This window comes from Providencia sp. PROV004 (assembly GCF_011045615.1).
Taxonomy (GTDB): Bacteria; Pseudomonadota; Gammaproteobacteria; order Enterobacterales; family Enterobacteriaceae; genus Providencia; species Providencia rettgeri.
Map to the genome: position 1 here is coordinate 4,143,538 of NZ_CP042859.1, position 57,671 is coordinate 4,201,208.

General features: G+C 41.0%; 54 protein-coding genes, 1 tRNA gene and 2 pseudogenes (2 of these 57 only partly in view). 22 read left to right on the top strand and 35 right to left on the bottom strand.

Features of this window, described 5'->3' with window-relative positions:
- The 13 genes from FVA69_RS19090 to FVA69_RS19150 form a co-directional block, all read right to left on the bottom strand.
- A protein-coding gene (locus FVA69_RS19090) for an O-antigen ligase family protein (protein ID WP_109912782.1) crosses the window boundary here: on the bottom strand, nt 1-504 show its start. It extends 1,167 nt beyond the left edge of the window; only the first 504 of its 1,671 coding nucleotides appear in the window; the start codon lies at nt 502-504; its stop codon lies off the left edge, out of view.
- 10 nt (nt 505-514) lie between these two features.
- A complete protein-coding gene (locus tag FVA69_RS19095; protein WP_004907651.1) occupies nt 515-1,078 on the bottom strand; it encodes a fimbrial protein in 564 nt (187 codons plus the stop codon).
- Between the two features lie 8 nt (nt 1,079-1,086).
- Nucleotides 1,087-2,208 (bottom strand): fimbrial protein, encoded by a 1,122-nt coding sequence (locus FVA69_RS19100; protein ID WP_004907648.1) that lies wholly within the window; start codon nt 2,206-2,208, stop codon nt 1,087-1,089.
- 2 nt (nt 2,209-2,210) lie between these two features.
- Nucleotides 2,211-2,825, bottom strand: coding sequence for a fimbrial protein (locus FVA69_RS19105; RefSeq protein WP_117162613.1), 615 nt, complete (start codon nt 2,823-2,825; stop codon nt 2,211-2,213).
- Between the two features lie 10 nt (nt 2,826-2,835).
- Nucleotides 2,836-3,588 carry a fimbrial biogenesis chaperone gene (locus tag FVA69_RS19110; RefSeq protein WP_109912784.1) on the bottom strand — a complete coding sequence of 251 codons (753 nt, stop codon included), beginning with the start codon at nt 3,586-3,588 and terminating at the stop codon, nt 2,836-2,838.
- Between the two features lie 41 nt (nt 3,589-3,629).
- Nucleotides 3,630-6,107, bottom strand: coding sequence for a fimbria/pilus outer membrane usher protein (locus FVA69_RS19115; protein WP_110731616.1), 2,478 nt, complete (start codon nt 6,105-6,107; stop codon nt 3,630-3,632).
- Between the two features lie 74 nt (nt 6,108-6,181).
- On the bottom strand, nt 6,182-6,721 hold the full coding sequence (locus tag FVA69_RS19120; RefSeq protein WP_004907638.1) for a fimbrial protein: 540 nt from the start codon (nt 6,719-6,721) through the stop codon (nt 6,182-6,184).
- A gap of 83 nt (nt 6,722-6,804) precedes the next feature.
- Nucleotides 6,805-7,347, bottom strand: coding sequence for a fimbrial protein (locus FVA69_RS19125; protein ID WP_109912786.1), 543 nt, complete (start codon nt 7,345-7,347; stop codon nt 6,805-6,807).
- A 197-nt stretch (nt 7,348-7,544) separates the two neighbouring features.
- A complete protein-coding gene (locus FVA69_RS19130) occupies nt 7,545-7,865 on the bottom strand; it encodes a helix-turn-helix domain-containing protein (protein ID WP_004907630.1) in 321 nt (106 codons plus the stop codon).
- A gap of 866 nt (nt 7,866-8,731) precedes the next feature.
- The gene (locus tag FVA69_RS19135) at nt 8,732-9,343 is read right to left on the bottom strand and encodes a sulfite oxidase heme-binding subunit YedZ (protein ID WP_109912787.1); all 612 of its coding nucleotides are present in this window, start codon (nt 9,341-9,343) and stop codon (nt 8,732-8,734) included.
- The gene (gene msrP / locus FVA69_RS19140) at nt 9,343-10,353 is read right to left on the bottom strand and encodes a protein-methionine-sulfoxide reductase catalytic subunit MsrP (RefSeq protein ID WP_181937062.1); all 1,011 of its coding nucleotides are present in this window, start codon (nt 10,351-10,353) and stop codon (nt 9,343-9,345) included. Before msrP ends, FVA69_RS19135 begins: the two co-directional genes overlap by 1 nt.
- A gap of 85 nt (nt 10,354-10,438) precedes the next feature.
- The gene (locus tag FVA69_RS19145; RefSeq protein WP_004907623.1) at nt 10,439-11,803 is read right to left on the bottom strand and encodes a heavy metal sensor histidine kinase; all 1,365 of its coding nucleotides are present in this window, start codon (nt 11,801-11,803) and stop codon (nt 10,439-10,441) included.
- Complete coding sequence (locus FVA69_RS19150; protein ID WP_004907620.1) at nt 11,800-12,471, bottom strand: heavy metal response regulator transcription factor; 672 nt, start codon at nt 12,469-12,471, stop codon at nt 11,800-11,802. Before FVA69_RS19150 ends, FVA69_RS19145 begins: the two co-directional genes overlap by 4 nt.
- A gap of 430 nt (nt 12,472-12,901) precedes the next feature.
- Between FVA69_RS19150 and FVA69_RS19155 the strand changes: the two genes are divergently transcribed.
- The 13 genes from FVA69_RS19155 to FVA69_RS19215 all read left to right on the top strand — a co-directional run bounded on the left by FVA69_RS19155 (nt 12,902) and on the right by FVA69_RS19215 (nt 22,958).
- Nucleotides 12,902-13,450 carry a tyrosine-type DNA invertase gene (locus FVA69_RS19155; protein WP_004907617.1) on the top strand — a complete coding sequence of 183 codons (549 nt, stop codon included), beginning with the start codon at nt 12,902-12,904 and terminating at the stop codon, nt 13,448-13,450.
- A gap of 400 nt (nt 13,451-13,850) precedes the next feature.
- Nucleotides 13,851-14,165, top strand: coding sequence for a helix-turn-helix domain-containing protein (locus FVA69_RS19160; RefSeq protein WP_004907614.1), 315 nt, complete (start codon nt 13,851-13,853; stop codon nt 14,163-14,165).
- A 10-nt stretch (nt 14,166-14,175) separates the two neighbouring features.
- Nucleotides 14,176-14,406: a helix-turn-helix domain-containing protein gene (locus tag FVA69_RS19165; protein WP_109912789.1), complete on the top strand. Its 231-nt coding sequence runs from the start codon at nt 14,176-14,178 to the stop codon at nt 14,404-14,406.
- A 163-nt stretch (nt 14,407-14,569) separates the two neighbouring features.
- Nucleotides 14,570-15,106, top strand: coding sequence for a fimbrial protein (locus FVA69_RS19170; protein ID WP_004907609.1), 537 nt, complete (start codon nt 14,570-14,572; stop codon nt 15,104-15,106).
- Nucleotides 15,107-15,173: 67 nt separating this feature from the next.
- Nucleotides 15,174-15,710 (top strand): fimbrial protein, encoded by a 537-nt coding sequence (locus FVA69_RS19175; protein WP_004907606.1) that lies wholly within the window; start codon nt 15,174-15,176, stop codon nt 15,708-15,710.
- 92 nt (nt 15,711-15,802) lie between these two features.
- A complete protein-coding gene (locus FVA69_RS19180) occupies nt 15,803-18,472 on the top strand; it encodes an outer membrane usher protein (RefSeq protein WP_164529219.1) in 2,670 nt (889 codons plus the stop codon).
- A 57-nt stretch (nt 18,473-18,529) separates the two neighbouring features.
- Nucleotides 18,530-19,318, top strand: a complete 789-nt coding sequence (locus FVA69_RS19185; protein WP_004907602.1) for a fimbria/pilus periplasmic chaperone — start codon at nt 18,530-18,532, stop codon at nt 19,316-19,318.
- Between the two features lie 39 nt (nt 19,319-19,357).
- Nucleotides 19,358-19,966 (top strand): fimbrial protein, encoded by a 609-nt coding sequence (locus FVA69_RS19190; RefSeq protein ID WP_109912791.1) that lies wholly within the window; start codon nt 19,358-19,360, stop codon nt 19,964-19,966.
- A 10-nt stretch (nt 19,967-19,976) separates the two neighbouring features.
- Nucleotides 19,977-20,513: a fimbrial protein gene (locus tag FVA69_RS19195; RefSeq protein WP_226538001.1), complete on the top strand. Its 537-nt coding sequence runs from the start codon at nt 19,977-19,979 to the stop codon at nt 20,511-20,513.
- A 10-nt stretch (nt 20,514-20,523) separates the two neighbouring features.
- Complete coding sequence (locus FVA69_RS19200; protein ID WP_004907589.1) at nt 20,524-21,021, top strand: fimbrial protein; 498 nt, start codon at nt 20,524-20,526, stop codon at nt 21,019-21,021.
- Nucleotides 21,022-21,023: 2 nt separating this feature from the next.
- Nucleotides 21,024-21,536 carry a fimbrial protein gene (locus FVA69_RS19205; protein WP_042851490.1) on the top strand — a complete coding sequence of 171 codons (513 nt, stop codon included), beginning with the start codon at nt 21,024-21,026 and terminating at the stop codon, nt 21,534-21,536.
- Between the two features lie 18 nt (nt 21,537-21,554).
- Nucleotides 21,555-22,085 (top strand): fimbrial protein, encoded by a 531-nt coding sequence (locus FVA69_RS19210; RefSeq protein WP_004907582.1) that lies wholly within the window; start codon nt 21,555-21,557, stop codon nt 22,083-22,085.
- A 6-nt stretch (nt 22,086-22,091) separates the two neighbouring features.
- Nucleotides 22,092-22,958 carry an MrpH family fimbial adhesin gene (locus FVA69_RS19215; protein ID WP_004907580.1) on the top strand — a complete coding sequence of 289 codons (867 nt, stop codon included), beginning with the start codon at nt 22,092-22,094 and terminating at the stop codon, nt 22,956-22,958.
- A gap of 316 nt (nt 22,959-23,274) precedes the next feature.
- Here FVA69_RS19215 and dcuC read toward each other — a convergent pair whose 3' ends face one another.
- Both dcuC and metC read right to left on the bottom strand, forming a co-directional pair.
- Nucleotides 23,275-24,645: a C4-dicarboxylate transporter DcuC gene (gene dcuC / locus FVA69_RS19220; RefSeq protein ID WP_004907576.1), complete on the bottom strand. Its 1,371-nt coding sequence runs from the start codon at nt 24,643-24,645 to the stop codon at nt 23,275-23,277.
- Nucleotides 24,646-24,682: 37 nt separating this feature from the next.
- Entirely contained in the window at nt 24,683-25,855 is a 1,173-nt protein-coding gene (gene metC / locus FVA69_RS19225; RefSeq protein ID WP_164529220.1) for a cystathionine beta-lyase, read from the bottom strand.
- A gap of 392 nt (nt 25,856-26,247) precedes the next feature.
- Between metC and purB the strand changes: the two genes are divergently transcribed.
- Both purB and FVA69_RS19235 read left to right on the top strand, forming a co-directional pair.
- Complete coding sequence (purB, locus tag FVA69_RS19230; RefSeq protein ID WP_109912793.1) at nt 26,248-27,615, top strand: adenylosuccinate lyase; 1,368 nt, start codon at nt 26,248-26,250, stop codon at nt 27,613-27,615.
- Between the two features lie 77 nt (nt 27,616-27,692).
- Nucleotides 27,693-29,072: an MmgE/PrpD family protein gene (locus FVA69_RS19235; protein WP_004907570.1), complete on the top strand. Its 1,380-nt coding sequence runs from the start codon at nt 27,693-27,695 to the stop codon at nt 29,070-29,072.
- A 63-nt stretch (nt 29,073-29,135) separates the two neighbouring features.
- Here the strand turns inward: FVA69_RS19235 and FVA69_RS19240 are convergent, their stop codons facing one another.
- Nucleotides 29,136-30,020 (bottom strand): dihydrodipicolinate synthase family protein, encoded by an 885-nt coding sequence (locus FVA69_RS19240; RefSeq protein ID WP_117162619.1) that lies wholly within the window; start codon nt 30,018-30,020, stop codon nt 29,136-29,138.
- Between the two features lie 14 nt (nt 30,021-30,034).
- Nucleotides 30,035-30,925 carry a LysR family transcriptional regulator gene (locus FVA69_RS19245; protein WP_004907568.1) on the bottom strand — a complete coding sequence of 297 codons (891 nt, stop codon included), beginning with the start codon at nt 30,923-30,925 and terminating at the stop codon, nt 30,035-30,037.
- Nucleotides 30,926-31,177: 252 nt separating this feature from the next.
- On the opposite strand from FVA69_RS19245, the gene FVA69_RS21865 reads away from it, so the two are divergent.
- Nucleotides 31,178-31,372, top strand: a complete 195-nt coding sequence (locus FVA69_RS21865; protein WP_164529376.1) for a hemagglutinin repeat-containing protein — start codon at nt 31,178-31,180, stop codon at nt 31,370-31,372.
- A gap of 599 nt (nt 31,373-31,971) precedes the next feature.
- Here FVA69_RS21865 and FVA69_RS19255 read toward each other — a convergent pair.
- On the bottom strand, nt 31,972-32,550 hold the full coding sequence (locus FVA69_RS19255) for a hypothetical protein (RefSeq protein WP_164529221.1): 579 nt from the start codon (nt 32,548-32,550) through the stop codon (nt 31,972-31,974).
- A 271-nt stretch (nt 32,551-32,821) separates the two neighbouring features.
- Here FVA69_RS19255 and FVA69_RS19260 point away from each other — a divergent pair, with 271 nt between their 5' ends.
- The gene (locus tag FVA69_RS19260; RefSeq protein WP_164529222.1) at nt 32,822-33,631 is read left to right on the top strand and encodes a GIY-YIG nuclease family protein; all 810 of its coding nucleotides are present in this window, start codon (nt 32,822-32,824) and stop codon (nt 33,629-33,631) included.
- An 86-nt stretch (nt 33,632-33,717) separates the two neighbouring features.
- Here the strand turns inward: FVA69_RS19260 and FVA69_RS19265 are convergent, their stop codons facing one another.
- The 14 genes and pseudogenes from FVA69_RS19265 to FVA69_RS19325 all read right to left on the bottom strand — a co-directional run bounded on the left by FVA69_RS19265 (nt 33,718) and on the right by FVA69_RS19325 (nt 47,494).
- On the bottom strand, nt 33,718-35,073 hold the full coding sequence (locus FVA69_RS19265) for a restriction endonuclease subunit S (protein WP_164529223.1): 1,356 nt from the start codon (nt 35,071-35,073) through the stop codon (nt 33,718-33,720).
- Entirely contained in the window at nt 35,070-36,692 is a 1,623-nt protein-coding gene (locus tag FVA69_RS19270; protein WP_164529224.1) for an N-6 DNA methylase, read from the bottom strand. The genes FVA69_RS19265 and FVA69_RS19270 overlap by 4 nt, the downstream gene beginning before the upstream one ends.
- Nucleotides 36,693-36,758: 66 nt before the next feature.
- On the bottom strand, nt 36,759-40,280 hold the full coding sequence (hsdR, locus tag FVA69_RS19275) for a type I restriction-modification system endonuclease (protein ID WP_164529225.1): 3,522 nt from the start codon (nt 40,278-40,280) through the stop codon (nt 36,759-36,761).
- A 426-nt stretch (nt 40,281-40,706) separates the two neighbouring features.
- Nucleotides 40,707-40,989 (bottom strand): annotated as a pseudogene (locus FVA69_RS19280) (helix-turn-helix domain-containing protein).
- Nucleotides 40,986-41,336: pseudogene (locus FVA69_RS19285) on the bottom strand (type II toxin-antitoxin system RelE/ParE family toxin). Before FVA69_RS19285 ends, FVA69_RS19280 begins: the two co-directional pseudogenes overlap by 4 nt.
- Nucleotides 41,337-41,566: 230 nt before the next feature.
- Entirely contained in the window at nt 41,567-42,340 is a 774-nt protein-coding gene (locus FVA69_RS19290; RefSeq protein WP_164529226.1) for a hypothetical protein, read from the bottom strand.
- Nucleotides 42,341-42,376: 36 nt separating this feature from the next.
- Complete coding sequence (locus tag FVA69_RS21870; protein ID WP_164529227.1) at nt 42,377-42,676, bottom strand: FlhC family transcriptional regulator; 300 nt, start codon at nt 42,674-42,676, stop codon at nt 42,377-42,379.
- Nucleotides 42,677-42,920: 244 nt separating this feature from the next.
- On the bottom strand, nt 42,921-43,613 hold the full coding sequence (locus tag FVA69_RS19300; protein ID WP_255456627.1) for an AAA family ATPase: 693 nt from the start codon (nt 43,611-43,613) through the stop codon (nt 42,921-42,923).
- Nucleotides 43,614-43,624: 11 nt separating this feature from the next.
- Nucleotides 43,625-43,963, bottom strand: coding sequence for an AAA family ATPase (locus FVA69_RS21475; RefSeq protein ID WP_256372591.1), 339 nt, complete (start codon nt 43,961-43,963; stop codon nt 43,625-43,627).
- A gap of 83 nt (nt 43,964-44,046) precedes the next feature.
- Nucleotides 44,047-44,232 carry a helix-turn-helix transcriptional regulator gene (locus tag FVA69_RS19305; RefSeq protein WP_164529228.1) on the bottom strand — a complete coding sequence of 62 codons (186 nt, stop codon included), beginning with the start codon at nt 44,230-44,232 and terminating at the stop codon, nt 44,047-44,049.
- Between the two features lie 24 nt (nt 44,233-44,256).
- On the bottom strand, nt 44,257-45,525 hold the full coding sequence (locus FVA69_RS19310; protein ID WP_164529377.1) for a tyrosine-type recombinase/integrase: 1,269 nt from the start codon (nt 45,523-45,525) through the stop codon (nt 44,257-44,259).
- Nucleotides 45,526-45,753: 228 nt separating this feature from the next.
- Nucleotides 45,754-46,656 (bottom strand): site-specific integrase, encoded by a 903-nt coding sequence (locus tag FVA69_RS19315; RefSeq protein ID WP_202983388.1) that lies wholly within the window; start codon nt 46,654-46,656, stop codon nt 45,754-45,756.
- Nucleotides 46,649-46,876, bottom strand: a complete 228-nt coding sequence (locus tag FVA69_RS19320; RefSeq protein ID WP_164529229.1) for a hypothetical protein — start codon at nt 46,874-46,876, stop codon at nt 46,649-46,651. Before FVA69_RS19320 ends, FVA69_RS19315 begins: the two co-directional genes overlap by 8 nt.
- A gap of 477 nt (nt 46,877-47,353) precedes the next feature.
- Nucleotides 47,354-47,494, bottom strand: a complete 141-nt coding sequence (locus FVA69_RS19325; protein WP_164529230.1) for a hypothetical protein — start codon at nt 47,492-47,494, stop codon at nt 47,354-47,356.
- 276 nt (nt 47,495-47,770) lie between these two features.
- On the opposite strand from FVA69_RS19325, the gene FVA69_RS19330 reads away from it, so the two are divergent.
- Both FVA69_RS19330 and FVA69_RS19335 read left to right on the top strand, forming a co-directional pair.
- Nucleotides 47,771-50,458, top strand: a complete 2,688-nt coding sequence (locus FVA69_RS19330; protein ID WP_226693087.1) for an AAA family ATPase — start codon at nt 47,771-47,773, stop codon at nt 50,456-50,458.
- A 284-nt stretch (nt 50,459-50,742) separates the two neighbouring features.
- Nucleotides 50,743-51,726 carry a hypothetical protein gene (locus FVA69_RS19335; RefSeq protein WP_164529231.1) on the top strand — a complete coding sequence of 328 codons (984 nt, stop codon included), beginning with the start codon at nt 50,743-50,745 and terminating at the stop codon, nt 51,724-51,726.
- A 472-nt stretch (nt 51,727-52,198) separates the two neighbouring features.
- Here FVA69_RS19335 and FVA69_RS19340 read toward each other — a convergent pair whose 3' ends face one another.
- A complete protein-coding gene (locus FVA69_RS19340) occupies nt 52,199-52,864 on the bottom strand; it encodes an AbiV family abortive infection protein (RefSeq protein WP_164529232.1) in 666 nt (221 codons plus the stop codon).
- Nucleotides 52,865-53,052: 188 nt separating this feature from the next.
- Here FVA69_RS19340 and FVA69_RS19345 point away from each other — a divergent pair, with 188 nt between their 5' ends.
- Nucleotides 53,053-53,706: a hypothetical protein gene (locus FVA69_RS19345; protein WP_206608470.1), complete on the top strand. Its 654-nt coding sequence runs from the start codon at nt 53,053-53,055 to the stop codon at nt 53,704-53,706.
- Nucleotides 53,707-54,839: 1,133 nt separating this feature from the next.
- On the opposite strand, the gene FVA69_RS19350 is transcribed toward FVA69_RS19345, so the two are convergent.
- Nucleotides 54,840-54,924, bottom strand: a tRNA-Leu gene (locus tag FVA69_RS19350).
- Nucleotides 54,925-55,337: 413 nt separating this feature from the next.
- Here FVA69_RS19350 and ampH point away from each other — a divergent pair.
- The gene (ampH, locus tag FVA69_RS19355; protein WP_004907539.1) at nt 55,338-56,561 is read left to right on the top strand and encodes a D-alanyl-D-alanine-carboxypeptidase/endopeptidase AmpH; all 1,224 of its coding nucleotides are present in this window, start codon (nt 55,338-55,340) and stop codon (nt 56,559-56,561) included.
- A gap of 202 nt (nt 56,562-56,763) precedes the next feature.
- A complete protein-coding gene (locus FVA69_RS19360) occupies nt 56,764-57,207 on the top strand; it encodes a hypothetical protein (RefSeq protein WP_164529233.1) in 444 nt (147 codons plus the stop codon).
- Nucleotides 57,208-57,264: 57 nt separating this feature from the next.
- Here the strand turns inward: FVA69_RS19360 and lptG are convergent, their stop codons facing one another.
- Nucleotides 57,265-57,671 carry the final stretch of an LPS export ABC transporter permease LptG gene (lptG, locus tag FVA69_RS19365; RefSeq protein ID WP_004907535.1) on the bottom strand. 670 nt of this gene lie beyond the right edge of the window, so the window shows 407 of its 1,077 coding nt (coding positions 671-1,077); the start codon falls outside the window, past its right edge; it ends in the stop codon at nt 57,265-57,267.

The following is a 57,671-nucleotide window of genomic DNA, read 5'->3' on the forward strand; positions in this document are numbered from 1 at the left end:
TTGGAATACACCATATGGCCTATCCCCTGATATCGGAAAAAAATTAAAAACCTGTGCTATTGAATATAGACTCTCAATAATAGCAGCAAATAATACACTGCAAACAATTATTTTCAATACAGTTTCTGAAATATTTATTTGCAATAAAGCTTGATAAAAAAACAACGCCCCCAATAACCAATACGCAGTCAAGTACGCATTAAGCTGGTAATTTTCTGGCGCAAAAAAACACAAGCCTAATAATAAGACTAACCCAATCGTAATATAATTACTCGACTTAGAATAGTATAAGGTTAAATTTTTAATTTGTGTAATACTAATCATCACAATAAAAAAAGCAATAAAAAAACCACTAATTATATTGAATGGCAATGACAAACCTGTTCCGCCCATATTCGGCAGATAAATATGCAATATAATGCCAAAAAATATAACGACAAAAACTAAAAGTACCCATGGATAACTTTCTTTTTTATTATCTTTAATTTTGATTGCAAACATCATGTTTCATTCGTTATTGATAATTTAATGTATAGTATGCAGTACTATAAAAATTCCCATAGGTAATCGTTTCGTTAATTCTCGCTTCTGGCTCAGCTTCGACATAAGCCTTGAATTGAATTTCCGTATCATTTTTTGCCAAATTTTGCGCTAATGATGGCGTATTCAATTCTATGGGTGTTTCATTTAAGTTTAATAACCCAATACCGATTCCGCTTGCCTCACTTTGGTCACTAATCGCAAGATGGTCAGGAAGATTTTTATTTTCAATTCCATTAAAAGTCACTGTCACCGATTTAAATATGGTCGTATTACAATTCGTTAAATGGATTGAGAAAATTAAAGGTTTCGACTTACCTTCTTTATAAAGGTCTTTAACCGAAATTTGTTGAAAATCAACAGGGACCTTCTCACTTCCCGGCGCTATCTGACATGGCGTAGCAACAACCATGCCTCTGAATGAATAGCTTCCCATATTACTCGGGATCACACTTGCACTCACCGACCCTGAGATTAGTAAATATAAGCCAATCGACAATAAATATTTATTACGCTTTATCTGATTATTATTTCGCATGATCGGCCTCATTGGAATTCAGCAAGAATTGTCCCGGTACTTGTAAATTCACCTTCTTCCACGCTGCTACCAGGCGCAGCTATTGGCGCAGCCGTTAAGTTCCAAGTGCCTTGGTTATTGATAAAATTAGGCACTTGATAAGCTTGGTTTGGTCTTACCAAGGTTCCGGTCAAATTATCAGTCACCACAATGCCAAGATTTGTGCGTTTCACACCGTTCTTTAACGTACCGAAATAATCAGGGTTAAAATCCGCGCTGCCTGACGCTCCTGGCAACAATGACAGCTTAATATTTAAATCACCTGTCGTAAAACTGCCACCGGTACATTTAACTGGGATCTTAAAGGGCTGAGCATAATTAGTGCCATTTAACTGTTCACTCGTGTTTGCCACATCAAGAAAATTAATATCTATTGGGTTGCCTTCATTAATCGTACACTCATCAGCAACCGTGATAATTCCTGCCCCTAAAACGACTCGAGTTGATGGAATTGGCGCATAAGCTGTACTGCCATTCGCTGGACTGCCTTTTTTAGCAAAAACCTGCACCAGTTCCGCTTGGTTGATGGTAATGCCATTAATAATCGGTTTTTTCAGTCTAAACGTGATTGTTCCACTCGACCCTGTCCGTAGCTCGACACCATAATCACGGCTATTAACACTCGGTGGTCTACACTCTATTGGGTCAGAACCCCCATTCCACATATCCTTCACTGGAACAGTGACTTTCTGACCAACCCTTCCCCCTATTTGAATTTCAACTTTTACATCAAAATATTCATTAAGGTTCAGGTACCCCGGGTTTTGCATTGATGTAGGAATAGTTGACATTAAATCAAATGTCATTCCTGAATCAGGACCGGTATTCCCAACCCCTCCTGGATTCATGTAGCTTTGGCAGTAAATATCAAAGTAAGGCCAGTTACCCACATCAAAATTGAATACCGTTTCTGCATCCTTCTCATTAACGAGTAATTGATTATTCATTCTCGCTTCGAATGTATAAGTTCCCCCGTCCGGTATAGCGGAACCGTGAGGATAACCTAAAGCAGATAACGGCAAGACCCCTATTGTGAGTAAACCAGCCACAATAGTCATATCTTTTAGTTTTTTGTTGTTGGATACAAACATGGTTATAAATACTCCAGTTTTAGCCTAACTAATCCGCTAAAGGTTCCCGCCGAAACAGACCGTGCTGTAGATTCCAATGATGCATTAAGTGTGATGTTATTATCGCCAGGTTTGATCACCCATGAACTTGTTGGCTGGTTGACCATTAGGTTTTGATGTTCTTTACTAGAAATACGCAACCCGGCACCTCGAATATCACCTGTCACTCGCACCAGATCAGGGTTAAAAAAATCCGTATCTCCCGCAATGCTCAATGAAACAGCGCTTTCTCCCGTCAAGTAATAACGCTGCGCATTTTGAGTTGCTTCTCCGGCAGAATTCACAAATGACTTGGATGCTCCGCGTTGGCAATCTTTGAGGCGAATATTAAATGCAACAGGAGTACTTCTATCGCCAATACGATGAAACTCTCTAGCATTGATTTCACCTAAATCGACATACTGCTCTTGTGTTTCTAATTCAAGAACACAAGGCGATGCATAGACGCTCCCTGTAAAATGCACAGTACTATGTACGTCTAGCAATGTTTGGCGGGACAGCTTTTCATCCGCAATTTCTGCAACTGCGGAGAAACTTCCTAGCCCCAATAACACTATCCCTAAGCACCTAATGTTCATATCAATACTCCTAGCGAATCTGTTGCTCTGGTGGTAACGCTTTACACGTATTTCCGCTACAACTGTATTTAAGTTCTGGATGACCACCATAATCATTCACATACATCATGGTGAAACTCTCGCCTGAACTATTGACCTTAATATCGAGATGCGATTTAGGTGCAATCATCACCCCTGGAAAATCAGTTAGTTTTTTTCCACCTTCTGCCACCGGTTTATTATTAAGGCTAATAATGGTCACAAAATAAGGGGTTGGGTTTTCAGCACGCCAATTATTTCCCTGTTTATAAAATATGACTTGGTCTTGCCAAACTGCACTTTTAGACTCAGGAATAATGGCTGTCGGCCGATAAAATAATTTAATGCGCGATTGCATCGCTAACTGTAAAACATTCGGTTTATCGGGTTTTGGCGGAACTTCGCGCACATTTAAATAAAACAGGCTTTCTCGGTCTTGGGGTAACTTATCTATCTCGGCTGTTTTTGAAACACGGGCAACCCCTTTTTGCCCACCATTAATGCGCTGTAATGGTGGCAATACAACTAATGGCGATGTGATTTTTTTCCCATTGGCATCTTCAACCCATGACTGAGCAAGAAAAGGAATACTTGAGCTGGTGTTTGATAAATTAGCACTCGCAGAATTTTCATCGCCTGTAATAATCAGTCGTGTTCTATCCAGTGAAATACCCGCATATGATTGCCCTACGCCAACCATCATAACTAGCAAACCACCTACCCATTTATTTATACGAATCGCCATTTTCTCTACCTTATAGAATACTTTTTCAAACTGTCATTACATTATTGGCAAGGCAGCAAAACTGACATACCCGAATTAATTTTTTCAGGCAGTTGAATTTTACATTGCGCTTTTCCGCCCCAAGATACCGTTAATGTTTCTTTAGGATTTACTGCCATCAAATACGCCAATCCATTTTCCATCAGCATGGCAATGTTAATGCCATCAGCGTTTGTCACATCAGCACCAAATGGAGGTACCGTATCGTTATAACGAATAGTTGCTATGAGCTTTTCACCTTCTGCAACATCAAAGCGCTGATAACCTATTGCGCCTTCTGTTAATGTCGATGTTGCTATCGCCTTATTGGTATCAACGTTATTTTTTAACTTATCGACATCAATACGCGTGTCGAAGCTGTAATAGCTGACAATATCAGGCACAACAGAAATACCGGCCCAGTTAGTTCGTGTTTTTTCATGGTTAAACGGCACGCCACCAACACCGTTGGTATCGACCATAATTCTTGCTGTATCCGTTGTACCGGTACTGTTATGTAATGCAGCTCCATGCTTGGTAGCAGTGAAACCACCGCGCAATGTCCCGTTGATCGATGCCGTTTGTCTTTCTTGATAGCTGACATTAGTATTAACTTCAGCAAGTTGCGTCCGTTTTTGATAATATCCATCAAACCGTACGCGATCATCACTGCTTCGACCGGCTCTAACTCGCCATAAGTTATTCATATCCCTATTGTCACTGTAAGACAGCATGTGGCTGGTCTTACTACCACTATTTTGCAAGTCATATCCCGCCCAACGGCTATCACCAACAGGCACTGAAACCGAAAGTGAAATGCTATCGTCACGTCGACCCCGATAGTCAGAACGGTAGGCCGCAATATTGGTTGAAACACCATTGATGCCCATTAAACGAAATGTTCGACCCACAGATAAGCCATATCTATCTTGAGATGTCTGGTCCCAAAAGGTCTGATGGGTATACGTTAAGAATACTGTTGTTCTCCAATCAGGATCATCAGCCCAAAAAGTTTTATTCCCTGTTACGGTATACATCTCTTTTTGACGGCCAATACCCAGATATTTGTTTTCACGCTCATCTAAATATTGCGACAGTGTTCTAAACTTATCCTGCGAGAAGCGGTAACCCGCAAAAGTAATCGTGCTGTTAAGTTCATCAAATGACTTTGAATAACTCAGGCGATAAGAAGAACCCGTTTGCGTGTTATCACCTGGCATTCGGCTAATGGATTGTGTGACATCCGCAGAAAGTGCCCCAAATACAGATAAATCACGGCCTAATCCAGCAGATATAGCGGTATAATCCCTACCCGCAAAAAGTAGACCACCAATGAGTGACCAGTTATTGCTCAGCCCCCAAGAGAAATCTCCCGTGGCAAACATTGGCCCCTCAGGCTTATGATTAAATCGTGATGGTTTACCGACCGAAGCGTTATAACGCACATAGCCCGGACGCGTTAAATAAGGGATATTTGCCGTATCAACTTGAAAAGTCGATACCTCACCGTCATCACCTTCAACTTTGACATCTAGGGTTCCACGAATTGAACTTTGCAAATCCTGAATACTGAATGGCCCCGCAGGTACCGTCGTTTCATAAACGACACGCCCAGCTTGGGTTACAACAATTTTTGAATTGCTTTTCGCAATACCATTAATCTGTGGTGCGTATCCTCGCAGATTTGGCGGTAACATACGCTCATCACTGGCAAGGTTAAAGCCAGTGAAACGAATCGTGTCAAAAACTTGAGAATTTAAATAAATTTCACCCAGTGTCAGCTTAGCCGCCATGTGGATCAGAGGGCGATATGCATAAAACTGGTTCCAATCGAATTTTCTATCGCCACGCTCGTTATAATTAGCTTGATAATCAGCTCTAAAGCGCCACGCTCCTAAGTTAAACCCGGTTTGGCCATATGCTGACAATGAATGCTTATTCGTATGTGTCGTCAAAGAACGTGAAATTGACCCTGTCAGGTTATAATCAAATATAAGGCCTGAAACCCCTGAATCCCAACGCTCAGGCGGCACCCAACTAGGATCGGAATATTTCATCCATGCTTGTGGAATAGTGATATCCAGTTTGCCTTCATGATTATTAATTTTAACACCTGAAATAGGTAAAATATTTGAACATTCAGGAGATATGGCTTGGATTTTTTTTAACGCATCTTCTTTGAGCGCTAACATTTCAATTTGCTTAGGGGTAAAACAGACTAATGATTTTTCACTATCTTGAGGATCGGTAATATAAGTGACCTTCTGCTGCGACAATGATTGTCCATTAATATAGACATCCAATAAATAAGTTCCTGGAAATACGAAGTTATCTTTAGAGAATCGAGTTAAATCAATATTGTTACGATCACCAACATCTAATACGTCAACATTAAACTCAACAAGATCATTTGCAGACATATTTGGTGAATAGCAAAGTACTGCAATATATATTGCAAATAGTTTTTTTATATTATTTATATTTCCATTTAAAATAATCATTTTAGTTACTCAGTATTCACTCATTAGGCTAGAGATTTAGCTCAATTCTCTTTTATATGTAATTATTATTAGTTTTAGAAATAATCCATTCTAAATCGTAGAACTCCTGCGAAATCACCTGCCTTAATATGCTTTTGATAAGCAACTAAAATTGCAGTAAAATCTAATCTATTACGCCCTTCTAATAATGTGTAATCCGGCATTTTTCTATTAAGTTTAAGTATTTCACCGTGAGAGTCCCTAAATTGAATTCCAAACCCTTCTGAATCACCACTCACTTGTAAAAGTTGATCATCATTAACAGAGGTTCCCATCATGGTTATTTGCGCGCGCGATGCACTACCTTTGTCATTAGAAGGCAACGTACATCCAACAAGTTTTATAGCAAAATTCTTACTCACCAACATATTGACTTCAGGCGTGATTTCTCGGGCACTGATTTCCCCAAAATTAACCCAAAGCTCTCGGCTTTCAGGATCAATCGTGCATGAAGCTTCTATTAATTCACCTTGCATTACAATATCACCAGGGGTGTTATTGCCGGTCATTCCCCAACTTAATAGAGGCCATAACAAACTAGAGCCTAGTGCTATTTTTGCAACCCGAATTATCATGGACAATACCATTTAGTTATTGGTAGATTTTATTAATGCGGAGTATTAAATACTCCGCATATTGATATAAAACCAATTACAAATTATTGGTAATCAATTTTGAAATTGATAGTTGAATCAAAGCTACCTGGAGTCACTGCATTAGATGCATTATCAGATTTTAAATAAGCAACGAATGGAATAGCAGTTTTACCTTCAGTTAGATTAACTGCAGTAGAAGCTTGTCCCCAAACAACATCTTTATTTCCATTGTCTCTTAAACCAATACCAGCACCACTTGCAGTACCTGAAGTGAACGCCGCTAATGTCTTATCATTAGGGTTAATAGTTGATGGTGTGTAAGTTACAGTTGCAGTTTGTGCAACTGTAGTATCACAACCTTGCAGAACGATATCTTTCTTAATATTACCTGCACGCTCACCATTTTTTAAATTAGAAACAGGGATCTGATAAAAGTTTACTTTTACAGGACTTGATTCTTCACTTAAACCACAAGCAGAATTCACTAATTCACCTGAAAATTCGATAGTACCGTTAGTAGGTGTACCCGTATAAGCTGCCATTGCTGCGAACGAAGCAAAGCCTGATGCAAATACAGCACCCATTACAAATTTATTCAATTTCATGATTATTTAATCCTGTATAATACTTGTATAATGTATGTTTCGCCATAAGAGTTGTTAATAACAACTTTAGATAAAAGTAATCATTATTTTAATTAAATTAATGATTACTTTTAATAAAGTTATCATATGAATAGGCTAAATTTATTATATTTACTAATTACACTTCACCAAAAAGATTTGATTTTTTATTGGCCGAATTAACGCCACATTTTTTTAGTGTCTTTATCTAAGATAGCAAAATAATTATTTTCATTTTTTATGGTATACTGTAATCTTTCATTATCGTATCTATCTATTACATGATTAAAAAGGTCTCTCCATGACTTATTGAATATCACTAAAATTGTATCCATCATTTCAAATGTCAGCTTTGTTTTTCCCGTTTCATATCGGGATATCTGCTGTTGGCTAATATTCAACTTTTTTGCCAAATCTTCCCCTGTTAAGTTTTGCTCTTTTCTAATTCCTCTCAAATACTGCCCTATTTCTTTATTTATCTCATTAGAAAAATAAGTCATTTAATTTAACCTTTATATTAAAAATTAATTATAGGCACCATCTGAACCATAGATACCGTCCTAAAATTTTTGATGATTATATGTCTGATTATTTATTTTGTATAATCGATAGGGCAAATTGATTACCATTAAAATCATTTATCGCTCTATTAACATAGGATAAATGTAACAGAAAATAACCACACTGAAATTTATAATATAAATAACAGCATGTTATAGACATAAAACTTCAGCCAATCACCTTTCAAATTACATTTTGATACATTTGAAAATATTAAAACATATCTTTTACTAATCAGATGTATTTTATGGTTAAATTTCAACCATAAAATACAACTTAAAAAAGTAGTATTACTCGAATTTTGAGTTTGTAAATTATTAAATATTTTTTTTAAGATTTATCTTAACTTCATTATTTACAAACACCAACAAATTAATTATAAATAATTGTAAAGTTTATCAACGAAATTATATCTCACAAAAATCATCACCCACATATAATAAATCCCGATATTACCCAAAAATAAGGATATTAATTACTCAAATAACGAGTATTTAAAAATTATATATCAATGTATAACTTTAAGCTTTAAAGAAATTCTAATGAAAACTTCTTTTAAATATTTTTATCTATAGAAAGGTGAGAGCCTTGCTAGCCACACTAAGTTTAAGATCAATTCAAAGAGTGACGATTTAACGGTTATCGTAAGAAGGGGTTGAGTAAGGTGGTAAAGTATTATCATAAAACGAAGCATAGATTTGCTTTACACTATATTGTAATGCACACCAAATGCCTAATCCTAGCAAACCGCAGTATTAGGCATTTTATAATACCAAGTAAGAATACAATTTAAGCACGCCAACCTTTATGAAGGTTTTATTCGTTGTGATTGCTGGTTCCACATGCGATACGCAAATGCACTCCCAACGGCGGCTAAATAGATAAATGGTTCAGGTGTTAAGGTTTTTAATGACAGCATATAGTGGCAAAATGCGAGTAAAATCGTTGGGTAAAGCAGCATATGAATTCTTTTCCACCATACGCCCAAATAAAGGCGTATACGGTTGAATGAACTGACCGCCATCAACAATAAACACAACCAAGCTACCGCGCCAATCACTAAATAGAGTCGCGAAAAAATCTCTTCGAAAAATAGCGCTAAATTATTTACACCAATTTCCAGTAATAGATAGCTACTTAAATGCAGCACAGCCCAGAAAAAACACCATAACCCCAGTAATTTTCGCGTTTGAAACAATGCCGTAAATCGCAATAGTTTTGCAGCCAGAGGGATCAATACAATAACGAGGAGCAAACGTAAAGCCGCTATTCCTGTAAAATGTTGGATATCTTTGGCGGGGTCAGCTCCAAGCTGTTGGGTATCGACTAAAAAAATCAGCCATACCAAAGGGAGCAAAGCAAGAAGATGAAAGCTCCCTTTGGTTAATCCAACAATAAACTTATTGTCTTGGGGCATCAATAATCTCTCCGCAAGTCCATTCCTTGATACAAGCTTGCCACTTGTTCACCATATCCATTAAACAACAATGTTGGTTGGCGAGTCACTTGGCCTAAGCCTCCTGCACCAATAAAACGTTCGGTGGCTTGTGACCAACGAGGATGGCTTACATCTGGATTCACATTGGCAAAAAAGCCATATTCGCTCGGTGCTGATAGGTTCCATGTAGTCTCAGGCATGTGCTCAGTAAGGCGAATTTTGACGATAGATTTAATTCCTTTAAAGCCATATTTCCATGGTACGACCAACCGGATCGGTGCTCCGTTTTGGTTGGGTAATGTTTTGCCATAAACGCCAGTCGCCAGCAAAGTCAGTGGGTTCATGGCTTCATCTAAGCGTAGCCCTTCAACATAGGGGTACGATAAGCCACCACCAATATAACGACTTTTTTGTCCTGGCATTTGTTCTGGAGCGTAGCGTGTTTCAAAAGCCACATATTTGGCTTTGCTAGTGGGTTCAACTAAAGCCAATAATTTCGCTAAAGGAAAGCCAACCCATGGAATGACCATCGACCAAGCCTCAACACAGCGCATACGATAAATACGCTCCTCTAAGGGAAACTTAGTGTTTATATCATCTAAATTAAGGGTCAGGGGACGATTTACTTCTCCATCAATCGTTACCGTCCACTCATCCGTCACTAAAGTATGGGCATTCTCGGCAGGATCGGATTTACCCAACCCAAATTCATAAAAATTATTATAACCAATCACTTTATCTTCAGGTGTGAGGGTTAATGATGGCTGAAACTCTTCAGGTTGAATAAATGTCAGCGGTTTTCTTGGCGTCATCGGAGGTGCTGGTGTATCGTCACTGAACCAAGAAAACAGCCCCGCATTGGCCGTCGCCGCAACGGTTAAACCAGCGGCTCCAATGCCTAATGCCTTAAGTAACTGACGGCGTTTCATAAAAAAGAGGGATTCATCCGTGATTTGAGATGCGGGAATTTTAGGTAACTTTTTCATCATGCGCTCCATAGCAAAAGGGAAATGAGATCAGTTATACCGAAAGCGCAGTAAAAATGGCTGACAGTAAGATGACAAATTTGTCATCTTACTTAATTGTAGGAAATTTCAGTGTAATAGTACTGGTTCCTGTATGATGTTCAAAACTCACTGACCCGCCATGTAATTCCACTATCGCTTTCACAATCGCCAACCCTAGCCCAGTTCCTTCTGTGGTTCGAGCATTATCCCCACGCCAAAAACGGGTGAAAATTTCATCACTGTTTTGTAGAAGTTCTCCTTGATTAGTGATTTTAATTTCCCGTTGTTGCGAAAGCGTATTAATTTGGGTAACGACACGGGTGCCCGGGTAAGAATATTTAATCGCATTGGAGACAATATTCACTAAAACTCGGCTGAGTAATACAGGGTCAGCATCAAGCGTCAGGGATGAGGGCTCGCTATACAGTTCAATCTGTTTTTCTTCTGCATAGGCAGAAAAGAGTTCATAGACATCGTTAACTAACGTATATAAAGAAAGGTTTTCTCGATTTAAGGTAATATTTTTATTTTCAGCACGGGCAATAAACAAAGTACTTTGGATCATTTGTGACAGTTTATCGAGCTCTTCAATATTACTGACTATCATCCCTTCATATTCGCTAACACTACGCGAGCGCTGGAGTGTAATTTCATTTTGTACCCGAATCGCATTAATTGGGGTTCTCAGTTCATGCGCCAAGTCATCGGCAAATTGAGTAAGTTTGACAAAATCATGCTTTAAGCGCTGGCGCATCGTGTTCATCGATTCGCCCAGCTCTTTCAATTCCTGTGGTAGCTGGTCAATATCGATTGGGTCATTTAACGCATGAACGTCTGTTTTGACCGTTATCTGGCTCAATGCTTGAATGTCGGATAACCCTTTTTTCAACAGCCATAAGCTGAGCAGCCCCATCAACAAAATTGAGAGGACAGAAATCACTACGCTTTGGGTGAGATATTGAGTCAACACGCCACTACGGTCGACAGATACTTTACCAAGTACCACATGGAGCGGCCCTTTTGGGGAATTCATCGAGAAATAAACCGCAGAAATAGGGATACCTTGAGCGGTTTGCCAATGGTTGATGGCATTAATATTTAGCTGTTCAAGTTTGACTAACTGAAGAGGTTGAGAACCCAGTAATTCGCGATTGGTGGTGACCAATATGTGCCCTGCCGCATCAGAAATTTGGATTAAGTCTTGTCGCATATCCATCATGCTTTGAAAATACATGGGGAGTGTTTTGATATCAATGCCACCAGCAATGAGTTTAGCAAGTTGCTCCGCGCGGTTAACCAGTAAGTTATTATCTTGTTCAGATAATTCATTTTTGAGTGAATGATACAAAACCCATGTCACCACTCCGGCATTAGCAATCATAAGAATGATAAACAAAGAAATAAGTTTAAAACGAAGTGACTTCTTTTTCATTCTATCGGCCTATTTAAGCGGTATCCCATCCCACGAATAGTTTCAATGAGTTTAACGTCAAATTCATCATCGATTTTTTTTCTCAATCGACGGATTGCCACATCAATAATATTCGTGTCACTTTCAAAATCGATCCCCCAAACTTCGCTAGCAATTAAGGTTCTAGGTAAAATTTCATCACAATGTAGAACAAAGAACAGTAATAAGGAAAACTCTTGCCGAGTTAAGATGATTTTCTTTCCAGCCCGCTCAACATCATGGCGAGTTAAGTCGATTTTTAAATCCGCAATAGCCATGGTGGTTGAGACTGGCTGGTTAACTTTTAATTGGTTTTTAACCCGAGCTAATAATTCAGAAAATGAAAACGGCTTAACGAGATAATCATTAGCACCCAGCTCTAAGCCTTTAATTCTGTCATCAACGGCATCCCGTGCAGTGAGGCAGATAACAGGAATATTTTTTGCTGTGCGTAAGATTTTTAAAATCTCCCAGCCATTCATACCGGGCAGCATGATGTCGAGGATCACCAACTGATAACTGTTTTCTAAAGCAAAATAGAGACCGTCGCGACCATCATCAGCCACATCCACAAGAAAACCTGCTTCTTCTAACCCATTTTTGACCCACCCTTGGGTTTTTAGGTGATCTTCAATTAATAGTATTCTCATGAGAACCTAACAGTGACTTTATTTGACTTAATTTCATTTCATCTTAAAGAAATTTTCAATTTAAAGATATGGGTAGGAATTTAACCATAAAATACTCAGAGAAAACATGACACTAGCTCCTTAAAAATAACTCGTAGAATGATTAATAGCTCGGTACGAAAAATGGAAATTAGCTGCTTTCATCGACGAGTAAGTATTGTTTTACAAGTAAATAATCTCTTTTCTCTCACATTTATAAAGCAGAATAAAAACTGCTTAATAAAATATAAAATTTTAGTTAATTAATCTTTGATTACTGACCTGACGGATAATAAATAATTTTTTATTTCACCTATAGAATAAAAGCATTATATTTATCTAAAAAAATTAATATGTTAGGCCGATTAATTTAGATATGATTGACCTTTTTTGACTAAATGGGGAAACGTTCATGTCCACTCGTAAGTATTTAACTCAACAGGAAATATCTCGACTTTTAGCTGCTTGTCATTTGTCGCGACATCCCGAACGTAATTCTTGCTTAATTTATATGTGCTTTATACATGGTCTAAGGGCAAGCGAGGCCCTATCACTAAAATTATCTGATCTTAACTTAGAAAGTAATGAGCTTTATGTACATCGTTTAAAGAATGGTTTTTCAGTTAATCACCCACTGATTGATGAAGAGATCCCACTCATTAAAGCTTGGCTAAAAACTAGAAATACATGGAAAGGGAAAGAAAGTCAGTGGTTATTTTTATCTGAAAGAGGGACTGCCATGACTCGTCAGCGCTTTTATCAACTTTTTTCACGACTTGGTGAGCTAGCTGAGCTAACCCTAGGTATTCATCCCCACATGTTACGACATGCATGTGGTTATGCATTGGCGGATAGAGGCGCCGATACACGTCTAATTCAGGATTATTTGGGACACACGAATATACAACATACCGTACGATACACAGCAAGTAACCCAGCAAGATTTCGGGGAGTATGGTGAGATAAAGGCGTTAAAAGAGTTGTCAAAATGCACCAAATTGACAAACGTAATGAATTAGGTGCATCTTAAGTTAAATGAAAATACACGTCAAATACGTAGCGTGTAAATAACGCTATGTATATATTACTAAAAATAAGCACATTCCATTATTAAAAGATCATTGAATTTATTAATTTTTTCACACGTTAAAACTCTCCGTAACATCTCAAACTTACACATTGTAATATTCTGAAATGTTTTATTTGGAATAATCTTCCGATAATTTTAAATATAAAATATAAAATATAAGTTAATAAGTAATTAACGAAATATTTAACTAACAATATACAACTATTGTCAATTTGGTGCATTTTGACAACAGTTAAATTAATAAATCATTCAGTTTCATGAGGAGGATTTTATGCAATCTAACTTATCTCCTAAAGAAATTGTTGGGAGCAATATACATAAAGCTCGCCGAGCTAAAGGGCTAAGTGGTTCTGAGCTAGCTGACTTACTTTTATGCTCACAGCAGCATGTTTCACGTATTGAGCGCGGCGTTATTCGACTACACCTAGAGCAAATTAAGCAAATTGCGAACTCACTTGATATTGATATTAATTGTTTATTAGATGGCGTTGGATTTCAAAATAACTCAGTAAATTATATCCATAATATGGAATGTTATTTTAAAGCTGAAGGATGGTTTTCAGGATCTAGTCAATTTATGAAATAGGCTTAACCTTATGTCAGAAAATATAATAAAACCAACATTTAATATTATTGTAGGAAAGAAAATAAAAAGATATAGAAAAGAAATGAAATTAACTGCTGAGGAGTTAGGGAGATATATCGGCGTAAGTCAACAGCAAATTTCCCGTTATGAATCAGGAATTAATCATATTAATATTGATTTTCTTTCTCAATTATCTGAGTTATTTAAAGTACCAATTCAATTTTTTTTAATAGAAGACTAAATATATTTTTTAATTATTAAAATTTAATTTTTAGTATTTGATTTTTTTAAATCAAATACTAGTGCTTTGTTTTTTCCAGTTCATTGCAAATAGAGTGTCTGCAATGAGCAATGAAAATTGACACTCATTCTTTATTTAACAAAAAACATAGGACTTTATATTCATGAAAATGAAATCTATTGCAATGGCAACTTTTATGGCTCTGGGTTTAGCTTCTGCAGCAAATGCTGCTGATCAAGGCCACGGTAAAGTAACGTTCAAAGGCGCTATTATCGATGCTCCATGCTCAATCTCTCCTAGCTCAATCGACCAAACAGTTGAATTAGGCCAAATTTCTAACATGGCATTAGTTGATGGCGGTAAATCAACTCCACGTCCATTCGAAATCACTTTAGAGAACTGTGATATCACTAAACTGACTAAAGGTGTTCAATTAACCTTTAGTGGTGCTGCTGCATCTTTCGACAATACCAATAAAACACTGGGTATTGTTGGTACTGGTGCTGGCGCTGGTGTTCAGATCACTAATGGTAGCGGCAATGTGGTGACTTTAGGAACAGCTGCACCATTCCAACAAGTTCAAAATGGTAACAACACACTGAATTTCGCTGCTTACTTAAAAGGTAATGGTGGCGATATCGACACTATCACTGCCGGTGACTTTAGCTCAGTAGCGGATTTCACTCTGTCTTACGAGTAATTCATCTTGAGCCAACAAATTAATTTGTTGGCTCATTCCGACTGAATTGGGTGTAAGAGAGGGAGCAATGAATAATTCGATAACCAGTGGAGTGTTTTCATTGATCTTAAGTATAGGCACGTTGGCTGCGGTATCAACTGCACATGCTCAAGGCTCAGTGAGTATGAATGGAAGCATTATTGAAACAGCATGTGCAATTGATGTCGGCAGCCGTGATCAAACTATTGATATGGGAAGTATTGCGCTGACTCAAATTCGCCGTGATGGGCAAGGACCTGCTCGCCCTTTTGTTATCCGATTAGTGAATTGTGTTCTTGAACGCCAAAATCCTGACAAACCGAATTGGCAATATTTTCGCGTAACATTCGATGGCTCCCATGATAGGGGGTTATTTGGTGTAAACGGACAAGCTCAAGGTGTTGGATTACAAATTCAACGTGAGGGAGATGGTGAAATTGCCATACCAGGCCAAGGAATGTCAATGAGCGCACTAACAGCTGGAACAAAAGATCTCACCTATCGGCTACGGTTGGTGGCGAATAACCGCCCATTGGCATCAGGTCAATACTACAGTCAATTACGTTTCAAACTGGATTATGAATAGTCGGTTCCTCTAAGAAATGAAGATCTCCTTTGTAGGACGAGCTTCGTGAGCGAAATGACATTACGGATAAAAGAACGCAAAAGAAGGTCGAGATGATGACCCTGAATTTCATTCACACGCCTGTGTTACGGATAACTCGGCCTTGCAGATTAGGGCTTTTAGTCGCGTTGGCTATTAGCTTTGGTGGTCACGCATCCGATATTACATTTAATATGGATATGCTAGACGTCAATGATCGTAACAACATTGATTTAAGCCAATTTGCGCGTCCAGGCTATCTCATGCCTGGTGAATACAGTTTTACGGTTTTCTTAAACAAGCAAAGCATGCCGGAAGAAACTGTCTTTTACTATGCGCCTGAAGGTGAGTCGGATGAAAGCCTCCCTTGCCTGAACCCTGCTTTAGTTGAAAAATTCGGTATCAAGCCTGAATTGATGTCGACATTGAAGTGGTGGCACGAAGGACAGTGTCTATCACTTGAAAGTTTACCCGGAACTGAGGTTAAAGCCGACCTTGCGACTTCGGCTATGTATATTAGTTTGCCGCAAGCCTACCTCGAATATACCGCTGAGAATTGGGATCCTCCCGCACGCTGGGAAGAAGGGTTACCCGGCGCATTGTTTGATTACAACCTAAATGCACAAGTGGGCCAGCAAACCCGCTCTGGACAACAAACCAACTACAGTACCAGCGGTAATGGGGTTGCTGGTGTTAACTTGGGTGCTTGGCGTGTTCGCGCTGACTGGCAAATGCGTATTGATAAGCAGCAAGGACAAAGCACGACCACATCACTAGATTGGACTCGTTATTATGTCTACCGAGCAATCAAATCATTAGGTACAAAACTCACTTTAGGTGAGGATTATTTAACCTCTGATATTTTTGATAGTTTCAGATTTACAGGGCTTAGCCTGGTTACCGATACCAATATGCTTCCACCCAATCTACGTGGATACGCACCAGAAATTACTGGGGTCGCAAAAAGTAATGCGACAGTTATTGTGAGCCAGCAAGGACGAATTATTTATCAAACTCAAGTCGCTGCGGGTCCATTTCGTATCCAAGACTTGAATGATGCATTAGCTGGGCAAATCGATGTTGAAGTTAAAGAACAAGACGGCTCAACACAGAATTTCACTGTCAATACAGCAAGTGTTCCGTATTTAACACGTCCGGGACAACTGCGTTACAAATTAGCCGCTGGGCGCCCAACAAATTGGCGCCATCATGTTAGTGGCGATACCTTCGCAAGTGGCGAGTTCTCTTGGGGAGTTAACAACGGCTGGTCACTGTATGGGGGTGGAATTGGTGCGGAAAACTATGCATCCGCGGCTATAGGGATTGGTCGTGACTTAATGGTATTCGGTGCATTGTCATTCGATATCACTCATGCTCGGGCGCATCTAACCAACTTAAGTGATATTGGCAACAAAACGTATCGTGGGAGCTCATATCGTTTAAGTTACTCTAAACGTTTTGATACCTATAACAGCCAAGTGACATTTGCAGGATATCGATTCTCTGAGCAAGGTTTTATGAGTATGTCTGAGTATTTGGATGCGCAGGAAACAGGTGCTCGCCAATACAACAGCAAAGAAATGTATACCATCTCTTATAACCAACAATTTTCAGAGTTAGGACTAAGTGCGTTCATTAACTATTACCATCAAACCTATTGGGATCAACCCGATAACGACCGCTATAGTATTTCGTTAGCGCGCTACTTTGATATTGGTAAATGGAAGAATCTTAGCCTCAACTTGACGGCCTATCGAAATCGTTATCGTGAAAGTAATGATGATGGCGTATATGCGTCACTCACCGTGCCTTGGGGTGAAAAAAGCTCCGTTAGTTATAACAGTAGTTGGGATAAAAATGATAACTCACAACGTGTGAGTTACTACAGCACCATCGATGAGAGAAATAACTATCAGCTAAGTACCGGATGGGCGCGTTCAGGTGCGCTCGTGAGTGGCTATTACACTCATCAGGGGGACTTAGCACAGCTCAACGCAAACGCAACGTACCAACAAGACCGTTATCGGTCTGCGGGGTTCTCTTTGCAAGGTGGTTTCACCGCAACAGAGAAAGGTGCCGTACTGCATCGTGGTAGTCAAATTGGCGGTACTCGCATATTTGTTGATACCGATGGTGTACCTAATATTCCACTACGTGGTTACGGCTCTATTGTGCGTACCAACCGCTTTGGACAAGCCGTTATTAGTGACGTGAATAGCTATTACCGTAACCAAATTAGCGTTGATTTGAATGCATTACCAGATGAAGCGCAAGTGTCTCAATCTATAAAGCAAGGCACTTTAACAGAAGGGGCAATTGGCTACCGTCAATTTGATGTTGTCGCAGGAAACAGTGCGATGGCGTTGTTAAGGCTATCGGACAATAGCACACCACCTTTCGGAGCAATAGTCTTAAACGGTCGTGGTCAGCAAGTCGGTATGGTGGGTGATGATGGAAATACCTATCTTACTGGTTTAAATGCAAAAGATACCTTGCAAGTTCGTTGGGATGACCAAGTGCAGTGTGAAATCACACTCCCTAATACCTTGCCAGAAGATGAATATTTACAGGCAAGCTGGTTACTACCATGCCACAAACCGGGAGCAAAAGCCGCATCGCCAGCGACCATAAAGACACAATCAGCGAGTCGTGCATTAGAAGCAATGCCGAAAGCAGCAGAACTTGTTGTGCCTGTAGTTGAAAGAACGGCGCCAAAGGAACCAAGTCGCTGGTTACAAAAATAATAAAAATGGTGGTACGCAAAGAGCGATGAGTGCTCCTTAACCATAGAAGATAACAATATGATGAATAACATGATGAAAAACAAATTGATGAACAAAAAAAATGCCCATAGAGCAGTATTCGCATTGGCTGGCGTTGTGTTGACTTCAACAACGCTATCTTCTGCTCAAGCGGCAGTTGCATTAGATAGAACTCGAGCGATTATTACGGGAGACGAAAAATCGATCAGTTTAAATATCAGCAATGAAAACAAACAATTACCTTATCTCGCTCAAGGTTGGGTGGAAAATGAGAAAGGTGAAAAAATAAGCGATCCATTTACGGTATTGCCACCGGTGCAACGTGTTGAGCCAGGGGCAAAAAGCCAAATCAAAATCCAAGCACTGCCAAGTGCAGCGGCACTGCCGCAAGACAGAGAATCCGTGTATTACTTTAATTTGCGTGAGATCCCACCAAAAAGTGATAAGCCCAATACACTGCAACTGGCGTTACAGACACGTATCAAATTGTTTTATCGACCGAAAGCAATCATTCCGACACGTGAGCAAATGGATAACCCATGGCAGGAAAAAGTGACTCTTACTCGCCAAGGTAACCAGTATACGATTAATAACCCAACTGCCTATTACGTTTCTTTTGTCGATGCTGTTCCCAACAAAAATGGACAAACGGTCGCAGGGTTTGAGCCAGTGATGGTGGCACCAAAAAGCAGCAAAGCACTGAACGTCAGTGCAGACGCATTAGGTAATAAACCTGTGCTGACCTATATCAATGATTACGGTGGTCGTCCAACACTGTCGTTTACATGTCAGGGAAATAGCTGCCATGTGGTACCTGAAAAAAAATAGACTGATTTGAAATGTGCGATGAGATAGCAGGAGAATATCATGGCAAACACAAGCAGGATGCTCCGTTATGTGGGCTTAGGAAGTTTAGCGCTGAATTTATTCAGTAACATGGCGATGGGAACAGCTCTAAATAAAGTTGATAACTGGGATGTAGATGGTTCACATGGCACGCTATATGTCCATGGGGCCTTGACGGAAAGTGCTTGTCGTTTAGCAATGTCATCAGCATATCAAACTATTAATTTAGGTACTGTGGGAACCGGACAGCTTCAGCATGTCGGGCAAACAGGTAATCCTGTTGCGATTGAGCTACGTTTAGAAGATTGTCTAAGTGGTGAAAGCCGCAGCCGCACTGCACAGGGGAATCTTTTGTGGAGCCAACAAATGCCTTCAATGAAGATCCGCTTTTTGGCTCCTATAGATACTCAAGACCCGCGCTTGGCAGCTGTTATCGGTGTTCAGGGGATTGGCCTGCAATTAAGTGATGCAGCGCGTTCACCAATTAACTTAGGTGAGTACAGTACACCACAGTTGGTTTCACCTGGACAAAACCAATTAACTTACTATGTAACGCCGGTACGTACCTCCGCTCAACTAAATGCTGGAGCTTATCAGGCGTTAATTAGATTTCAGGTAAGTTATGAATAGGAGCATGGAGATGAGAGGAACTTATTTTCTTACGATATGCTTTAAAGCGCTTGTCCTCGCTGGGGTAATTCTCTTTGGTGCTCTGATTTCACTCAGTTTTTCTTACAATGCTATCGCTGCAAACCTAAGCACTAATATCCAAATCCGCGTGACGGTATACGGTGAGCCGGAATGTACCCTTGGCGGTGCAACAACGACTTCGGTAGATTTTGGCGATATACATCAGGCAAAGATTGATGGTGCTTATGGGCGCTCACCTATTAATTACAACTTGATATGTAATGGCTTATATAAGAATACATTAAAGATGACGCTGAAATGGACTGATAGGCAAATTAATGGTGAGTCATCCGTGACAACCAATCTCCCGAATTTAGGTATTGCCATTTACCGTGATGGAACCCGCCTTAGTAATGGTGCGACATTCAATTTTAATTATGGAAGTTCGCCTGCTTTGTATGCCGTCCCCGTTAAGCCTACAGGAGTAAACTTAACATCAGGTGGGGATTTTACGGGCAATCTTACGATGGTATTGGATTACCAATAGGATGATATCAATGAAATTATTCCGTTATCTTCTCTCGGTCTGCATGATGCTTAGCCTGTTTAGCCAAAGCCAAGCAGCAACACTTGGTATCCAGCTAAAAGGTCGATTATTGGTGACACCGCCCGAGTGCATTTTGAATAACAACCAACAAGAAACTATACATTTTGGCGATATATTGCTTCCGCGTATTGATGGAGTTCAATACAAGCGTACTGTACCGATGAGACTCAGCTGCACAAATCTAGCGAAAAACGCTATAAAACTCACGCTTGTCGGCGATGGAACATCATTTAATAGCAATGGCGCATTAAAAACGAGTAACCCAAAACTCGGGCTTTCCTTTTATGTGAACAATGCTAAGCAAGTTATTAACCAGCCTTTCAATGTGTTATATACAGCGCTGCCAACCTTGGAGGTTGCTCCAGTAAAAAACAGTAATGCCAATTTTACCAATACCGATGGCGGATTTTTTACAGCGCTGGCAACACTGAAAATTGAGTATCAGTGAGAATGATTATGTGGAATAACAATCAAATTAAGCATTGGATGGCAGGATTTATAATGGTGATGTCCATATCTTCAGCGCAAGCAAATTGGGCATTTGATGGTACGTTAATTATTCCTCCTGTTTGCCAATTAAGCCATGACGACCCGATAAAGGTTTCATTCGGTAAAGTCGGTGTACGAAAAATCAATGGTACCGCCTTCAAGCAATCTATTCCTTTTCAATTAGATTGTGTTGGCGATATGACACAACCGTGGGATATCAGCTTGATATTCGGAGGAACACCTGCGGGAAGTGGATTTGATAATGCGACATTAAGAACGGTGACACCGTTGAATAATGGCAAATTAGGCATTCAAATTCAGAAAAATGGCCAACCTCAACCATTGAATGAACCCTTTTTGATTAATGCGGCTTCACTACCATCCCTTTCAGCGGTTCCTGTCATGCGCTCAGGAAGCGAACTCGTAGGGGATAATTTTACTGCATCAGGCACGTTAACCATTATTTTTGAATAGGAGGCGGCAGTCATAACTATGAATATTAAACGTAATATGAGCTTTGCCTTTGGCTTATGGTTTTTGGGTGCCACTGCCGCTTTTTCTGCAAATGTGGAATTTGATGGCACGCTAATTGAAGATGCTTGTGACGTTTATCCTGGCGACGAATCGATTGAATTAGATTTCGGAACGATCGTGGATAAATACCTGTATCTGAATACTCAAACAAATAGCCAACCTTTTACCATTCGCTTAATCAATTGCGATTTAGCGTTAGGCCATGAAGTGAAAGTCACATTTATGGGCGCAGAAAGTTTGGCTTTACCTGGTTTATTAGCGTTAGATGCTGGAAGCCAAGCAACAGGTGTGGCGGTTGGTATTGAAAGTATTTCCGGTACAGCAATCAAAATTAATAGTGGCAGTTATACCCAAGGGTTGTATACCGGAAATAATAATGACCTACGATTTCAAGCGTATGTGAGAGCTGAGCCAGTTGCATTGCAAAATAAATCAATTGTGCTCGGTTCATGGGCTGCGAGTGCCACGTTCAAATTAGATTATGAGTAAATCATTATGTATGCGAAAAAAGCAAAAATATACGGAATGTTAAATACAAGCCGTTTGAGTATTTTATTATTAATCATCGCATTAGCGTCTCTATTTCCTTCTCGCCCTGCCAATGCGATTGCGTATGTAATGCCTGTGAGTATGACCTCTGGAGCTTGGCCTCGTGTTGAGATGGACATTCTTTCTTGGAGTGAAGCAAGTGGTGTTACTAACCCTTGTTATGGATCAACCGAGTGCTGGGTAGGCCCTGATGTTCTGTATGCATCTGGTGCGCCATCGTTGAGTGGATCTTGCTTAGATTATGGTAACTGCATTCGAATTAACCAGTATCGAACAGCGGAAGAAGTCGCAGCGGCTTTTCGTAGTGCAAAAGGAATTCCTTATCGTGCATCGTTTGTCATTGATAGCCCAAATGCGACTTGTATTGGATTATTCTATGTTAACCATAAACCAACCCCGGGAGTTAGGAATGCAATCCAGTGGCCAGGTAGCGTCTGTGGTAAAATTCCACCTACAAATCAAACATGTAGTATTTCTTTGCCTGCTTTTGTTAATCACGGGGCGCTCAGTAACACGAGTTTAAATGGTAAAACAAACTCAGTTTCTGGCAATATCACTTGTACACAGGCGACAAATATCAATTTATTTGCTCGTTCAACCACGGGTGAGCGTTATGTATATTTAAATTCGACTTCTAACTTTTATTCAAATCCATTAATTAATAATCAAAATGGCTGGAATGGCGCGAACATGAACATTTCTGGGAATAATGCGGCGAATTCATTTACATTCACTTCTGAATTACATGCATCAGGAACGGTAACACCTGGGTATTACACTGGAAATGCAGTCGTCATTATTGCATTTAATTAGTTAATCAAAACCTTCTAACCCAATTCACTGACTTGATAGTTGAGTAGCGTATTTTTTAATAAAATACGCTACTTTTATGAATATTAATTAGTTTTGCTTTTCATATCTAGGCACTGATATTTCTTTCAGTGCCTGATTTATCAACCTTATTACTAATAATCCAATCAACGGTTACTGCGACAAAAATATTCACATACCCATACTATCATTGATGATAGTTTTTGATAAAAGGATGAATAATAGCCCTCCAATCAATAAAAAAATCCCTTAAACCGAAGAGTAACGAAAAGTTTAAGGGATAAATGCGCGAGTCTAATTAGAAGTATAAGAAGTAGAAAGTTACAACAAGGTTAACTATTGCGGCAACTGCCATTGGGATTGCCGTCCGTTTTACTATTTGAAACGGTGAAACCCCTGCAATCCCTGCAATTGCAACAATTGCTGCAGTGATAGGTGAAACTGTACGTCCAAAGCTTGTCATGATCTGCATTGGTAAAATGAGCGTCACCACATCCACTTTGAGAAAAGCAGCAATTTTCGGTGTCAATGCAGCAAAAGAGAAGAATGCTGCATTCCCTGAGCCCATTAGGAACGCCGCAAGTGCAAGGATGGCGCTCATAACAATAATCATCGCCCCGATACCAAAGCCAGCATCTTGAGCAGCACTAATTAACGTATCCACCGCTCCACTTTTGAGTAATCCATTTGCGAAAAACTCCCCTGAAACAATCAAAGAAACCACTAAAACAAACTGTTTCCCCATGCCTTCAAAGAACAACATAAAGCTGTCCATGACGGCTTTCGCATCACGTAAACGGACGTATTCAAAAATCAGTGCAATGACAGTGCTGATGATCATCGCAGTGGTGACTTCCAACTTAATGTATGGATGTAATAATGGGCTAAATCCGATAATTAAGATCAATGGAATAACTGGTAACAACGCATAAGACAATGGAACTTTATTACCGCTATCTTCTTTAATAGAATCAATTTTGCTCAAGTCAAAAACAAACCCCTCACGCTTATCCCACCAACGCTGGATAAAGAAATGGGTGATTGCCACTGCGATAATAATAGGGATAGTTACGGGTAATTGATACTGAACAAAGTAAACGGCGGGTTCAATATCTGCTGTTTTCGCTGCCATAATGACATTACCGGAACCGGGTCCATGGTCAATAAATTGGCAACAACCGATAACTGCTAAAGCAGAAAGCGGGCTGATACCTGAACGAATTAATATTGGGTACATAGTCACCATTAGTAGCATCCCCAACCCGGCATGGCTTGGAATGAAAATAACGAGAATTTGCGTTACTAAAAATGAAATCACTAATAACAAATAAGGTGATTTAATAGTCTTTAGTGGCTTTTCAAAAATGGCAAATAATGCGCGACTTGCCCCCACATGCTCCATATAACGGGAGAATCCAGCAATCGCCATTAATGTTAACCCTAGACCTGCTAATCTAGAACTCATGATATCAGTAAAAATTTGGAAGATATCAAAGTACTTAAAATGCGTAGTTTTGTTTTCTGGTAACAATGAATTAAGATCTAAAGATGCGGTTAGGAGCAGCAAAAGCAAGCCCCCTAGCAACAAGACTGGCTGAGGCTTATAACCTCGAGCCAGCAGGTAAACAACCAGCGCTGTAACTAGCGCGGCAATGATTAAACCTGTCATAGAAGAATTCCCCAGTATTGGTGCAGCTTTATTGTTATTAGTTTAATGTTGAAAATGCTTGTGTAATATCGGATATCAAATCATCCACAGACTCCAAGCCAATATGTAAACGAACAAAAGGCCCGTGGCCTTCACGCCAATCTGATGCTGTTCTTGCACCGACTACGTTAGCGGGTAGTGCGAGGCTTTCGAACCCACCCCACGATGCACCGATACCAAACAGGGCTAAAGCATCAATAAAGTTTTCTGTTTGCTTCGCGGTATATTGTTTTTTGAATTCAATGGTTAATAAACCGTTACTACCTTTGCAGTCACGCTTCCATAGATCATGTCGCGGATGAGATGGTAATTCAGGGAACCAGACTTTTTCCACTTCAGGACGCGTTTCCAGCCATTGTGAAATCGCTAACGCGGCTTTGCCATGCGCAGCTAATCGCTGCCCTAAAGTCCGCATTCCTCGTAAAACTAAAGCTGCATCATCGGGGCTACTGGCTTGACCTAAAGCTTCTGGCAAGGCACCAATTTGTTTCCAAGCTTTTTCTGTCGCGACCATAATTCCCATCATCACATCAGAATGCCCGCAGAGGTATTTTGTTGCTGCAATTACAGAAACATCCGCGCCTAATTCTAGTGGGTTATAAAGCCATGCTGAGCCCCAAGTATTATCAACGCCGACAGGGATATCTCGTTCATGTGCGATGCGGCATATTTCGGGTAAATCCAACATTTCATAAAGTAATGAACCTGGGGACTCAACAAAAATAAGCTGTGTATTACTCTGAATTTTTTGTTCAAAATCTGAGCCATCTGTTTTAAAGAAGCTATAGGCAATATTGTTTGGTTTTAAAAAAGCATCGGCAATTTTGCGCACAGGCTCATAAACCGAATCCACAAACAATACATGCCCACCACTATGTACATAGCCCATAATAGTGACGGCAATCGCGGCTAGACCTGTAGGAAATAACTGTGCTCTATAACCTCCTTCTAATTCAGTCACCAAGCTTTCAAGTGCAAATGCTGTTTCTGTACCTCGCGCACCGTAACTTAAAACACGTTCCGTTGCGCGGCGATCGCGAACATCACGCCAGCTTTTAATTGAATCAAAAACAATAGTGCTCGCTCGCATTACTGGTGGATTGATTGGTCCTGATGTTGTAATAGTTTGTCGTCCACTATGTATCAATTTTGTATATTTATTTAATGTCATTATTTATTTCTCCAAATATAGGAATAGATCCCCTGATAATTAAAAGGAAGATTATTTATTTTTAATAATTTTTAATTCATATTATGTATATCAAATTACTTTTCTTTTAAAACATGTCTTATTTAAAAAGATGATCTTCATCATACAAATGAGCATTAATTAAATTAATGAAAACTTAAGAGAAAATTAAGAATTAAAATCGATAGATAATAAACAATAAATAAAAATACAACACATTGATTTTAATGAAATTATAAACACATAAGAAAGCCTTTAATTAACATTAATCTTATTAAGGTGTTTATTTTTATTATTTGTTGCATAAATAAAGAAACTCTCTAACAAATAATTGCTTTTTAATTTTCAATATTATTCTTACACAGGGGAATATTATGGGTACTAGTGTTTTTGATTCGGTATTATTAAAGAACTTATGGTCTACAGAAGAAATGCGAGCTATTTTTTCTGATAAAGTCAGAATGCAAAATTGGCTTGATTACGAAGCAGCATTAGCAATTGAACAAGCTGAATTAGGCTTGATTCCAAAGCAAGCTGCGAAGATCATTGCTGATACAGCAAAACTGGAAAAATTAGATATGGATTTCATCTTAGAGCAAGTGCGTTTAACTCGTCACCCACTTGTTCCAACCATCCGTGGTTTAGAACATGCTTGTCCTGAACATTTTGGTGAATACGTCCACTTTGGCCCCACGACACAAGATGTTATGGACACAGGCTTAGTGCTTCAACTTAAAGAGGCTCATAACGTTTTTTTACGTGATATCAAAATATTAGGGCGTTCTTTATTATCGTTAAGCGAAAAGCATCGCAATACACCAATGGCAGGACGAACCTTAGCCTTACAAGCCTTACCGATTACCTTTGGACACAAAACTGCAATTTGGTTAACGGAATTAGCACGCCATTATCAACGATTAAAAGAAATCGAACCTCGCTTATTCGTTGGTAGCGTTGTTGGCGCTGTTGGAACTAAGGCCTCATTGAGCGACAAAGCAGATGAGCTTGAAGTTCGTGTATTAAATCGGCTCGGTTTAGGCACCCCTGAAATCTCTTGGCAACCCGCTCGCGACCGATTTAGTGAATATGGCATGCTGATTGGTTTAATTAGCGGCACGTTAGGAAAAATTGCCAATGAAATTTTATTATTAGCTCACAATGAAATTGATGAACTTTCAGAGCCTTTTAGTAAAGGTCAAGTTGGCTCCTCAACGATGCCACACAAGCGTAATCCTGCCATTGTCGAAAATGCGGCATGTGTCAGTAATACATTGAAAGCTAATCTTTCAGTGCTTACCGACATGATGAAACACCAACACGAAAGAGATGGTGCGATTTGGAAGATGGAATGGAAAGTGATGCCAGAAATGTGCCTGATGCTTTCGGTGATCTTCGATAACATGAAAACGGTATTAGGGGGATTAAACGTGCATGTCGATAAGATGCGCCAAAATTTAGATATTTTAGGTGGATTTATGCTCGCTGAGCGCGTCATGTTTGCTTTATCAGACAAAGCGGGTAAACAAACTGCCCATGAAATTGTTTATGAAGCTTCTATGTCTGGCCAAGAAGAAGGCATCACTTTTATTGAGGCCATTAACCGTGACACGCGCATTCGTGACCATATAACGCAAGAAGAACTTGATGCCCTATTAGATCCAACGACCTATGTGGGAAATGCTCCTGAACAAGTCACTCGAGTAATAGAACAAACCAAAGCATCCGGTTGGCTTAATGACTAATTCATTTTAGCAAAGTTTAAATCTTTACTTTCTTAAAGCCAGTCAAGTGCTGGCTTTTTCATTCACCGGAGGTATCTATGACATTAAGCCAACAGCTAAGCCAATTTATCACATCCCTATCATTTTCTGATATTCCACCGCAGGTTGTTGAACGCGCCAAGTATCATTTACTCGATACATTAGGCGTTGCACTTGCCGGAAGTCTCCAACAAAGTGCAACACAATGCCGTAAGGGAGTCGCTTATTTACCTGATCATCAAGGAAAAATTCCAATTTGGGGAAGTAACCAAACCGTTTCAACTACCACCGCCGCTTTAGTAAATGGTATTTCTGCACATGCATTAGATTTTGATGATACACACACCGACTCAATCACTCACGGTAGTGCCGTACTTACCCCTATCGCCTTTGCACTCGGCGAACATTTACAAGCAACAACGCAAGAGCTCATTACTGCATGGATTATTGGCTGGGAAGTTGCTGCCAGAGTGGGATTAGCAAGCCACAGCGGGTTCCATCAACGCGGCTTCCATTCTACAGCCATAGCTGGTATTTTTGGCTCGACAGCTTGTGCATCTTCATTACTTAAATTAACTCGGGAACAAACGGTTCATGCTCTTGGACTAACAGGAAGCCAAGCCAGTGGTGTTGCTGAATACCTAACCAATAGCTCGTCTGCAAAATGTTTTCATGCGGGCTGGGCTGCGCAATCAGGCATTATTGCAGCTTGTTTAGCTAAAGGCGGAATGACAGGGCCAGAAACTATTTTTGAAGGGCGCTATAGCCTGTACCAAACACATGGTCTTCGTGAAAATGCGCATCCCGAGCAAGTCACCCAAGACTTAGGTAATATTTGGCAGTTCATGAATGTTTCCATTAAACCCTACCCTGCTTGCCATTTTGCTCATGCCACTGTCGATTGTGGGAGACGATTATTACAACAAGGAATAACCCTCGAGCAAATTGCTAAAGTAGAATGCGTTGTCGATCCCGTTGCAGCTGCCTTAATTTGTGAGCCACCAGAACAAAAATGGGCTCCTCAGAGTGCCTATGCAGCGAAATTTAGCCTCCCGTGGTTGTTTGCCGCAGGCTTTATCGAAGACAAATTAACATTAAGTTTGCTCTCAGCCCAAAATTTACAGCGAACAGATATCCAAAACCTCGCGAAAAAAGTCAGTTATCGTTATCCCACTGAAAATGAAATTCCTTTTCCAACCTATTTTCCCGGCTTAATTTTTGTCACATTAACTAATGGTGAGACAATAACGGAACGACTAGATATCCAATACGGTAACCCACAAAATCCAATGTCGTTGGAGGATATTGTGAGCAAATTTTATGACAATGCAGAGTTGGTAATGAAAAATGAACAAGCTGCGCAGCTTGCTAAAAGTGTATTGTCCTTCGAAACGAAAACTATACAGGCTATCACACAGTTATTGCGTGTCGGTATTTAATAATACCGACTAACGAATAGAAGCCCACACTAAATGGGCTTCTATTTTTCTTTCCCCTTATTATTATTCATTTAACTGAGCAATAATTTGCTGTAAATGAGCAATAGCAACATCATTGAGAGGTTCTTGTGGAAGGATCGGGTCACCAACATTAAATCCTTGAATGTTTAAAGATGCTTTAATACATGATGCTAATGCATATTGCGTAAAAGCTTCGTTGATTTGCCACATTTCTTTCTGTTTTGCTAACGCTGTATCCCAATCCCCTCTAGTGGCCAACTCATATAGTTCAACACATTGTTTTGGCAATACACAGGCAGGACCCGCCATCCAGCCCACGCCACCTAATTTAATGACTAATAAAGGAATATGAGCTGAAGCACTAAAAATTTTAACTCGCTCACCGAAGGTGTTGAGCATTGTTAATAACCTTCCAGTATTACTCGATGCATCTTTAACATATTCGATATTAGGGATATAACTTAATTCATTCAAAAGAGAAATTGACAGCACATCCCCTAATAAACCAGGATTGGTATAGACCGTCATCGATTTTTCAGGAAAAGACTCTGCTATTGTCTGGAAATAACTCAATTGAGCTTTGTCACTCAGAGGGTACATTTTTTGGGATATCAGTACCATACCATCCACACCTAACTTGGCATATTGCTCTGCTTGTGAACACGCATCTGATGTTGAGAAACCGGCGACCCCCGCTAATACGGGTACCCGCCCCGCGGCTTGATCAACCGTAATGCGAACGACTTCATTTCGCAATTCTTGTGACAAATATGCGTATTCACCTGTACTCCCTAACGGACTCAACCCGTGAACTCCGCTCGAAATAAGATGTTCAATTAGATGACGAAGGGATGATTCAAGAATAACCCCTTTAGCTTGGTCAACTGGTGAAACAAGATAAGGAAAAATACCGTGAAAATGGGTCATAATCACTCCTAATTTTAGTTGTTATGGGAGATAACGTCTGTTTGTTCATTTTTTAATGAGTTAAAAAGAATTTGGGCGGCTTTAGTTGGGCTTTTTGAGTTGAGGTACAAGTTATATCGAATTGCCGGAAGTGCTGGTAACCCTTCATCTTCACCGAGTATGCGTAAATCCTCCCCTGAAAGTTCAATTGAACGCGCCATAATGCCCAATCCTGCCCTAACCGCAGCACGTGCACCAGATAATGTTGTTGCCATGTACGCAATTCGCCAAGGTATTTGCTGTTGATCGAGGTGATTGATCATCATCTCACGGTAAGTGCTCGGTTCATCTAGCACAACTAATGGCAGTGGCTGCTCTAAATTAAAGGTAAAATGCTTCCCGCAATACCATAGCGAAGGGGAAACACGTAAGACAATTTTAGGGTAACCAACATGTTCCTCGGTTGAAATGGCCAAATCGAGTTCATTATCCTCTAACATTGACATAAGAAATGGGCTACGTTTGACAATAATATCCATGATCAAATTTGGATAAGCCCCTGAAAATCTGGCTAGTAAATCAGGTAATATGGTATTCGCTGTGTCATCTGGCGAACCAATTTTTAATACCCCGTCAATTTCTTCATAAACTAGCGATAAACATGCCTCATCATTAAGCCGCAGAATACGACGGGCATAGCTCAATAGCTGTGTACCAGAATCTGTCAATGCTTTGTTTCTGCCTTGCCGCACAAATAACTCCTTGCCAATGAGTGACTCCAACCTTTGCATTTGTTGACTCACCGCTGATTGCGTTCGGCAAACAGATTCTGCAGCGGCGGCAAAAGTTGCACCATCAACAACCGCAATAAAAGTACGAAGTAAATCAAGCTCCAAATTAAAAATAGGGCGTTTAGCAGCTGGCATTTTAGTTATCTCTTTTCTTAAGGTATAAGATATCATTAAACAAGAGTGTTTAATTTACATACTAAGAAAAAAGCCTTAAAGAATCTATGTTAGAGCTCAATTGTTTGGCTCTAAATTGTAGCTACTTAATAATAAATTTGGCCACTTGAATATCCGCCATAACACGTTAATCTTGCAGAATTAAGAAAACAAAAAACCGTCGAAGAACAGCGTAGCAGTAAAGGCTTTTTAAGCGCCAGCAGTGAGCACACTATCCAACACGATGAGACCACTCGTGAAAAAGGCTGCTTGCTCAGTGGCAAAAAAGTCACCATTACCGCAGGGAACGACCTGAACGTTAAAGGCTCCTCGGTGGTCGCAGAAAACGATGTCAGCTTAACCGCTGGCAACAAACTGCATGTGGGCGGAACTGATTGCTCAAAAAGACTTGAACCTCACGGGCGATAGCGTCCAAATCGACCCGGGCTATGATGCCAAACAACAAGAGGTCAGCGTCGAGGCAGCTACAAGGCCTGGCAGTTGATAATTTAGCAGGTGCATTGGCAAATGCCTCGTCGCCGTACTAAGCGACATTGATAAAACAGCAAGTAGATGAAGATAATAAAACCGCGAATGCCATGGCATATGCTGCGTTATGCGCTGTTATTGCTGAGCTAAATAATCAATCCGCTGCTGCGGGTAGATTGTGCCATATTCTTTATCCTCTCACCTCTGAGCAAGCATATACTCTAAATAATTCGGATTACGTGTAGGCAGCTAGTGAAGATAGCCGAGGAGCATAGATAACTATGTGACTCGGATAGCTGAACGAAGCCAACAACCATGTAATTCGAAGTATGACGAATATACATTCATTATCGAAGCGACGTATATACTCACTCGGAGGTTAATGTGGGTTGAGTTAAGTTGACATGCATTGACTGAAAATGCGGGGAAAGCCTTGCAAGCACTGGATTTCAGATACAAAAAAAGACGTCGGTTGACGTCTCTTGATGTTCTTATGGTGCGAAGGCCGGACTCATGGTTTAAGGAAAACCAGCTGATATTTATAGATTTTTTGATTGTCGCGGTTCAGCGATATACGGTAAAAGTCCGTGATGGGCGATAATGCCTGGGTCTATCTCACTCACCGTGATGCCGGTATAGGCTGTCCAGCCATGCAGGCGTTTCACATACTGCATCACCTCCGCCGGGACCTTAGGGGAGAAATTGAGCACGATCTCTTCTTCCTCACCATGCCAAAGCGGCAGCGTGGTCACTTCTACACCCGCGTGAATGCGCTGCCAGTCAGTCATTCTTAAACCGCAGATTTGCAGCAGGCTCAGTATATCGCCATTTTCATCATCGAAAGGCAAGATCTCAGGTATCACATTCACTTCAATAGAATGTGGCTTAATCTCAGGAAGCTGCTTTTTCACTAACTGCTGTACACCAACCTGTAACTTACCGGAAGTAAAGATAGGCTTAAACCAGTGCAAAATTTCACGCTGAAAATTATCCAGCGCAAAATCGTAATATTCCACAACAATTTCCAAACCGATATAATCACCCGCAAGATACTCCTGACTTGCTTCTTTTTCATTAAGAGATGATTGAAAATTAACGTCAGTTCTCTTATGTACCATAGTAATTCTCCGGAAATAAAAAGGCGTGAGATACGAATAAATAAACTAAGCGTTCACTTTGTTAAATATAGCTCAAAAAATATTATTAGTTAAATAAAATATGACATAATTATGCCCCCGACAAAGAGTTCGATAATTACACCTAAGGAACGACAATCAATAATAAAAACAAATCCCTTCGTTATAGATAAAGTTCGACATTACCATTACCCACAGCTAAAATAGCATTATGGATGCTTTTAATTTAACATCATTATAAAAAAGGTGATGCATGCAACTATTTAAATATATAAAGCTCGTTTATCCTGAGTTTGATCATACAAAATCAAAAATACACCTCGCAAGATACAATGGTACTGAAAACCCTCTAAACGTCTATAGATTTGGTCAGTTCGATAATTGGCAAAAATATCAAAACAAGAAAAACTTTGAGAAAAAGTTTGTCGTTTCACTGATACAATCAGGAAGACGATGGTTATTCGCAGGTCTTTATATTAAAAATGGACGTTCTAACCATAATCATAACAGCAGTATAAACTATGTTTATGATCTTCTGCCGGTGAAAGAAACAGAGGAGTATAGTGGCCGATTATATGTATCAAGTTCTTATAGAGGTAGAACTTCTTACTTGCTTGGAGAAACACTTTCTGATGATTTAAATATCGTTGAAATTAAACCAATAAAATTAGGATTCAAAGAATTTAAAAGTTACAAAGAAACAAGCTTGACAAGATATGAATTAGAAAGAATTATTGAACTTAATATCAACTCATGGGAAACGGCCTTAAAATCGGTTAAAGGTATTTATATTCTCACCGATACTAAAACAGGGAAATTATATATAGGAAAGGCTGATGGCATTAATGGTATATGGCAACGGTGGGTCGAATATTATCAATCTGGTCATGGTGGTAATCTTGGCTTAGTTGATTTATTTAAAGAAAAGACCAGAATGCATGATATCACATTCACAATACTGGAAGTATTGGATATTAATTCAAGTGCAGATGATGTCTATGCCAGAGAATCCTATTGGAAAAATGTTTTAGGATCACGCATTGATGGCTACAATCTTAACTAACTGACTGCTATAAAAATGACAGATAGTTTTTATAGCCATTTCATCAAGAGAATGATTTTATTATAGCCCACTAACGTGGGCTGATTTTAGTGAGAAGACTTTTTAGCGCGTTTTTTTATCGTGCCAGCCGCCAGTTTTTCAGCGGTAATTTTTTCCAGCAATGCTTCCGCACTATTAATCCCGCTAATCAGCTCGGGGTTTTCCTCACGCCACTGGGTGGTTAATTCACCACGGAAAGCTTTGCCGAGGATGGATTGGGTAAGATTATTTATTTTCGATAATGTATTATCAAATATTTTTTCGATAGAGCCTACATATGAAAATAATTTTTCAATAGCATTAACAATGCTTACCTGCTCTGTTACTGTGTAAATAGGAACTTTTATTGATGATATTTTAGATATACTTAAAGTATATAAACCAGCACCGGAAGTTGCTTTAGAAACAATTTCCGTTTTCCCTTGTGGTGACATAAAATAATAAAGTAAAAACTTACTATTAATATCATCATTAACTCGAACTTTTATCAGATGGTTTTGGTGAACACAATTTTCTATTTCACCATTCCATATTGCAGCTCTACCAATTTGATCTAAGCTTCCATTGCCCTCAACAATAAGGATATCCCCATCATGAAGAAGAACTCGATCTAACTCTTTATCTTGTACTCCAATAACAGACATGTCATCAAGTCTAAGTTCATTCTCATAAACGTTTGCAACTCTTAAATATGGAAATTGCTGAGAAATTTGGTTTCGTTTCCCATTTTTTGTTAAGCCGCCAATGACTTTAGCCACGGAACTGACTTCTTTATAATCACTTGCATTAACTTCAGTCAACTTCCCACTCACCGCAGCACTCAACACCGACTGCCTAAATTTTTTCAAAATTTCAGGGATATTTTCCAGCCGGGTTTTAATACTCTCCACGCGAGCCAAAAGGTCATCGAGTTTATCGGCGATAATTTTTTGCTCGGCGGTAGGAGGTAGGCATACAGTATGTTCTTTTATAACAGCCTGAGAAATATTGGGTTGTGCCCCACCTTTTCCTTTTTTTATAAAAGCCTTTTTCTCATTAAGTAAAAGATAATATAAAAACTCACTAGAAGTAACTCCTGCAGTAGGAGTACCGACAGCGCAGGCTTGATTAGTAGTTGCATCAATACCTAAAATTGACGTTTTCCCAATAGTCGCCCCATACATTGCTAAGACGACCGAACCCTTAGTGAAAAATTTAGCACTCGAGTTTTTAACACCAGCTTCGGTTATAAATTCGCTGGCTTGAGTGATAATTCTAGGGCCTAAATCGCCGGTTTTAATCCATGGAATTTCACCATTATAATACTCACTCTGGCTCCGAGATGGAGTTCCGCCAGAGCCCCAACTAGCAATACTTTGTAAAGTTACTTGAGTCCATCCATCAGGGAATTTATCAATACTCATGCCTCTTGTTCCCCAAATATTTCATTCATTAATATTTTCTGCGCGTCAGCCTCTTCCCCTGCCCCTAACTCCCGCATCAATGCATCAAGCTCACCTAGGGCCTGTACCAGTTCACTCATGGCTTCTCCAGCTAGTACGGCGGGCTCTGGCAGGCTGGCAGCATCGACGCTGCTGTTATCCCGTAGCCAGGAGATATCCAGCGAATCGCCTTTGGTGTCGCGGATCCACTCCCGGGTAAAGACCCGCCAGCGGCTGGTTGTGAGGCGCTCGGCCACATTGTCATTTTCAGCCGTATCAGGGGCCTCAATTTCTTCAGCGTTAAAGCTCCACTCCCCTTCCTGACGCTGGCTGTTGCCGTTGGGCGAGTCACCGAAAACGCCTTCAAAAGGTTTTAAATGGTTTTCATTGAAGGGGGTACGCTTGCCAAAGCTTGGCATATTGGTACGCAGGTCATAGACCCAGATATTTTGCGTGCAGTTCTCTTCCTGGTATTTATCCGCCTCGGTACCTTTGGTGAAAAACAGTACGTTAGTTTTCACGCCTTGGGCGTAAAAAATCCCGGTGGGTAAGCGCAGGATAGTATGCAGATTACATTTATTCATCAGGTCTCGACGCACATCGGTGCCGACTCCGGCCTCAAACAATACGTTATCTGGCAAAACCACGGCCGCACGGCCACCCGGTTTCAGATTGCGGTAGATATGCTGTAAAAAGGCCAGCTGCTTATTACTGGTGGGATAGGTGAGGTCGTCCCGGGTAATACTGGCTTCGCCCCCTTTCGCGGTACCAAAGGGCGGGTTAGCCAGAATAATATCGGCTTTCGCCAGCGCCTGACCGGCCATACCCAAGGCATTGCCTTGATGCACCACCCCTTGATCGTCCCCTTCCATGCCGTGCAGCAAGCAGTTCATCAGCGCCAGACGGCGGGTAGAAGGCACCAGTTCAATACCGACAAAGGCTTTGTTTTTCTGAAACTGCTGCTCTTTGGCCGTCAAATCATAGAGGTCATCGGTGTGAGACTTAATATACTGGTCCGCAGCGATTAAGAAACCGGCGGTGCCTGCCGCAGGGTCTTGCACCACTTCTCCCGGCTGGGGTTTGATACAATTAACCATGCTATTAATCAGTACCCGCGGGGTAAAATACTGCCCGGCTCCGGACTTGGTTTCACCGGCGTTCTTTTCCAGTAAACCTTCATATAAGTCACCCAGACCATCTTTCTGGACACTAAACCAGTCGATTTGATCCAGAGATCGGATCAACTGCTCCAGATGGCGTGGCTCACGCAGACGGGTCTGTGCATCGGCATAGATCGCGGTAATCAGCGGGTCTGCATGCACCAGCTTGCCTTCAGCATCTTTACCGGTAGAGAGTTTCAGCAGGATTTGTTTGTAATCATTCAGCAGGTTAATACCGGATTTCGCATTTAAATCTGTCCAGCGGCAGCCTTCTGGCAGAGTGTGTTTATCCAGTGTCTCAGCTTCAGTGTTCTCATGCACCATCTTGATAAACAGCAGTAATACCAGCTCAGTGACATAGTCGCTGTAGTTAATGCCATCATCACGCAGTACATCACACAGGTTCCAGAGTTTCTGGACGATTTCGTTATTATTGCTCATAGGTATTCCGAAGAAGGCTGGTAACCCAGCCTGTTTGCTGAAAAATTACGGGAAAGGATAGCACGATCAGGCGGTTTTTGGAGCCCACAAGGTGTCGTTCATTTGCTCAAGGATACTGTCTAACTGATCATCCAGTAACACATTGATTCTCTTCGCGCCTCCGGCATCAGAAAAACACTGATTTACGAAGTGTTTATCCATTACCACTTCATGTACCAGCTGTTTAGCCAGACGATCCAGCCACTTTTTCTGCACGATGGTCCAGCGATGCTGAGCATAGATGCCATCCAGTGCTTGTTTAACGCGCTCTTCAAACGGCACCAAAGATTCACCCAGAGCCGCCTGGCGGATATGGCCGATAATGGTGGCAGCAATATCCTGATTGCTTTCCGTGCGAATAGCAGAGCGCAGACTAGCCTCACTGTAGCCCGCCTCATCCAGTAATAAGCGGATCTCTTTAAGCTGCTCCCGCGTCAGATCGCGCGGGCGATTTACCACCACCGATAAGGCTGCGGACTGGTTGAGGTTATTTTTGATAAACTCGGTAAAACTCTGCAGATAGTCCGCCGGTTTCTGATAGCGACCGTAATTTTGCTCTCTACTGATCAGCTCATCTTTATGGTCAGAGATCACCGGGCGATATTCACTGCCCAGCAATGCCCCTACATCTTCCAGCTGCGTAATCAGATTACGGTGCTGTTTTAGAAACACGGAGGCTTGCTGCGGGCCGATTTTATGCAGATGCTTATGCAGATTTTTGGGTTCAACTCCCCATAAGGCTTCCAGCTCATTTAATTTTTCACGCACCTCCGGCTGTCTGTCGGCTGTGCTTTCGGCTTTACGCAGCACCCGCATCACTTTTTGGCTCAGCTGATTAAGCAGGCTATCCGCTTGCGTTTCCGTGGCGCTGTTCCCCGGCGTGTTGAGGGCGGTGGCCAGCACATCATCATTGGCGAGCTCTTCAACCAGCTGTTCAATACTGACCCCGGCATTTTTTACCAGCGGTTTCATAGTGTTGACATCTTGCAGCGTGGCATAGAGATCTACCGGATCGTGGATCCAGAATACGGTTTTACCGATCTCATCGCAGCGCCGTGTTGCCCGGCCAATCATCTGCTCATAGAGGATGCGGGACTTCACGCGCCGCAAAAACACCAAATGCGTGATAGGTGGGACATCAATCCCGGTGGTCAGGAGGTCAACCGTAATGGCAATACTCGGATAACGTTCATTTTTAAAGCATTTAATCAGCTTACTCACCTGATCGCTTTTACCGGTGATTTTTTGTATCGCGGCCTGGTTAAAATCAGGATGGATATCGCCCATCGCAGTATCCAATAAGCGTTTAACCATATCCGCATGGGCATCGGTGGCGCAGAAAATCAGCGTCTTTTCATTCCCGGCAGGATCGATCTCTTTCGCCAGCTCTTCACAAATCACCCGGTTAAACTCTTCGGTAATCACCCGGCGGTTAAAGGCCTCGATATCAAAATCGAGCTCATCTTCCAGTTCACTGGTATCCACTTCACCGGTTTCGGTATCAATCGCACTGACCTCATCCCCTTTATCAAAGTGAATGCCATGTTTACTGAGCAATGTGGTATAGCGAATCGGCGGCTCATGATCGATGAGCCAGTCTTCCGCCACCGCTTCGCGGTAAGAATAGGTATAGACAGGATGACCAAAAATCTCGCTGGTATGCTTGGCTGGAGTAGCCGTTAAGCCAATTTTTATCGCATCAAAGTAATCCAGCACCCGACGATAGCTGGAGAGATACTGAGCATTATCACGGATAGCCAGTTCACCCTCGGTCATCTCCTGATCGAGGGTATATCCCCGGTGCGCCTCATCGATAATAATACAGTCAAAGGTATCCACCGCGGGCGGATTACCTGAACGATAGATACGACTGACCATCGCCTGCACCGTAGCCACCTGAACGCGGGTCTCCGCTTTAGCCGCCATATCCCCCAGCTCAGCAACATTGTAGATCTGCGATAAGGTCTGGTTTTGCTCTAATGAAGCCTCTTTAAAGGCATCCTGAGCCTGTTCCCCGAGGGCTGAACGGTCAACCAAAAACAGAACTCGTTTAAAGCGCTCAGCTTTTAAAAAGCGGTAGATCAGGCCAATAATGGTGCGGGTTTTACCGGTGCCGGTGGCCATCGCCAGCAGCGCTTCACGAGCCCCGTCCTCCAAGGCCGATTCCACCGCTTTAACCGCTTTTTCCTGATAATCACGTAAGCCAAGGTAGCCAAAAGGTTCATTATGCAGTTTGGCTTCGGCATCAGCCCGGCTGCGATGGAGGCGGTCTATCAGCCCCTCAGGTGTAATAAAATTCTCTAACGGGTAGCGGGTATTATCTGGAGAGCGAACATCCCGGAACCAAGTCCCGGAAACCTCTGCCAGCTGTTTAATGTAAGGGCGTCCATTGCAGGAGAATACAAAGGGGATTTGGAACACCTCTCCGGTACCGTCATCCCAGCCTACAGTTAACCCCTCTTCCTTCCAGGCTGGCGTTAAGGAGGCATCAAACTGAAAGCCTTTGCTGTAACGCTCAGCTTGGGGAATTTTTCCGGCGACGTTTTCATTTTTCTTTTTTGCTTCAACCGTCGCGATAGGGATTAGCCCACAGAATAAAACGTAATCGGCTCTGCCACGCTCACCCTTCAATGAGGTGGGCCATTCAGCAATGGCTTTATTAACCCCTTTTTCTGGGCGAGCGCCTTTTTGGTAGGTCAGTTCCTGAGTATCTGCTAGCCAGCCCCACTCATTAAGCTGCTGGTCAATCAGAATACGTGTCAGCTCTTCGGTCATCACCTGCTTACGGGCTGAACTGGACTTACGATTAAACTCTTTACGCTGAGCGGTAACTACCTGTTGCGCCTGTTGGGCAAGCTGTTCCTGAAGCGCCTTTAACTTAGCGTCATACTCCTTTTGCAAGCACAGCAAATCTTGCTGATTGATTTTCAGCAGGGTTTGCTGTTCCTGCGCCTCCTGATCCATCGCTTCGGCCAGTTGGGCATACTCTTCTTTTTGCTGTTTGAGTAACGCCTGTAGCTGTTCGCTGCTTTCTAGCTTTTGGTTGGTGGCCAGCAACGTCTGTTTCAGCTTTTCAATGGCGAGCTGGGACTGGGTTAACTGAGTACTGGGATCGTGAGGCGCGGTAAAGGGGCCGAGATTAAACCCACTTCCGGCGTTGCCAAAGGTTTGATGAAACCAAATGGCTAAGGCTCGGGCGATGCGCAAGGCATCCATGGCTTCCCGGTGTTTGGTCTGGAACTGATGGGTCGCTTTATTCCCTTCGATACGTAAGGTATGAAACAGCTGGCGAATGGCGGGGTCGATCTGTAGTTCTCTGTCCAGTCGATAAAGCAGTTCTTGCTGGCTGGGATTATCTTCCAGACTGATATTTAACCGAACAGCAATATTCTGGGCAAGGACTTCACCAAATTGCCGCAGTTTCATTAGCGTGGTGTTCGGGTCACTGGCAAACACCTGCTCAGCCGTTGCGGTTATCTGCACAAAAAGCGGGTCATACTCTCCCAGAAAAGCAAAGTTCGCTGATAAAGGGGGAATCGAGGTGGTCAACGTCAGGCTCCTCTCGCAATCACCCGTCACTTATTGCTGCCAAGCACCGGCTGAAAAGTTCGATTTTGGGAAATATCTCTCAAAATCATAGCACTGTACTGTTTTTAATCAAGAGATTAACCTTGCTTAAACATCAATATCGTAGGAAATAATACCAAAGATGATCATTGCCCAACATTTTCCCGACAGAATCCCCTTTTCTTATCGATAAACACGACAAGATACAGCCCATAGACCGGAAGTTAAAATCTTTAATTAACAATGGATTAAATTTATTCCCCAGATTGCGTGCCTATAGGGAAAGAAAATGGGGAATCACATGGCGACGAGGTTCATTCCCCGTATAGAGCTTGATTCACTGTACGGGGAGAAAGGAACGACAGGAGCGTATCGCCTTAATGAGCTATCGGTTAAGGGAAAAATGATTCAGATATGAAACGCGATGCGCGTCCCAGTGGGTAATTCAACATCCAGACTGAGCTTACCGCCCATCGCTTCAATGTGGCAAGTTTCAGATCATTACCCCACTGCTCCAGCTGGATGATGGCTGGCTAACTCCCATCATTTCCGCCACATACTTCTGTGAAAGCTGCAGCTCTTCACGCATCATCTGCAAGCTGACCTCAAGGATCATTTCATCAAACATCTCTTTGATTCTGGCCTGGCTTTCAGGAGAGCGTGCAGCAATCACATTATCGAGTGTTCTCATTTGTTTATCTCCAGATTTTTCAGGTGCGCGGCAAGCTCATTTTCAGCAATACGGATCAGTTTCTCATAAAATCGTTTGTCATTGCTCTTATCCCCGGCGCAAAGCACAATCGCCCGGCGAATAGGATCAAAAGCATAAAATGCGCGTATCGGCTGCCCGGAAAACTGAATATGCAGCTCCTTCATATTCTTTTATCGCGAACCTTTGAGCGTATCCGCATAGGACCTGGGTAATTCAGGGCCATACATCTGTAACTTGCCCAAATCCGCCAGCACTTTTTCCTGAATCGCGTCATCCTGTTCGCTCAGCCAGTCATCAAATCGTTGGCTAAAAAATACTGTCAACATACCATCCACTTATAAGCTATGACTTATAGAACAATAATATAAGCTAAAGATTATATTATTAAGAGAAAGTGCGTGGGATTACCATATGCGCCGCTTCACACTACGCCACACCGATACGCTGATGTGAGTTATGCCCAAGTTTGGAAACCGCACCTCCTTTAGCCCTTAATTTAATGTTTTCCTCATAAAAAAACCCGCGTTCTACGGGTGTTTATGCTCAAATTTAATTCTTATTTAACGAAATAGAATGGCTTGCCATCCTTGTAAACAACCGGCTGACCTAGTGGGCTACCCGGTACAAAAATAGCCCATTGCTCGCCCAATGACTCACTGAAATCAATAACGTTTTGCTCATTATCTTTGCGCTGAGACAATACATTGAAACAACTACTAACAACTAATGGCTGAACTATTGCCGGTGCATTGTAGGGTGGCTTAGGTAGTGTGGCTAAATCTATAACGCTTAATGTGCCGTTGGCATTAATGTTTTTTGTTGTAGTTGTTACATACCCTATATCTGAATCCGTACAAACCGATGTGTCTGAAAAACCATTAAATAATGGTAATTTTTGTTCTAAAAGTTCACTCACTTTTTTGGTGTTCTCAGCACGATCCCCGCCTCCCCATGTTGCAATTCTTGCTAGTCCGTCTGAATAAGGAACCGGGGTACGAGCAGTCAAAACACTAAGCGCAGGGATGAAGGCGGTGTGAGTTATAAAGCCCGCCAGCACATCAGCAGATCCGTTACCCGATTGTTTCATCTCACCTTTTTGACCAACAACAACCGGCTCTTTAAGTGGCCGGAATGATTTTCCCGTATTCTCATTGAAAATGACGTACTGACCTTTTTCATAGTCAGTGATCAAACGTAGGTTCATCGCACGAGCATACTGCAATGCGATAGAAGGATTGCTATCTATTGGCATCGGAGTGATCTCGTTTTTGTTCCCCCCGATACAACCACTCAAGATTACAGCCGTTGCTAGAACCATCAGTTTTTTCATCGTCATCGTTACCTTTTTGTTTTCTATACGGTCTGCTCAGTTATCGCAGAACGGACATTTGTGTTTAGGTTTTTCATCATAGGGTGATATGAAGTGATGATTACAGTGAGTACACGTCACCATCTTTATTTCCTCAGTCCTATAGTCACGGGCCAGTATCCATGCCGCATTTACATCTATAATCATATCAGAGGAATTTCTAGGTCGAAATTTTTGGCATAGGTTTTGGTAGATTTCATATGCGGTGATTATGCCTCTGATATCAGAAGCTTTTTCCGGATATTTTGCGATCCTCAGATAGATAGTCATGCAGTTCGTCGATTCAACCGTATCCATCTTCAAATCACATAAAACCAGAACCTCACTCAGAAGTCCTGTCAACAGGAGATGGCGTTAGCTACACAAAGCCAATAAGCAAAACGCCTCACGGCAGGGCAATTTATTGTCCGGTCGTGAGGCGTTGGCCAACGAATGTAATGAGGCGGCAGGAAAAAAGCTCTATCACACAAAAAGCTGATAAATCTTATATCTCAATTCCCGATAAAAAATCATTTATATCATGTAGATATGTAAACACTTGCTATCTTACGAGTAGTAGTTCTTCATCATTTTCTAGCAACATCCCATCATCAATAAATTTTTTCACCCATCGATGAAAGTGCTTAACCTCAATACCCCGTTGCTTCAAATCATCACGAAGCATTTTTTTAGTACATATACCACCATTTGAAGAGTTTTTATGAATTATCTCCCAAACTACTTTATGGTTATCGCTCAGATTTGAAACATGTGATAATTCGGGGTATAGGTTTATTGGTTCTCGAGCATAATCAATGACCGCCAGAGAAGAAATCCTTTCACCATCATTATCTATAAATAACTCTGATTCATACAATTTATAAGCATGGCTCTTTGGTTCTTCCGCGTCTTTCATTTTGGTACAGGACAAAATTAGCGATTGGTTTTCTTTATCTTTTTTCACATTAAATTCAACATCCAGTGCCGCTTTTAATGAACTTGAGCCTCTGGCACCTTTCGTTTCATCTTTACCCGAGTGATGTACAAGAAGGACGCTGGCTGATGTTCCATTTTTTATCGCATCACATCCAACAATCAGACTCCCCATATCTTTCGAGTTATTTTCATCCAGATTGCCATAACAACGTGCTAGCGTATCAAAAATAATCAATCTGACGGGTAATCGGCATTTCCCTTCAATGTATTTTATCCCATTCAGTAAATCACGCCGTTCTGAGGGATCGGCAGGAAACACCGGCCGATTGACTAATATAAGGTTACTGACTTTTTTTCATATATATTTTCCCATGCTTTTACTCTTCGACTGACACCTATCCCCCCCTCACCTACAATATAAATCACAACACCCGGATTAACTCTATTACCAGACCACTCAATACCGGTTGCGATATGACACGCCCAAGATATAGCAAGAAAACTTTTATATGATCCACTCGGCCCGTAAATACTACATAAAGAATTTTCCGTTATATAATTTTTCATTACATAGCTATTTTGTTTATCATAGCCAGCCGATCCTACACTGATGGGTAGTTTATTGATGACGTGTTCATGTCTGTTTCTGTTATTTTTTACATGACTCATTTCTGATATCCATATTAAAATTAATTATATTCTGGCAATAGTTACCCACTGCCAAAAAAGACAGTTATTTTTTGGAAGTTAGATTATCGTAAAGAAGTGGCTATCTTATTCTGAATCCAGTCATTCACTTCACTTTCTATAAAAGCGACTTTACTTGCCCCTATTTTTATTTTCCTTGGAAATAAACCCAACTTTATCAACTCATAAATACGTGGTCGCGAATAACCTGTGATATCCATAACCTGATTAAATGATAATAACTTATCCATGATATACCTCTCTATATAAGTAAATTATTTGTTAGTATTAAAAGAGTAAGGCTGCTTAAATTCATGATGAATTTGTTGTAGATAATCAGACCACCACTGCATCATTTTTCTTCTTTCCGGAATAAGCTCAGCTTTATGGATATAAGCCGCACGTACATTGTTTCTTTCCTGATGACTCATCTGTCGTTCAATGGCATCCCGACTCCATTTTCCTGACTCAATAAGTGCACTACATGCCATAGTACGGAATCCATGAGAACAAACTTCTTTTTTGGTGTTATACCCCATCGTTTGTAATGCATGATTAATGGTATTTTCACTCATTGGTTTTTTTGGATAGTGATCACTGGTAAAGACAAATATTCTATTTCCGGTGAACTCCTTAATGCTTTTAATTAACTTCAGTGCCTGATCACTCAATGGCACAATATGAGGTGTTTTCATTTTCGAACCACGATATGAAAATTTCACATCGGGTATTTCTTCCCTGATAGAGGGAATGGTCCATACTGCATTCTCTAGATCAAATTCCTTCCAGCGGGCAAAACGCATTTCGCTCGATCTGACAAAAGTATGCAACAGGAATTTAATTGTCAGCTGCGTTAATTCTCGGCCCTTATACTCATCAACTCGATTCAGTAACTCAGGTATTTTTTCTAACTCCAGAGCCGGGCGATGGACTGTGTTCTTCTTTATTAATGCACCAGATTTATGGGCAATGGGATTAAACTCCAATAATCCATTGTCAACCGCCAGTGTCATAATAGAATTAATGCGTTGATAAATACGCGATGCTAATTCTAAACGCCCTGATGCCTGAATGACTTTTACAGGCTGTAATAGCTTCTGCGCATTAAGGGATTTAATACTGCTTTCACCTAACTGAGGAAAAACTTCATCCATCAGGGATTTTAAAATACGCCGACTATGCTCTGGTGACCACTGCCTATTACTATCGTGCCATTGCATGGCCACTTCTCGGAAAGTTAATACATTTTCCTGCTCTTTTATTCCGCGGGGATCAATTCCTCTTGCAATATTGGCTTTATACTCTTCGCGTTTTTCACGAGCTAGAGATAAAGGAATGTACTTATACTCACCAAATGAAGTCAAACGGTCTTCACCCTGAAATCGATAACGTAATCGCCAATAAGCACTGCCACTGGATTTGAGCAGTAGATATAACCCCCCACCATCGGACAAGCGCAATTCCTTTTCGATACTCTCTCCAGCTAATTTTTTAGCGTTTAACTCCCTTAGCTGTTTTTTTATAAATGCATCTGTCAGCAACATCATCAATTCTCCGATTGTATTTTTAGATACGAACAAATCTGTTAATAACTGGCCACATATCCAAGCTACTACGAGTGTTACCAGGGTCGAATAGCACTTTTAAAAAATAAATCGTAAAATATTGATTAGCCAAACAAACAAGGTATTTAATAAAAATAAACTAACAATAAATAGCAAATAACACCACAAAAATAGCAATAAACACAAAACAAAAGATTTAAATTCTTTTCACCTAAGGTAAGTTTTGGTGATTTCTGCTCTAAAATGGCCCATTTCCTGACTCACCACCTCGAGTGACTCGTCATAGGAACATCCATAATCTTGTAGCTCGGCCATGCGCGCTTGGGCATAACTGTGTCGCGTTCCATGGCTCCCCGCTGACCATCCTAATGCTCTGGTGCTGGCATTGCTGAATGACCGACTCCAAGCCTGGCCCGCAGAGATCGCATAAAATTGCTGATAATGAATACCTCGGTCCGTGACTGTTACCGGTTCTGCTAATCGCCTGCTCTCCAGCATTTTTGCTAATTCTGCTGCTAATTTGATCTCGCGAACCAATCCGCCTTTACCATGCACTGTGTATGATACGCCGCCCCGCCCCATAAATTTTTTATCTGACGCAGGCCGGACACTGGGTTCGCGATACCGCCATTCACGCAGAGAAAACAACTCGTGACTGCGTAATCCTGCTTGATAGGCAATACGAGTGGCTAACCGGTTTTTGTCTGACTGGTGGGATGCAATAATTTCAATTTGTTCTGATGTATAGGATCTGGATGACAACGACTGTTTATGCAGAGAACGTACTACTCTCAATGTGTGGCCATCGGGCAAAACTCGAGTCAGGTGTACCATCATCGCCTGTAGGGCCTGACGCTCCATATCCAGGCTTTTTTGGCCAACAGAAGCAGCCCTACTGTCGAAGTATTGGTTTGCCATTTCAGGTGTAATATCCTGCAGATTCACGCCATTATGCGTTCTAAAATGTAGCCCAATACGTGTTAGTGCTGTCTGATAATTTCTGACTGTACCGACAGACTGGAAAATATGTCCCTGCAAGGATTTCATGACATTAGCAGCCTGACGTTTTGCAATTTCACGGTCCGATTTTTTGGCTGAAAATCTAGCCATAATTTTTCTCCAGCCAGCGTGTAACTGTCGTTAAAACGACACAGACTCTTTTCTGTCTTAACCAACGCTGAATTTCAGCGGCAGAAGCACCGTGATGTTTCAATGCAAGAATTTCTACCCGATATCTGTCCAAACGCGATTGGTTACGCCGGTAAGGTTTCTTTCTGCGTAGCCGTGTCTCTTCCTGCAATTGCCTGACTGCCCTCTCTGCATCAAACATAATTCCTCCTCATTGTAAGAACATCTGGCCTATGACCAGCGACCACTATGAATGCCATGATGCATAGCGCCTGTTCGCCCCAGTTAGCCTTCTTTTAGGCAGGCTCGGACTGATCTCGCCCTGGAATGTATAATGGTGAAGTTTTATCGCAGGAATAGGTCCCCATCAGATTTGGGGTCTGCGTTAGATTTAATAGAGTTAAGAAAATGCTGATAAAACATCATTGTATTGAAAAATTGATACAATGGGGGTGCATCGTCATAGATTTGATAGAGTTAAGGCATGTATTTGTAACTTACTAAAAAGTTAGAAATGCCATAAATTTGATACCTGTTTTGGCCAGGTTTTGCCGTTACAGCGAAGTTATGTGCTTGTTATCGGCCAAGCATTGCCATCGAGAAGTTCATGTTGTCAGTATTAGCCCTGACAGCTCTCGTGAGCGGCTCGTATACTTTATAAGTTAGTAAAAAATAATAACTAAATCAACGTTGCATCAATTAAGTTGCGCATTTTCCCTTTCAGCCCTTGCTCCTCAAGGCCTTCAGACCTTTTCTTTATATAACGCATAGCGTCATTGGGGGTAAAAGCCTTGATCGAGTGAGTCTTCAGGCGATGCATTTTTTGTAAGCCTTCAGGCGTATGAAATTTTTTGCATCGGCGACCTATAACACCATGATTTTTAATGACCGCGATTTGAGGCTCATTTGCATATCAAATGACTGTCATTTGGGAGTCATTTGATATGCAAATGAGCCTTTGTTAAAGAAGTGAGGGGCAGCTTTGAGCGGGAGCGGACGTTGGCATGACTATCGAAATCGTGGCGATTCATCCCGTCTTCATCAGGGTTCAGTTCAACACGAGAGCGGAACTGCAGATATTTGATTTGCAGATTATGTGAATACACAAGCTGAAAGTGTATCTTCTATCATTGCCTTACAACTAGAGAAAACAACAAGTCAAAAAGGATTCATTATGCTCAGTAACGAGTTTTTGCGTTTTTTCCAAAATTTAGACACAGCAGATGTACCCGGCGATGTCAGAAAAATGGCGAACCTAGTGTGGGATAATATGGATAGTATTATCCCGTTAGGTACCGCGCAAGGCCAGCGGATTAGGCGTATCGTAGAGCTGGCGCAGCCTGCCTGGGATACCCTCAGCCTGGAAGTCCAGCCACTGCCTGAGCAGAACTCCGAACGCGTCTCCACGTTTAGTCGGCTAAGAAGGCTGTCCGTTGGACCGTTCAGAGGATTTGCCAGACAGGAGGAATTTGATCTGGATTCGCGTCTGGTGCTGATTTATGGGCCCAATGGTACCGGGAAGTCCAGTTTCTGCGAAGCACTTGAATATACATTATTAGGCAGCGTTGCTGAGGCTGAAAGTAAACGCTTTCGTAATCAAACCGACTATTTTAGAAATGCATACGTTAATCAATTTTCTGCACCAGTGATTACTGGTGTTGGAGCTCAAGGGCAGGACGTGGCGATTGAGGATAACGAAGCACAGCTCCGCTTTTGCTTTGTTGAAAAAAACCGTATCGACAGCTTTTCAAGAATTGCGGCGCTGGCCCCGGCAAAGCAGACTGAACTAATATCAACGTTATTCGGGCTGGATGCATTCAATGATTTTGTCCGAGGTTTTACTGCGGAGATTGATGCCAGATACATCGATCTGACAGGCGTAAAAGCCGTTCAACTGGCAGAAAAACGCCGTACACTCGAGGGGGCCATCCAGCAACTGGAAGCTGGTAAGACGGATCTTGAAGGATTGGCTTCTGAGGAACAGACGCTGGCTTCTGCCTACCGCGAGGGCCTCTCTTTTCAGCAGATGATGATTGAATTAAAAGGGGATGAGCAAAATATCGGGGCCATCCGACAGCTTGAGACAGAGTTACTGACCCCTCTTCCGCGCAAGAGTCACATGACCTGTGTGATGTTGAAGGACTTAAGTGGCTATGTTGAAACTGTATTGGCGGATCTGGATGGCAAACAGAAGCAATTGGCACAGGCGAGTCTGCAGGTTTCGTTTAAAAGTTTATTCGAAGCAGTCGTCCAGTTACAGAGCACCAGTCCAGAACAGTGCCCTGCTTGCAATACTCCACTCCAGCAAGTTACAAAAAACCCCTACAGTCATGCCAGTGAGGAATTGCTGAAGCTTGAGTTTTTGTCAGCCTTACAGGGTGAAATAGCTCAGCTGGAACAATCATTCAACCAGCAGATGTACCGCGTCTCGCAAGTTGTCGGCACCTGTTGCCAGTTTTTTCCTCATGAAAATGTTCTCGAAAGATTCCGGGAAGACAATGGCATCACTTTGTGGCGTGAACTGCATCAACCATCAGGCGATGGTATAACTCCCTGGTCTCTTCTAGAGAAACAGGTGCTACAGTTGGAAGAAGAAGATAAAAAAACAGAAGCAGCTGCTGAATTGCGGGAATCACGGCAGCGTTATCTTGTGGGTCTGCGTGAGTCAGAACGCCAGATAACAATATTGCAGACAAGAAGAAGTGCGACAGAAAGGGCCATAGCTGCGGCTCAGTTGTTGATTGGCAACTTTGATACGGAAAACAGGCAGCTTATTGAAGAGGTTGCACTTGAGGAATCCACTGTAAGAAAAAACAAAGAAATTTCATTAGCGTATACCCGTTTCGTATTGCAGTTGAATGCCCATAAAGAGGGCTTGCCTCAGCAGTTGGTTGCAAACCTCGGAGACAGCATTGTTACTCTGTACAATGCATTCAATCGTAATGACCCTCTAGGAGAAAAGCTCGCTGGTATCAAACTCCCCCTGATGCAGAATCAGCGACTGGAGGTGGCATTTCAGAACAACCCCACGCAATTTTTTGATGCTCTGCATGTGCTCAGTGAGGGGCATGTACGCTGCATAGGGTTAGCTATTTTGTTGGCAAAAAACATCAGTGAGCAATGTCCACTTTTGATATTTGATGATCCGGTGAATGCTATTGATGACGATCACAGAGAGTCTATTAGAAGAACGCTGTTTGAAGATGACTTCTTTGCAGATAAGCAAATCATCCTAGCCTGCCACGGAGAAGAGTTCTTCAAAGACATACAGAATTTATTGCCAGCCCCAATAGCTGCACAATCGAAAACTTTCAGCTTTTTACCACGTCTGGACGAATTACATATCCGCGTGGATTTTAACTGTGCTCCCAGAAACTATATTCTTTCAGCGCGAAGTCATTATGGACGTAATGAAATTAGGGAGGCGCTGACGAAATGCAGGCAGTCACTTGAATCGTTGATGAAGGGGAAGGTATGGCGTTATGTAAACAAGCACGGTGACGGTAACCTCAGTCTTAAACTAAGGTCAGCAAATGCACCGATTGAGCTACGTAATCTCTCAGATCAATTGAAAAAACAAATTGGTCGTGCCGATTTTAATGACCCAAATAAAAATGCCGTATTTTCTCCCATCGCTGTTTTGACTGGTTTTAGCGGAGAATCTCGTGAATGGCGATATCTCAATAAAGGTACGCATGATGAAAACGACAGGGCAGAATTTGACAGAGCAACTGTAGAAGCCATGATAGGTGCAATCGAGGCACTCGATCAGGCCGTGGGTTAAGGTTAGTACTAAATCCCTCGTGTTATGTGGTTCTGCATAGGTAGAGCCATATGATGTGGTCAATAAAGTTGGCCACTTCATGAGTTTTTTTTTTAAACCACGATAGGTCCGCTGCGAATGAGGAACGGAAGTTCGCAGTTGTTCTCAAAGCCGATGGAGGAATTGCTAACCTTACAGCTTATTAATCAACGGGAGCATATCAGTTTTTTAAATGGTAAGTCTGAACTCAATAGAGCATTATTATAAATAACTAATTTTATTCATTTCTAAACAGGATATTTCGAATGAAAAGAAAATTCATACACGAATTTGCTTTTGGATACTTAAATAGTTTTACAGCAATGGTTACTGCTCAGCAACTGACGTCTGATGCAAAAATTAATTTAGCTCAAGAAGAACAACTTTCAAAATGTCATATATATTTTATATGCGCTCGCCCAAGCTTTTATTTTATTGATAATACAATTAAGCATGAGAAAAACACCCTCACAGGAGAGATAGGATACAAAATAGATGGTAAAGAAAGCAAGTTCCATTTTGAATACAGCTGGATATTAGAAGACGATGCAATTGATATAATATGTAACTATCCTTTCAGAGAGGTTATTAGTATAAATAATGAAGGGAAAGAGGTAACGTATATCTCTGCATCTATCATTGCCACGTTCTATTCAAGTAAATTAGATTGCTATTCAGATCTGTCCTCCTATGAGGTTCTTTATATCGGACAAGCCGTAGGTAAAAATGGCAGCAGGAATGCAGTTGAACGTTTAAGGAACCATTCAAAATTACAAAAGATATTGGCGCAAACGCTTTATAACAAGCCAGATCAAGAGATCATGCTTTTTATGTATGCCTTTGAGCATGAACAAATATTCTCATCTTTAGATGGGAGGTCTGGATTAACTGATGATACGGATAGCGATGACAAGAGATTTAAGTCGGCATTAAAAAACCGCCCAAACCAAAATCAATCTATTAATATGATCGAAGCTGCTTTGATAAGATATTTTCAGCCAGAATATAATGAAAAGTTTAAAGAGAGTAAAATCTCACCAAAATTGAAAGCATTAGCGAAATGCTATGACTTAGATATGTCTGGAATCATTGTGGAAATTAACACAGAAAATCTTTTTTACTCATTATATTCTAAAAACATTGAAAAAAACTATCATCACATGGTGAAGATAGATTTAGTTTCTCATCAGCAAAGATTATCCTTTTTTCGACCAACTGGATTTAATGCTTTACCAGGCATTATTGAATGAAGTTGAAACTATTATTAATACGTCATGGTTAAAAAATGCACCTCCCATAATCAAGTTAAGTTAGAAAATTAAACCATGAATATAAGCTTGAAATAATCAGGCTTATATTTTATTTATCAAGTCAATGACATATAACATAGCCTCCCTGTCAATGTCAGTTTCTTGCACCAATATTTTGTTAAGGGAACGTGGTCTGCTTAGAGAAAACAGTGGACACCACCTCCATAATAGAAAGTTGAATTACTCCACATTGATTAATACAGGCAAATATAAGCAACGTCTGTTTCTGGCACGTAGCGGACAAGCTAACCGGGCTGGAGGTCCGCTGTGAGCGAGGAGCAGAAGTTCGCAGTTGATCTCGTAGCCAAACAGTCACGTTAACAACATTGCGGCGTGTTGTTCAACGGGGAGCAGATCAACCATTTCAGGTCTCTCGCAGCGCCAACAGCAATATCCCTAAAGAAATATTGATTCAGATACTTAAGAATGCTGAGACGGCAGTTTTATTTGAAAGTAGTCCTTTTGCGGACATGGCATCGAAGTAACTTTTTAATGCCTCACGCTTAAGAGCATCATCAGTTTTCCACACAGGCCCCAAGTACTTCACCCAGAGTTCAACCTCCTCGACTGTGTGTAATGTTGACGACACTAAGGGTTTAGCGGCTTCTATGATGCTTATAGCTGTATCTCTATCGATTACATTGTCTGGTATCGACCAATGTGCCTTACCAAGACAATCCGTATAAAATGATATTTGCTTTAATTGATCCAATACAAAGGGATGTTCTGATTCATCGCTGAAAATTGGTGAAAAATCGTTGAGATTCCTGGCGCCTTTTTTAACTGCATCAAGAAACACCCACATCATATTTTTTTCAGTATGTGAGCGATACCTGTGCCAAATCTGTTTGATATCTTTGCCATCTTTCAACAGCGACATCTCTCGAAGTATTGACACCTTTCCTGCTTCTTCTATAGCCAAGATTGCTAGAGAGGTAGCAGAGGGATAGCGTTCTAAATCAAATAAAGCAGATGCATCGTTCAGAAGCCTTCGCGCATTAGATGATGCAGCATTCATGCCCTCTACAATTTTCTCAACGGCAAGTCTATTTTTCCATTGCTCTAGCTTTTTTGCCATAACGTTTGCTCGAGTTAAAAATTTCATCAATCTTAGGACATTTCATTCCTGCTGAAAAGCTAGATACTCTACCCCTCAATTACATTACTGATATATGTCATCTGATATAGGTTTATTTTCAGTCTCACTGCGTACGGATGTATGATAGTGGGGTAAGCTTACCGATACACTTTTATAAAATGGATCAAATGATGAAATCGAGAGATTTAAAAACAATTCACAACCTGATTGTTACGAACTACCAGAAACATGATTTAGGTAATGGTCGTTATCTACACACATTCCAGCCAGCAACAACAGATACAACCTATCAATTCGAAGCTAACTTTGAAAACGAGCTAGTCCCTGGAGAAAGATACAACATAGGATTTACCGAAGCAGGTGGAGTTAAAATGGTAGATATATCTTGTGTATCGAAGTCCTCTGTAGTTAATCAATATATTAGCTACGAATGTGCAAAATTAGTTTCAAGAGAAAAGCATGATGAAAACAAAGGCAAGAATGATTCAAGAGTAAATTACGCTGTGCAAAATGATTACTATTGGGGGAAAAAATATGCATGGCGCGAGTTTGGATTAGTCATCCCTAAAGATGTATTTTACAAATACTTATTAGATTGTGTTAATCACCCTAATATACCGTGTACAGTTACAACGCCCGGCTATCCAATAGGTGATGACTCGATAGCATTTGCGGATAAAGGGCTCGAAAAAGCAATCGGGGATCTAATAAGTACAGCAACAAGAATTAAAGATGGTCCTTATTTCAAATCCCCTCTATATTTCAATGGTGATAAGAGGTTCACAATAAGGGGGATCAGCGCAATAACAGACAAAAAATAATTCAATGGCATGGGTTTAATGTAAAGAGATGACCTGCCCCCATTAAACTAACATACCATGTGCCAGCAATGTCCGCTGTTGGCACAGAGTTGACGGATACGGGGAAGGGCTGCTATGAGCGAAGAACGGACATTTGGATTAGCTCCGTAATGGGATGATCTTGCCCTGTATTTGGATATTTAAAAGTGAGAAATATTGTTACTGCTTTTCATTTCTCATTTTTGGAGCATGGTTTTTGGTTAGCCGGGAAATTGTTTCACTATGATCAGTTGGTTTACTGAAAATTCGAAGAAGAAAATCATCGAGCATCAAGCATGCTCCTTCAATATCTTAATCTGATACCTCTTTGAGGTTATGGCTGCCTGTATTGCCGAGCCATTTCATTGCCCTGAATCCGGATTTAACATACTTATAAGGCGCTGAAATCAGTGAGATGCGCTTATCCAGACTTAGATAGTGATTTTCCGCTTCGTGGGTACTTTAAAATAGTCGAGAACGATTTCTAATGTAGTTCGTAGTGCGTTAATCGCGGCCTGACGATGGCCTGGCAATTGTGCTGAAATTTCTTTTAGCTGGGATTTAATCTGTTCAGGGTAACTCTCACAACGCGTGGAAAGAGCCAGTGGTGGGTAAAAATACTTCGAGCTGTAAATCGCAATATAGTTATATTCACGACTATAAGAGTTCTCATACTCTCGTTCGTAATATCCGACTCCTGAAACTGAAACGGGCTAAAGGCAATTTCTTTGACTGCACCTCAAGAGGCAACTGAATACCTCCTCATCGTCTTCAGGACAGAATCCCGAGTCGACCTCAGACTGATGCCGGGCACTAGAGGTGGTTTACCGAACAGAGGTCATACATGCTCTTGAGCTATCGGTAAAATCAATTCTCACTACTAATGTTCACTTCCATCCATCACCTTTGCAATACAAAGCACAAAAGGCCATTTTTCAAACAAAACTGTATATCGCCCTAAATCGAACTTGGGATATACATATTTATATCCCGCTTTATGCGATATACCCGCAGATACCATCAGATACGAAGAGAATGAAAAATGAGCAGAAAAGAAGTAATTCACTGATTTTAGTCACAAAAAAAGCCACCCTTAGGTGACTTAATTTTGCGTATGGTGCCGAAGGCCGGACTCGAACCGGCACACCCGAAGGCGGTTGATTTTGAATCAACTGCGTCTACCAATTCCGCCACTCCGGCACGAAGTGATGTGTTTCTTGGAAAACGCTGCCATTATACTTGCCTTGTGCCTACTGGCAACACTTATTCGTGAAGATACGGTTTGTTCGATTAAAAAAAAAGCATACTCCTTAGATCTTATAAAATCACAAGGAAAGCTTCTTTTGTTTATATATCTATTAATGAGTATGTTAACTTCTCCCAAATTATTTTTCTTATCACGAGGCTCTGTGACTGGCGGCAGGTCATTATTTTTGTTAGTTTATCTGCAATCTAATGTCAATATTTAAGGTTTAATCATGGGTTTTGTTGGGTGGATAGCAACAGGTATCTTTATTGGCATCTTAATTGGTGTGGTAATGAAGATTTTCGCGAAGAAAAAATAATATGGCTGAAAGGCCATTTGCAAACAATCATATCGGCTGGCTTCCAACATGAAGAAATCATTTCTAAAAGTTCTGTCTGTATCTGCATTATCCTTAGTGTTAATGGCATGTTCAAGTAAGACAGAAAAAGCACCAAAGTTTTTGCAAAGTAATGATATTGAATCCTCTGACTGGCAAGTTTTTGAGGGAGATAGAAGGACTTACGAGCGCGTCGCTAAGATTGTCGATTTATACGCTAATCGCATTTTTAATGAAAGCAATGCACGGGGCATGGCTATCATTGTTATCGATAATAATCAGGCGTTATCGCGTTATTATGGTGAAACCGCACCGGGTAATGGTAAAAAACCTGGTCCAAACTCATTAATTCGCATTGCATCAATTACAAAATTAATGACAAGCGAAATATTAATTAAGCTTGAACAAGATAAGAAACTACTAATTACGGACCCATTACAACAATACGCTTACCATGGCGTTACTGTTCCTGATAATGCCAGCGGGCAACCTATTCGCTTATATCACTTAGCAAGCCATACCAGTGGCTTACCTCGCGAACAACCCGGTGGGAAATGGGGACGTCCTGTTTTTATTTGGCCAACTCAAGATAACCGCTGGACCTGGCTAAAAACAGGTAAGTTAGATGCAACACCGGGAACAGAAGCTTCTTATTCCAACTTAGCGTATGACTTATTGGCAGATGCGATGGTTAAAGCTTCAGGAGTCTCTTACCCTCAGCTATTTAACCACTATGTTACTTCTCCCGCCAAAATGACGAATACCACTTACACCCCCAATAATGCACAATGCGCGCGGTTAATGGAAGGAACGAAACCCAGCCCTTGCCATAACACTCTTGCAGCAGCAGGAAGTGGTGGTGTGTATTCCACCCCTGCAGATATGCAAAAATGGATGCAGCAATTTTTATCGACAGACAGTAACCTAAGAAAAGTCACCGCAGCCCGTGAACAAGGCATCTATTTTCCCCGTGAAAAACTTTTAGAAATTAAAGGGATGGATGTTGCAGGCCATGCTGATGGATTAGGCCTTGGGTGGGTGTATATGAAACCGAAAAATGGCATTCCTGGTATTTACCAAAAAACAGGTGGCGGTGGCGGGTTTAACACCTATATGGCGATGATCCCACAGCAAAATATTGGGGTATTTGTGGTAATGACCCGCAAAGATAACAGTAAATTCAGTAAATTAACGATTGGTGTTAATGAACTAGTCGCCTCATTATCTACTAACCATGCGTATGGGAAACATTGAAGGAGTACCGCCGAAGTGTTACAAACAATGGCGAGTTACACCCCGACCCTAAAACGTGGATTTACCCGCGTTATCTCATTAATTGCGACAACAGCCTGATAAATTCAGGCTGTTTTTGATAATTTTACTATCCATTTTTAAAATCAATTCATTCAGATTACCGATAATCTTTTAGCCTTCCATTAACACATGCGGAGCTAAAATGAGAACAAAAAACCACGCGATAACATCAAGTTGTCAGGCTACACAATACCCCAAAATTAGCCAATTTGAATTGATAGAAGTTTTAAATAGTATTAAAGGCCATTGTACTAAAAAACCAGAGTATGTAGAAAATAGGTCTATTGCTATTCAATATCCCTACAAGTATTTCGAAGGCTCAGAATTACAAGCTATCAAAGCTTGCCGACAAGAAGAAAGACGAATATATCGGGAAAAGTGCCAGATGGCTTTTAAATTTAAACGACAAAATAGTATGAAAGGTGGAATTTTTTCACTTGCTCAGCAATTAGCAAACCGGAGTCGCCAAAATATTTTAGCTATTGATGACCAAAGTAATATCCCAGGTGCCAGAAAAAAGTTATTTCAACCGCAAACAAGGATAGTAGCCTTTATCAGTGCATTAGGTTATGCGTTATTTGGATAATAAAAAACGGTAGTTTTTTCAATATACTACCGTTTTTTATCTCTCATTCCTCTATCACTATTTTCGTTTGACTAATAATACGATACTAACAATCAAAAACAGTAAACTTGGCAAAATTGCTGCAACAATGGGTGGTACCGAATAAACTAGGCTCCAGTTACCAAACCCTTGGTTGAGTACGTAAAACAAGAACCCACCCACAATACCTGAAATAACACGAACACCCATCGGAACGGTACGCAGCGGCCCAAAAATAAATGAAACTGCCATTAACATCATGACGGCTGCGGATAATGGCGCCAGTATTTTTTTCCACATACTGAGCTCATAAACCGCGGCAACTTGGCCACTTTCTTTTAAGTACGAGACATATTGATATAGGCCACGGATGGAAAGCGAGTCAGCATTCAGTGAAACTATTCCTAGTTTTTCTGGGGTGAGATTGGTTTTCCAATCAACCGTTA

What these genes read in the sequence shown, in the direction of transcription:
- FVA69_RS19095 (WP_004907651.1), bottom strand. Translation starts at nt 1,078, where the DNA reads ATGCGAAATAATAATCAGATAAAGCGTAATAAATATTTATTGTCGATT.
- FVA69_RS19100 (WP_004907648.1), bottom strand. Translation starts at nt 2,208, where the DNA reads ATGTTTGTATCCAACAACAAAAAACTAAAAGATATGACTATTGTGGCT.
- FVA69_RS19105 (WP_117162613.1), bottom strand. Translation starts at nt 2,825, where the DNA reads ATGAACATTAGGTGCTTAGGGATAGTGTTATTGGGGCTAGGAAGTTTC.
- FVA69_RS19110 (WP_109912784.1), bottom strand. Translation starts at nt 3,588, where the DNA reads ATGGCGATTCGTATAAATAAATGGGTAGGTGGTTTGCTAGTTATGATG.
- FVA69_RS19115 (WP_110731616.1), bottom strand. Translation starts at nt 6,107, where the DNA reads ATGATTATTTTAAATGGAAATATAAATAATATAAAAAAACTATTTGCA.
- FVA69_RS19120 (WP_004907638.1), bottom strand. Translation starts at nt 6,721, where the DNA reads ATGATAATTCGGGTTGCAAAAATAGCACTAGGCTCTAGTTTGTTATGG.
- FVA69_RS19125 (WP_109912786.1), bottom strand. Translation starts at nt 7,347, where the DNA reads ATGAAATTGAATAAATTTGTAATGGGTGCTGTATTTGCATCAGGCTTT.
- FVA69_RS19130 (WP_004907630.1), bottom strand. Translation starts at nt 7,865, where the DNA reads ATGACTTATTTTTCTAATGAGATAAATAAAGAAATAGGGCAGTATTTG.
- FVA69_RS19135 (WP_109912787.1), bottom strand. Translation starts at nt 9,343, where the DNA reads ATGCCCCAAGACAATAAGTTTATTGTTGGATTAACCAAAGGGAGCTTT.
- msrP (WP_181937062.1), bottom strand. Translation starts at nt 10,353, where the DNA reads ATGATGAAAAAGTTACCTAAAATTCCCGCATCTCAAATCACGGATGAA.
- FVA69_RS19145 (WP_004907623.1), bottom strand. Translation starts at nt 11,803, where the DNA reads ATGAAAAAGAAGTCACTTCGTTTTAAACTTATTTCTTTGTTTATCATT.
- FVA69_RS19150 (WP_004907620.1), bottom strand. Translation starts at nt 12,471, where the DNA reads ATGAGAATACTATTAATTGAAGATCACCTAAAAACCCAAGGGTGGGTC.
- FVA69_RS19155 (WP_004907617.1), top strand. Translation starts at nt 12,902, where the DNA reads ATGTCCACTCGTAAGTATTTAACTCAACAGGAAATATCTCGACTTTTA.
- FVA69_RS19160 (WP_004907614.1), top strand. Translation starts at nt 13,851, where the DNA reads ATGCAATCTAACTTATCTCCTAAAGAAATTGTTGGGAGCAATATACAT.
- FVA69_RS19165 (WP_109912789.1), top strand. Translation starts at nt 14,176, where the DNA reads ATGTCAGAAAATATAATAAAACCAACATTTAATATTATTGTAGGAAAG.
- FVA69_RS19170 (WP_004907609.1), top strand. Translation starts at nt 14,570, where the DNA reads ATGAAAATGAAATCTATTGCAATGGCAACTTTTATGGCTCTGGGTTTA.
- FVA69_RS19175 (WP_004907606.1), top strand. Translation starts at nt 15,174, where the DNA reads ATGAATAATTCGATAACCAGTGGAGTGTTTTCATTGATCTTAAGTATA.
- FVA69_RS19180 (WP_164529219.1), top strand. Translation starts at nt 15,803, where the DNA reads ATGATGACCCTGAATTTCATTCACACGCCTGTGTTACGGATAACTCGG.
- FVA69_RS19185 (WP_004907602.1), top strand. Translation starts at nt 18,530, where the DNA reads ATGATGAATAACATGATGAAAAACAAATTGATGAACAAAAAAAATGCC.
- FVA69_RS19190 (WP_109912791.1), top strand. Translation starts at nt 19,358, where the DNA reads ATGGCAAACACAAGCAGGATGCTCCGTTATGTGGGCTTAGGAAGTTTA.
- FVA69_RS19195 (WP_226538001.1), top strand. Translation starts at nt 19,977, where the DNA reads ATGAGAGGAACTTATTTTCTTACGATATGCTTTAAAGCGCTTGTCCTC.
- FVA69_RS19200 (WP_004907589.1), top strand. Translation starts at nt 20,524, where the DNA reads ATGAAATTATTCCGTTATCTTCTCTCGGTCTGCATGATGCTTAGCCTG.
- FVA69_RS19205 (WP_042851490.1), top strand. Translation starts at nt 21,024, where the DNA reads ATGATTATGTGGAATAACAATCAAATTAAGCATTGGATGGCAGGATTT.
- FVA69_RS19210 (WP_004907582.1), top strand. Translation starts at nt 21,555, where the DNA reads ATGAATATTAAACGTAATATGAGCTTTGCCTTTGGCTTATGGTTTTTG.
- FVA69_RS19215 (WP_004907580.1), top strand. Translation starts at nt 22,092, where the DNA reads ATGTATGCGAAAAAAGCAAAAATATACGGAATGTTAAATACAAGCCGT.
- dcuC (WP_004907576.1), bottom strand. Translation starts at nt 24,645, where the DNA reads ATGACAGGTTTAATCATTGCCGCGCTAGTTACAGCGCTGGTTGTTTAC.
- metC (WP_164529220.1), bottom strand. Translation starts at nt 25,855, where the DNA reads ATGACATTAAATAAATATACAAAATTGATACATAGTGGACGACAAACT.
- purB (WP_109912793.1), top strand. Translation starts at nt 26,248, where the DNA reads ATGGGTACTAGTGTTTTTGATTCGGTATTATTAAAGAACTTATGGTCT.
- FVA69_RS19235 (WP_004907570.1), top strand. Translation starts at nt 27,693, where the DNA reads ATGACATTAAGCCAACAGCTAAGCCAATTTATCACATCCCTATCATTT.
- FVA69_RS19240 (WP_117162619.1), bottom strand. Translation starts at nt 30,020, where the DNA reads ATGACCCATTTTCACGGTATTTTTCCTTATCTTGTTTCACCAGTTGAC.
- FVA69_RS19245 (WP_004907568.1), bottom strand. Translation starts at nt 30,925, where the DNA reads ATGCCAGCTGCTAAACGCCCTATTTTTAATTTGGAGCTTGATTTACTT.
- FVA69_RS19255 (WP_164529221.1), bottom strand. Translation starts at nt 32,550, where the DNA reads ATGGTACATAAGAGAACTGACGTTAATTTTCAATCATCTCTTAATGAA.
- FVA69_RS19260 (WP_164529222.1), top strand. Translation starts at nt 32,822, where the DNA reads ATGCAACTATTTAAATATATAAAGCTCGTTTATCCTGAGTTTGATCAT.
- FVA69_RS19265 (WP_164529223.1), bottom strand. Translation starts at nt 35,073, where the DNA reads ATGAGTATTGATAAATTCCCTGATGGATGGACTCAAGTAACTTTACAA.
- FVA69_RS19270 (WP_164529224.1), bottom strand. Translation starts at nt 36,692, where the DNA reads ATGAGCAATAATAACGAAATCGTCCAGAAACTCTGGAACCTGTGTGAT.
- FVA69_RS19290 (WP_164529226.1), bottom strand. Translation starts at nt 42,340, where the DNA reads ATGAAAAAACTGATGGTTCTAGCAACGGCTGTAATCTTGAGTGGTTGT.
- FVA69_RS21870 (WP_164529227.1), bottom strand. Translation starts at nt 42,676, where the DNA reads ATGGATACGGTTGAATCGACGAACTGCATGACTATCTATCTGAGGATC.
- FVA69_RS21475 (WP_256372591.1), bottom strand. Translation starts at nt 43,963, where the DNA reads ATGAGTCATGTAAAAAATAACAGAAACAGACATGAACACGTCATCAAT.
- FVA69_RS19305 (WP_164529228.1), bottom strand. Translation starts at nt 44,232, where the DNA reads ATGGATAAGTTATTATCATTTAATCAGGTTATGGATATCACAGGTTAT.
- FVA69_RS19310 (WP_164529377.1), bottom strand. Translation starts at nt 45,525, where the DNA reads ATGTTGCTGACAGATGCATTTATAAAAAAACAGCTAAGGGAGTTAAAC.
- FVA69_RS19315 (WP_202983388.1), bottom strand. Translation starts at nt 46,656, where the DNA reads ATGGCTAGATTTTCAGCCAAAAAATCGGACCGTGAAATTGCAAAACGT.
- FVA69_RS19320 (WP_164529229.1), bottom strand. Translation starts at nt 46,876, where the DNA reads ATGTTTGATGCAGAGAGGGCAGTCAGGCAATTGCAGGAAGAGACACGG.
- FVA69_RS19325 (WP_164529230.1), bottom strand. Translation starts at nt 47,494, where the DNA reads ATGCATCGCCTGAAGACTCACTCGATCAAGGCTTTTACCCCCAATGAC.
- FVA69_RS19335 (WP_164529231.1), top strand. Translation starts at nt 50,743, where the DNA reads ATGAAAAGAAAATTCATACACGAATTTGCTTTTGGATACTTAAATAGT.
- FVA69_RS19340 (WP_164529232.1), bottom strand. Translation starts at nt 52,864, where the DNA reads ATGGCAAAAAAGCTAGAGCAATGGAAAAATAGACTTGCCGTTGAGAAA.
- FVA69_RS19345 (WP_206608470.1), top strand. Translation starts at nt 53,053, where the DNA reads ATGATGAAATCGAGAGATTTAAAAACAATTCACAACCTGATTGTTACG.
- ampH (WP_004907539.1), top strand. Translation starts at nt 55,338, where the DNA reads ATGAAGAAATCATTTCTAAAAGTTCTGTCTGTATCTGCATTATCCTTA.
- FVA69_RS19360 (WP_164529233.1), top strand. Translation starts at nt 56,764, where the DNA reads ATGAGAACAAAAAACCACGCGATAACATCAAGTTGTCAGGCTACACAA.